This is a genomic window from Paenibacillus sp. NPDC093718, from assembly GCF_050279985.1.
Taxonomy (GTDB): Bacteria; Bacillota; Bacilli; order Paenibacillales; family Paenibacillaceae; genus Paenibacillus_AQ.
Window position 1 is genome coordinate 803,234 of sequence record NZ_JBNNUS010000001.1, and the last position, 57,671, is coordinate 860,904.

The following is a 57,671-nucleotide window of genomic DNA, read 5'->3' on the forward strand; positions in this document are numbered from 1 at the left end:
AATCTAGCCGCAAATTCCCGGCCCATATCCATAATTAATGCCGGGTCTACTTGATGCGTCAACAGAGCATCCAGTTTCAGCACTTGATCCGACAACACGACACCTTCTTTGATGATCCGCTCTTTCAACCAATCCATCCCAAAGACCTCCCACGATTCCTTTGTCGTAAAAGTAACATATTCCTCCCTGTACGGCAAGTACAAACGGTGACTCCGTCATTTAACTGTACGGTTCCCGTCATAATTCCTGACATTGATCTCCTTGCCCTGGCAATCATCATGTTCATGCCTCCGGTAAAGGACCTGGACAGGTAGGAGTCATGTCCCAGCTGAGCCAAGCATACCTTGTACTATGCAGAACGATTAACTTTCAAGGGGGATGCGGGGCTTGCGTAATTCTATTCGCGTTTTACAGATCGCCTTTACATATATCGGAACCATCGTTGGCGCTGGCTTTGCTACCGGACGGGAAATCCTTCAATTCTTTACCCAATATGGACACTGGGCTACACTTACCATTCTGCTTGCGACAGGACTATTCATTTGGCTTGGCACGAAAATCATGACGATTTCCAGGCGGATCGGGGCCAAATCCTTTGAGGACTTGAACAAGTTCCTGTTTGGAGAGAAAGCCGGCGTCTGGATCAGCCTCTTTATGTTTGTCATTTTGCTTGGAGTCAACAGCATCATGCTTGCCGGCGCGGGCTCTGTTTTTGTAGAGCATCTAAATTTGAATTATCAGACCGGATTGTTGGTCACGATGATCGGAACCTATTTCATTCTCAGAAAAGGCATCCAGTCCATCATGACGATGAACAGTCTCGTTGTGCCCATGATGCTTACCTTATCGCTTGCGATTATTTCTCAGACGATTCAAGCGCCGGGTGCCACCCGATTCTTAACCTTGACTACGGACCATAGCCTGCCTTCGGTTTGGCTTGCGCCCCTGCTCTACACCGCCTTTAACCTGGTCATGGCGATGCCGGTGCTGGTCCCGCTCGGCAGCCAGACCGAAAGCGCCCGCACCGTAACCTGGGGAGGCATCATTGGAGGTACGGGTGTAGGCTTTATGCTGATGGCGGCACATTTTGCGATGTCCGCCCATATGCCCGGCATTGCCCAATTCGAGATCCCGATGGGCAGCATCGCCAACCAGTTGGGCTGGCTGGTGCAGATCATCTATCTCATTCTGATCTTCCTTGAAATTTTCAGCACCTTCGTGGCGAATATCTACGGAATTACCCTGCAGGTTCAGCAGCGAACCTCGCTCTCGCCCAGAGTAATTACCCTTGGCATCATGGTCTTCTGTTATTTTTTCAGCCAGTTCGGCTTCAGTTCCTTGCTCTCTCTCCTCTACCCGATGTTCGGGGGATTGTGTCTGCTCTGGGTGCTCCGACTAACTCTGTTCGGAATCCCCGAAATCAGGGGGAAATAAAGGGGCTTTCCCAAGGGATGGTAAACCTGCCTTTGGGAAGCCCCTTCTTATGGCTGCATCGTAATGAATCGCGCACCCGGTATGAGTTCCATGGTTTGCTCGACTACATGCCGATGACACGTCATCATCACGACTTGCCGGTCCTGCGACAATTCCGAGAGCAGTTCGAGCGCATGTCCGAGCCGTTCGCCGTCAAAATTAACAAACAAATCATCAAGCAATAACGGCAACCCCGCCGCATGCGGCATCGATTGGATCAAACCGAGCCGCATCGCCAGATATAACTGCTCCGCCGTGCCGCGGCTTAGCCTTCTGCTCTCCACCAATTCACCAGTCGGGCGCTCTGCCAGCAGGCTCTGATCTCCCATTCGCATGACAATCCGGCTGTACATGCCGCCTGTCAGCATTGAGAAGTATCGGGAAGCCAGCTGCAGCACCTGCGGCTGTTTCTCTTCCTCGTACATGCGGCGCGTACGTTTGATAAATTCGGAGGCCATCGAGCGTACCGCATACTGCGAGACTAATTCCCGCAGGGAGGATCGCTGCTCCTCCAGCTGCTGCAGGGCGGAATCCTGGTTTCCCGCTGCTTCCAGCGACTCTCTCTCCTGAAGCAGCCGCCCCCGCCGTTCCTGGAGCTCGTCCCGCAGGTGGAGCGCAGCCGATACGGCTTCCTCCTTCTTCATGCATTGAGCATCAAGTTCCGCTGCATCCGTCAGCTCCAGCAGCTGTTCAAGCTGCCGGCGACCCGCATGATCCCATCCGCTGAACATGGTAATTTCGTGATGGCGGATCGTGCGAACAAGTTCCTCACGACGCTTCGCAGCAGCTCCCATACGAAGAAAGGTTTCTTCGTCTGCCGATTGGGATGATGCAATCAGAGCCGCTTTGCGCAGCTGCAGCCCTTCCCGCTCCTCTGCAATCGCAGCCCCCTCCTTGCGCAGCTCTTGAATACGCTCTGCAAGGATCTTCCTCTGTCTCGATTCCTCTTGATCGGACTTCCATCTGGAATAGACGTTACCGAGCTCGGCAACGGCTGGGATTTGGTTGCCGTTAGCGTCACCTTGGGGATCCGCCGCAAAGATCTTATGGCATTGGATGATATAATCCTCGGCCTCTTTTAACAGCACGTCCATTTTCAGACCAAGCGATTTCTGCTGCCGGATCAGCTCCTGCCCCTGCTCCACTTTGACGAACACGTCGAGCATGACGTCAGGTGATAGACTCTGCGGGAGTGATCGGAACATAAGCCAATCCTCCCACTGCCGCTCCAGCTCCAAATATCGCTTCTCTTCCTGATCAATGGCGCCCTGAACCGTTTGTAATTCAGCCGCTTGCAGCGCAGCTTTCTCCTCAGCCGCCGCACAATCGGATGTCAGTCGATCCAGCCGCTGCCGCCATGCTTGCCAGCCCTCCATCACGGATCGAAGCTCGCGCATTTGAGCCTCCACCATGAAGGGGTCGCGAGCCAATGCAGCGTTTTTGTCCCTTCGACTGCCCGGAACCGCGCTCGCTGCTGCCGCTGCATAAGAGTCGGAGACGAGCCTGGAATAGAGATGATCTATATGTTCCGTTCCCTGCACGTCTTGAAATTGGGTCTCATTCGAAGCTGCACCATGAACCTCCCGACCTCGTTGACCGCTCCAGAATACATAACCCATACCGAGCAGCATCACGATGCCTGAGATCACGGCAGCTTCCGTGGTTGACGTCCATAACAATACGGCCACCAACAGGCATGTCATAACAGCCATTCCCGCCAGCAGACCCGCGTGCATCCCAGGTAATCTGCCTCTACCCGATGGGCGCGTGGAAGCAGGCTCAGGCTGAGTCCGGGTCAATCTCCGTTCGCGCCAGCGCTCGATCTCCAGCTGCAGCTGATTCCACAGCACAGCGGTCTCCTGAGGCGCTGCCGACTTAATCATGGCAAATGCCTCTCGTCCCCGCTCCATCTCCTCGCGCAGCTGCCGCCTGGCTTCCCGCAGCGCCGATTCGGCTGCCGCCGCAGAACGCTGGGCCCCGCGCTGTTCAATGAACAGCGCCTCCATCCGGCGATCATACCCGGCAAAGGCCGCACTGATTCGTCGTACCTCCTCGCGCTCCGAGGCGGATAAAGACAGAGCCAGCAGCTCCTGCCGGGTCCATGCCGGGTCAATATCCCGAAGCAGCTGTTCCAGCCGGATCTCCTGAGATTTGTATTCGGCCGTAAGCTCGGCAAGCTCCCGGTTTGCGGCTTCGTGCAGGCTGCGTTTCGCCCAGAGCTCCTCAATCTGTTCGCCATACTGTTCCATGAACGCATTCACAGGGAGAGCTCTCAGCTTATCCTCCGCATCCTCGATCGCCCGCTCGACGCGAATCGACTGGGTGAGGAGTATTCGCTCTTCCTCCTGCATCTTTTCGTAACGGGGGATTCCATCTGGAGGGAAGTTGTCACTGTCCATCAGTTCCTCTAATTCCAATCTGGCCTCACGCCATTCCAGCCAAGCCGGACGAATGTCCTGCGCTTTTCGAAGCAGCAACAGATCCTCGGCGTCCCTGGTGCGATCCTGTTCCAGAAGATTCAACCGTTCCTGTATTTCCAGAATGGATGTAACGGTCTCGTTATAGCGGGAAACGTACGTCTTGCTCTCCGAAACCCGGGTTCTTAAATGCTCGATGGCTTGCAGCAGCTTGGCGGTATGCTGAACCTTTCCGCGCGGCTTATACAGCTTGTCCATCTCCTGGGATAACTTGCGCTCGGCTTCCAGTATATTGGCCCCGCCGCCGATTCCGGCATGGAACAGGTAACCGCTCATCTCGGCAGATTGCAAACTGCGGATTTCCTGCAGTTCGCTTAACGAGATGGCAAACAGCTGACGAAACATATCCTTGGACACACCGCCCAAAGCATATTGCTCCAGCTCCTGTTGTCCAAGCTCAATTACAATTCCATTATCCGCTAGTTTATGAATATGTACGCGCTCGCCCTTCCCGGTGGCTGAATTTCCTTCTCTGGACCGGTTGTAGCGCCGAACCACCCAAGGCACTCCCTCCTTATCCAGAAACCGCAGCTCCCCGCCGTGAATGCCTTCCGCCGAAGGCTCTCCGCGTTCTGCAGGCGAGCCCTTGCCAGGGAATCCGTACAGCATGGCTCGGATAAAATACAGGACGCTGCTCTTTCCCGCTTCATTCGGCCCATACAGCACGGTCACAGGCGCATCTATCTCAAGGCTCTTGTCCCGAACAGCTCCAAAGCCTTGAATGTTCATCCGCTCTAGTCTCATGTTCCGACACCTTCCCCTTGCGAACGTTCGCGCAGCAATAACCCTAAGGTCAGTTCCTCCGCTCTGCGAACCCATTCCAGCAGTTCCTCCGGACTGATCTCGTCCAGCAAGGAGCGGATTTCCGCATGCTCAAGCAGAGGCTCCAAGCTTTTGGCAACAACCCCGTCAGGATCTTGAACCCGTTCCTGTTCCCCTCGAACAAGACGAAGCAAGTCCCCTGCAAAACTGTCTTCCGCAAGCAGCCTCTCTCTATCGATCGCATCTCCGGAATGAAGCGAGAAGCTCTCGATCCAGACGCATCCCCGATAGCCGCATGACTGTCCCTTCGCGACCTCTCTTCTCCGCAGATCGGTGAGCAGCTCATCGAGCACATATCCGCCTTCAAGCTGACGATGAACCGGACCCCGTCCCGTAATCCGAACGCGGACCATGCTCAGCCCATCCGCGTACGCTGTGGCTATTTCTGTCAGAATGGATTCAAGAGAGCGTCTCCATTCATCGACATCCTGACAGGAATCAAGTGGCGCTTCAACGATGTTCCAGCGCATGGAATCGAGCTCATGGAAGCTCAGCTTCGTGTTGGAGCTCTCATCCACATCGACGATATAACATCCTTTGGGCCCCGTCTCCCGGACATGACGTCCCTGGATATTGCCCGGATACACAATATAAGGAGATTCCTGCAAGGTTCGACGGGAGTGAATATGCCCGAGCGCCCAGTAATGAAATCCGGACTGGATTAAATCCCTTTTCGTACAGGGTGCATAGGTTTCGTGTTGGGGATCCCCATCCACGTTTGCGTGCAGAAGTCCGATATGGTAGAGCCCGGATGTCGGGGCAGGATAGCGTGTCGCAATATTATCCGTGACCTTCGAGGTCGGGTACGACATGCCGGCGATGACCGCCACTTCTTGACAATCCGATCGGCGAACAGCCGTTACGCTTGCAGGTTCGGCCCCAAACACATGGACATGGGGAGGCAGCGTCATGCTAAGCTTGGTGCTGTCGAGCGGATCATGATTGCCATGGATCACATATACCGCAATCCCTTCCATTCCCAGTCGGTTAAGGGAATCCAGGAAGCGAAGCTGCGCGCGCAGCGAGATGTTGGAGCTGTCGTATATATCCCCGCTGATGACAATAAAATCAACCTGCTGGTCGATGGCGAGCTGCACGAGCCGCTCCAGCGCACGGAAGGTCGATTCCTGAACGTACGACCGCAGAGTGTCATCCAGTCCGCTTATCCCGATAAACGGACTGTCCAGATGTAAATCCGCAGCATGCATAAATCGAAAAGAAGCCATAACCGATCCCTAACTCTCTATCTTAGGTTGAAATTTCAAATACATTTTTTTCAGTTCATTTACGGATCTGGACAGGGAGTATTGATTCTTCGCCTTATCCGAAGCGGTCCGGGCAAGCTCGTAACGATAGAGTGGATCACTGATGACCTTCTCAAGCGCAACGCTGAGCGCCATCGGATCCTCCGGCGGTACAAGCAAGCCGTTTACCCCATTCTCGATCTGCTCCGCGATGCCGCCGACATCGGTGCCTACCAGCGCAAGACTGCTAAGCGCCGCTTCCGCGAACACCGAGCCGAACGCCTCCGCTCTCGAGGGCAGGACAAAGATATCAAAGAACGGCATGAACTCCTCCGGATGCAGTGTATATCCGTAAAAAATCGTCTCCTGGTAGATGCCGAGTGTTTTGGCCATCTCCTCAAGCTCCTGACGGGAAGGCCCGTCGCCGATAATATGAAGGACGTAGTCATATCCTTTGCGCTTCAGTTCGGCGCAGGCTTGGAGCAGAATGTCCAACCCTTTTGCAGGTACCAGACGGCATACCGTAATCAACTGCGGCACTGCATTTTCATGGGGCACCGGCTTAAATCTTTTATCGTCAAATCCGTTATGGATAACCCCGATCGATTCAGGTGTATTCACGTACGGAGCCATGTAAGCCTTGAAGGAGTTCGACACCGTCAACAGACGGTCGCTAATATACTCAAGCTCCTTATATAAAGAGACCAGGAATCTGTGCTCCAGCCCACCTTCTTTGATTCTTCCGTTCAGGATGAGCTCACGCTCGTAACTGGAATGCACGGTTTGGATGAGCGGAACCTCAGGGAATACGGCTTTCATCGACATGCCTGCAATCGGGTGATGACTATGGATAAGATCGTAAGGCTTTTGAAGTCGCAGGCGCGTCCACCACAGGTAATCCCGGTAGGTTTGAAGGTATTTGGCCACGATCGGACTGCTTTCGAACTCTCTCCAATCAAAAGTGTGGAATATTGGATCCTCTTGGCCTTTGTTACGGATCCGCTTGGGCAGCCAGAACATCTCCATCTCCCAACGGGATGAATGAAAACGCTCCTGCAAATAAGGAATCATGGATGAGACGCCGCCTGGCTGTTCAGGAGGGAAAAATAATGCTTGAAGAAGTTTCATGGGGATCCCCCTTTCTCTAAATCTCTTTTCAGATTCTTTTTCGATATGATATATTAGAACATATGTTTCATGCAACGAAAAACCTATCCCTACTCAGGAGTGAATCGATTTGTCCTATGAATTGAGCTACTGGTCCACTTCTCCACTACCCACCATTTTTGCTGTGTGCGGAGCTTATATCTCGCTCATGATGCTGATCATGTGTCTCTTTATGTACAGCAAGCAGCGCAAGAATGCTTACATATATATGGCGGCAGCCTTCTTCTTCATTATGACATACGAGGGTTTGAACATCCATTCGGCTTGGACTGGAAAATCTGTTTTTTCACTGGAATCGGACATCCTCCGCTTCATTCAGCTTTTTTCGTTTGTCCTGCTGAACGTCTCGGTTGTCATGCTGTACCGTAAGATCAAGACCATGCATTATTGGCTTCCCTTGTTGTCAGCCGCACTGCTTATGCTTCCGCTCATTCTTCCCTCATTTCTTCCTTACACCCTGGACCCAATATGGCAAAGCATATATTTTGATGGTTTTCAGCTCGCTGCGCTCTACCTGGCTTATACCCAAGTCACTCCGCGGATCGGACAACCGATCAAATATGCGATTGGACTTGCCGTCTACGCCATCTCGGCTGTTCTGCAATCCATCCATACCTATTCCGGCGGCCTGTCGCCTGCGTTTCAGGGACTCGCTCTCGCCCTGCCGGTGCTCTTCTACAGCATCGTGTTCTTCATCCTGTTTAGACGCATTGTGGAGCTGATGCAGTCCATCTACCGGTCTGCCATTACGGACGGATTAACAGGACTCTACAACCGCAGGCATTTTATGAAGTATCTGGACCATTACGCTGCTCAGGAATTGAAAATATCCGCTATCTTCTGTGACATCGACAATTTCAAGAAGCTGAATGATACCCAAGGCCATGCCAGAGCCGATGAAGTGCTGAAGCAGGTCGCGGCCATTATGGAGGAAGAGCTTGATGGTATCGGGATTACCGGCCGGTATGGCGGCGAGGAATTGGTGGCCCTTGTGGTTGACCGCAAAATCAAACCCGCACAGGTCGCCGAAAACATCCGGGCCAGAGTGGCAAGCGAGAGCATCGTCACCATCAGTATCGGCTACAGCGTACTGCGCAAAGGCGTTCGCGGCGATGAACTCATGAAACAGGCCGACAAAGCGATGTATCATTCCAAAACGACCGGCAAAAACAAGGTATCCGATTACCGGTCCTTAAAAACCTCATCAACTGAACCAACGGAATCCGCCGGATAACTCTGGCGCAGGCTGCCCACGATATGAAGTGGGCGGTCTTTTTTTTGCTTGACATTTCTTTACTACGCCTGCGGCAACGTGATAAACTAATGACCGATTCCTTATAGCCAGAGAAGAAATGACTCTGAACCAGGATTTTTTTGCCTTTACACTGCAGCATGTACCTTATTCTAAAGAAGGAGCAATATAACGAATGCGAAAGGAACTATTGCCTGTTGGCTTTGTCGCCAGCGTGAATGATATTCTCGGGGATGACTCGTGTGATTTTTGGGACAGCTACGATTTGCCCCGCACCCACGGGCTGCGCCTTAACCGGCTGAAAGCGGTTCATGCCGCAGACAGCGTAAAAAAACTCATCTTGCAATTCGAGCTGACGCCAGTGCCCTGGTGTGATACCGGATACTATTATGATGAAAGCCTGCGTCCAGGCAAACACCCCTATCATGCCGCTGGACTATATTATATTCAGGAGCCCTCGGCAATGTCCGCAGTCGAGCTGTTGAATCCTCAGCCCGGAGAGACCATCCTGGATCTTGCGGCTGCTCCCGGCGGCAAGACAAGCCATATTGCCTCCAAGATGACGGGCCGGGGACTCCTTGTCTCCAATGAAATCCATCCCGAACGGGCACGGATTCTGGCCGAGAACGTGGAACGTATGGGAATAATGAATACCGTCGTTACGAGTGCGGCACCGGATCAGTTATCCCGCCGTTTCGTTGCCTGCTTTGACCGGATCATGCTTGATGCGCCATGCTCCGGTGAAGGCATGTTTCGAAAGGATGCCGCAGCGATTGAGGAATGGTCGCCTGAACATGTGGATTTGTGCGTTGCCCGGCAGTGGGACATTGTTCAGGAGGCGTACCGGATGCTTAAACCGGGAGGAACCTTGGCTTACTCCACCTGTACGTTCAACACGGCTGAGAACGAAGAGATGATTGAGCGCATTCTTTCGCAGTATCCCGATATGGAGCTGCGTGAAATGAAACGCTTGTGGCCGCACTTGGAACGGGGGGAGGGGCATTTTGTTGCAATCTTGGTCAAATCGGCGGCTGCCGAAGTTTTAAATGAGGACCTCGGTTACTCTGCGGTCAGCAGCAAATCCCCGGCCAAATCCAACCGGGGCGGCAAACAAGGACCTGCGCTTTCGGCCCTGGCCGACTTTCAAGACTGGGCGAGGCAGGAACTCCCCGGCTTTGAGCTTGACTGCGGTACTCCGATATTGTTCGGTGAGGAACTGTACTGGCTTCCGGTCAGCGAGAGCTTGGCATGGAATGACAAGCAGCTGAAAGGCTTGAAGATGCCGCGGGCAGGTCTGCATCTGGCTCATCTAAAGAAGAACCGAATCGAACCGGCCCATGCTCTTGCCATGTCCTTGCATCCTGGCCAAGCTGCCCGCAGCTGGGATCTGCCTTCAGATTCAGCCGAGACGGCTGCTTATTTGCGGGGGGAGGTGCTCTCCATTCCTTCCGAATACCGGGGCTGGACGTTGGTAACCACGGATGGATTACCACTGGGGTGGGGCAAGGCCAGCGGCGGACAGCTCAAGAATCACCTGCCCAAGGGCTTGCGTAATCCCAAGTAACGCTTCTTTGCATAACGTTAAGATGAATGATACGCAGTAGAGTTAAGTAGAATTCTACATGCGCACTGAAACTTCGACCATACAATAAAATGTAAAAAAATACGTTCGAACATATAGAAAAGGGGCTATCTCACTGCATATACATGCAGAGAGCATAGCAGCCCCAGGTCCGATCAATATTCTCGTTAACGTTGTTTGGCCCAATCCACGCAAAAACCCCTCATCAGGCACTTTTTCCAAGTGTCCTGTGGCGGGTTCTCATGTATAAAAAAATCGATTTACGACAAGCAGTATTTCACCAATGCCTCATGTACGCCGTCCTCGTTATTCGAGGTTGTCACCGCATTAGCTGCAGCCTTGACCTCGACCGGAGAGTTATCCATCGCAATCCCCATTCCGGCGTAGGTCAGCATCGTAATATCGTTGAAATAATTCCCGATGGCAAGCACCTCGTCCGGCTCATAACCTCTTCTTGCAGCCAGCTGCTGAAGCGCACTTCCCTTGGATGCTTGGCTATGCATGAGATCGATGAAGTATTCTCCGCTTCGCAGCATGTTGAAGGGAAGAGTCCACTGACTCCAATCCGCATAGACACGGTCGATATCGGCGGATTCGCCAAAGATCGTAAATTTGACGACCGGGTCTGACAGCTCCTCCCATGACGGCAGGTTGCTTGGCAGCATCAAATAGTTCTCGTACATCGAACGAACCGGACCGGCAAGCTCCTCCACCTGGTCCACATACATCTCAAAGGCGGTGTTCACATCAAAATGCACCCCGTGCTCACGGCAGTATTTCATGAAAGGCTCAAGCTGAAGCGGGTCCATGCCGAACTGATGCACGATGTTATGGGTCTCCACTTCTACCGTTGCCGCACCATTATGACTGATGACATAACCGCCTAAACCCATGCTTTTCATAAAAGGAATCGAATTCAGCGGTCCTCTGCCTGTGCACAGTACAATTTCCACGCCTTGTTTTGCGGCTTCCATCACGGTGTTCCTCGTTTTCTCCGTGATTTCATGATCATCATTCAGCAGCGTTCCATCCACATCAAGTGCTACCAATTTATATGCCATTCTCCATCCATCCTTTAGTCTCTATTTCTCTATCGTAATCATGCCCTTCCGATCAAAGACAGTTCATGCTCGGTCAGCTCCCGGTACGCTCCGATCTCGAGATTTTCATCCAATCGAAGATCGCCCATGCTGATTCTTTTGAGATACACGACTTTTTTGCCAACTGCCTCAAACATCCGCTTGACCTGATGAAATTTCCCTTCATGGATCTTCAGCGAGATGCGGGACAGCTGGACTCCGTCGCCTCGTTCCTCATGGGAATGGATCACCAGCTCTCCGGGTAAGGTCACGTACCCGTCATCTAAGGTAACTCCCGCAGCAAACATTCGCACGTCCTCATCGTCCACCCTGCCCTCTACCATCGCTTCATAGGTTTTCGGGATATGCTTCCGCGGCGACAGCAGCTCATGGGCCAATTTACCGTCATTCGTAAGCAGCAGCAGTCCCTCCGTATCCTTATCCAATCGGCCCACCGGAAACGGCTCGAAGATCAGATATTCCTCATCCAGGAGATCCAGCACCGTTCGGTCACGAAGATCCTCTGTCGCCGAAATGACGCCCGGCGGTTTGTGCAGCATGAGATATATGAATTCCCGGTATTGCACGGTCTCCCCCTCAAACTCGATGATATCCGTATAAGGATCAACATGTTTACCGGGGTCCTTCATCACCGTTCCGTTGACCACGATGCTCCCTTGTTTGGCCTTTTTCTTCAATTCGGCCCGTGAGCCGAATCCAAGATTGGATAGCACCTTGTCCAATCTTAGTGTTGTTCTGCCTTTAGCACTCATATCGATGTCCACCTCCACCCTGCCGGATACTCATTCTTCAATATTCCTGTCTGCCATTTGCCCCAACCGGCTGAGTATCCGTCTATACACACTAACACATAACCTTTCGCTTCAGCACCCGATCGACGAATCAAGCGCTCTTCCGGAATCGACAAGGTTTCCCCTTTCAAATATCGGACCGCTTCTCCGTCCTCGGAGGACAGGCTGACATATCTAACAGCCTCATCCGCTTGCAGCGCTGTAGCCAAGGGATGTCCAGGTACAAACCGTTCATTCTTCAACAGTCCCATGTACCATCCGGGCCGAATCACTTTGAGCTGCTTCAGACGCTCTTCCGGCAGGGGTGATACATACACATGGCTCCCGTAGGTTACAGGATATCCGGTCAGCTTCAAATCCAGCTGCTCGCGGATAAAGCCTTGAAACCGATTGATCGAAACCAAAACTGATTGAGAATCTGTAACGCTCCGGCGGGATGCCTGTTGGCGCGTTGCACCTTTACCGTATTTCCCCGTTTTACCAGGGCGCTCCTCCCGGAAAGCCGCGTTTCCTTTACGCTCGCGGGGATGCTCCGCTCGGGGCGATATAGCAAGCGACTCGTTGACTAAAGCGTCCGGCTTGAATAACGGAGCTTGTTCCCGTTCGACTTCACGTATATCCAGCTCGCCGTCCCGCTCAAGCACGGCCATGAAATGCCCTTCGCCTCTGACCTTATGCGGCCATAATCGAGCAGTACCGGCAAGCTGCTTAAGCACATCGTCCTTCATGTTCCCTTGGCCCGCCATCCAGTCCGTTTCTCCCGGTGAAAAGACTTCCGAATGTTCCACCGGGACCACGCGAAAATCCGGATGTTCGCCCAGAAATTCGGCAATCATCCCTTCATTCTCCTCCGGCGAGAAGGTACAGGTGGAATACACCAGCCGGCCTCCCGAACGGAGCATGGCTGCCGCCGATTTCAGGATGTCCCGCTGCATATCCGCAAACTTGAGCGGAGACGATTCGTCCCAGTACTTCAGCATGGACTCGTCTTTGCGAAACATCCCTTCGCCGGAACAGGGAGCATCGATCAATATTTTCGTGAAAAATTCGGGAAAAGCCCCGGCAATCCGATCCGGGTCCTCATTCAGCACCACGGCATTCCGCACGCCGTACATCTCCAGATTCTTGGCCAGTGCTTTGGTGCGATCCGGATGCAGATCATTACTGACGAGCACCCCCTGCCCATTCAGCTTCGCCGCAATCTGCGTAGATTTGCCGCCGGGAGCCGCGCACAGGTCCAGCACCAAATCCCCCGGCGTTACGCCAAGCAGTTCGACCGGAGCCATCGCGCTTGGCTCCTGGATGTAATATAACCCCGCATGATAGTAAGGATGCCGTCCCGGACGCTCCCCGGCCTGAGTATAGTAACCGGTGGAGCACCAGGGGATGGGCTCCAGTTCAAAGGGGGACAACTTCATGAATTCCTCTCTGCTGATCTTCAGCGTATTCACCCGAATGCCGGCATTCGGAGCTTGTTCGTAAGACTTCATAAAATTGTCATAGTTTTCGCCAAGCAGCGATTTCATCTTCGCCAGAAACGGCGAAGGCAGTCGTAATGCCATACAAGGTACCTACCTGTTCTGTATCGTATCGTTTGAAGTATATTTTCACTGTGCTGAAGCAGACATTCGCATGTTCCGCTCCGACTTTTAATATTGTATAATAAACTACATTAAAAAGGACAAGTCCTTATTTATTATTAATCATTAGGGGGTGGATCCATGAACCGCAAAAAAAAGAATAAATACACCGCATTATACGCCTTCGGCGGAGTCTTCGTCTTATTGATTGCTGCACTCGTTTTCTTGAACGGTCAAGGTGAAGCAAGCGAATTGTACGGCGGTAAGAAGGTCTCCAGCCTGAACCCGGCTACGCAGGAGCTCCTTAATGATCCGAACTACCAGCAAATCATTTTGCCGGATCAGCTGAAGAGCAAGGTCGACAACAAAGAGAATTTCTTTGTGTACTTCTTTGCATCCGACTGTCCGCACTGTCGTGCGACGACCCCGGAACTGATGCCTTTGGCGGATGATGCCGGAATTACGATGCACCAGTACAACCTTCGCGAATACCAGGAAGGCTGGAGAGAGTACAACATTGAGTTCACCCCGACGCTGGTCTATTTTGAGAACGGCGCAGAGAAAGAACGCATGGTCGGCGGATTGAAACCGGAAGGTTCTAGTGAAGGCTACTCCATCGATGACTTCAAGCAATTCCTGGATAAATATAAGGGGAGCGTGACGAAATGAACCGCACTCGCGCCATCCTCTTTACCTTTGTCATTTCGGGCATGCTGCTGACCGCATGCGGCGGTAAAGAATCCGCTGCCGGGCATCAGCACGGCGCCGATTCCGAACGATACGAGACAACGGCGAGCCTGACGGTGATGCCGGAGTTTCTGTCCAATTATACCGACAATACGCAAGCAACCTATGCTACGGTCGGAGAACTTGAGGACATTATCAAGGAAATCAAGTGTTATTGCGGCTGCATGGACGAGGAGACCGGCTATCATGATTCCCTCCATCGCTGCTTCATCGCCGAGAATAAAGACGGCGAAGTCAAATGGACGGACCATGGCGCCCAGTGCGGCATCTGCCTGACCGAGCTGCAGGATGCCAAACGGCTTCATGACGAAGGAAAATCCGTCGAGGAAATCAAGGAGTTCATCGATAACAAATATAAAGGTACCGAATCCTAATTCTGTTTGGTCATATAAAAAAGAGCTGCCCAAAAGTAGATTGCTCTACATACGGGCAGCTCTTTTTTCACTTGTTCCCAGAATTACTTGGAATGTGCCCGCTCCGGCTTTCGCCGCTGCGGAATGTTCGGCTGGATGCGCTCCGATGCCAACTGAACTGCCTGCCTAAGCTCAGTATCCCCAATTTCGATCGTCAAATCCCTATAGGGAAACGGACGAACGTCATACGAAGATAACTGCTCGGCGTATTCCCGAACTTCGCTCACCAGCTTCCCCATCGAGATCCCCAGCTCATCGCCAGGATAACGCTCGAGGCGCGATACAGCGCTTATGAACATTTTATATGCTCCTCTAACGTTATTGTTCCGGAAATGGAAAAGCCCGACGGCTACTTGCAGAAGCCCCTTATACCTTGGATCACGATCCTGCGCGAGCCACAGTTCCTCTAGCACCTCATGGCATTCGAAATAGTCTTGATCCCGGTTAAAGTAAACGAGGTAAGCGACATACAGCGGTTCATAACTCATGCTCGTTTACTTTCTTCTTGGCTTCGGCCAGCATCTCCTTCACCTCGTCCAGAAGCACCTTCATCCCATCCATGTCATGATCCTGAAATATCGCGTTAAACCGGCTCTGAAAAGCAATCGCCTCATTGACCAGATGAAAGAAATACAGCTTGTGAATTGCGTTCAGCACCTGTGTCGTAATATTGGAATCGTCCTCGAACTGCCGCTGGGCCTCCAATATATCCTCCCGGATGCTCGACATTTCCGTATCCAGCGTATTCGCCGCTTCTCCGGCTTTCTTCAGCCGCGCCCGAATGTCATCCGGCAGACTTTCCCGGTACTTGTAGCTAAGCGAGTGCTCAATCGTAGCCCAGAAATTCATGGCCAGCGTGCGGATCTGAATTTCGGCAAGCACTTTCTTTTGCCCCAGAGCGGTTTGCACCGGATATTCAATAATCATATGAAAGCTCCGATAGCCGCTCTCTTTGAAATTGGTAATGTAATCTTTCTCATATAATACGGTCAGGTCTTTCCGTGCCCGGATGTATTCGGCTACCCGCCGGATATCCTCCACGAACTGACACATAATCCGAATGCCTGCGATATCCTCAATCCCGGTTTCCAACTCGTCCATCGGCACATCGAGGCGTTTCGCCTTGTCCAGTATGCTCGAGATCCGTTTGACGCGACCCGTTACGAATTCGATCGGTGCGTATTCCTCCCTTTTTTTCAGTTCGGAACGCATCGTCTTGAATTTAACCTTCAATTCCTCAACGGTCTGCTCATACGGAAGCAAAAATGTTCCCCAGTCTCTAACGTCCATCGCCTTGCCTCCTGTCTTTACCCCTTTACCGATGATTAGCGCCGACGGCTTCGGAAATATGGCTGAAGCCATCCCGTGCAAGCAGCTCCCGGAGACCGGAATGAAGCTTGCGGTTCACCTCAGGCCCTTCATAGATAAGTGCTGTATAAATTTCCACCAGGCTTGCGCCTGCGCGTATTTTGTCATAAGCATCACTTGCCGTAAAAATCCCGCCAGACCCGATAATCGGAAGCGCACCGCCGGTCTGCTTGTATATCCGGGAGACAATCTCCGTCGAACGGTTACGCAGCGGTTTACCGCTAAGGCCGCCGGTTTCTTTGGCGTTACTGTGCGTCAATCCATCCCGCGAAAGCGTCGTATTCGTGGCGATTATGCCGGAAACGCCGCTGGCGCTGATCGTATCCACCATGAATTCCAGTTCCTCATCGCTCACATCCGGCGCAATCTTCACCAGAACGGCCTTCTCGCCTCCATGAATCTTGGCTTGGCGGGACATTTCGTTCTTCACGGCTTCCAGCAAGGATGACAATTCGCTCCCATGCTGAAGGCTGCGCAAGTCCGGCGTGTTCGGGGAACTGATGTTGACAACAAAAAAGTCGCCATACGGAAATAAAGCTTGAATGCAAGCTTCGTAATCACCGTTGGCTTTCTCGTTCGGAGTCGCCTTGTTCTTCCCGATGTTAACGGCAACCGGGATACGGCGTTCCTTGAGTGCGGACAGCCTTTTTGCCATCGCCTCGGCCCCTTCGTTGTTGAAGCCCATCCGATTGATGAGTGCCTCGTCAGGAGGAAGCCGGAACAATCGCGGCTGTTCATTGCCCGGCTGCCCCTTCGGGGTCACCGTGCCTACTTCCATAAATCCGAAGCCGATGGAGGAGAATCCTTTGACAGCCTGAGCGTTTTTATCCAATCCGGCGGCAAGTCCGACCGGTGTCGGGAAATGAAGCCCGAACAGGTCTACTGCCAAATCCGATGTTTCGCTAACACCGTACATCCCTCGCATGACAGCGTCTGCGCCAACCACGCCGGAGGCACGTCCAAGGCCGCCAACCACAAGGTGGTGAGCTTTCTCGGGATCGAGTTTAAAAAATATAGGTTTGCCTATGTTGCGGTACAGCACATCCACTCTTCCTCTCATCCAGTTATTTCTCTATCCTTCAGTTTATCCGTTTCTGCCTCAAAAAGAAAGTTCTTCAGCATAAACCGGGCGATCCTCCTGGCGAGAAAGCGATATGGCAATTTCGGGACAAACACCTTACAATAAAGGAAGATTGTACAAATCATTTTCACGATCATTAGAGAAAGAGGGGAAGCACATGTCAGCCAAACGTAAACCTCCGACCTTGCAGCAGAAAAAAGAAGAGGTTAATAAGAAGGCCATACTTTGGATCAGCTCCGGCATCGCTCTTCTTATTATCCTGATTATTGTTCTGATTGTGATTGCCCAGCCTTAATCCAGCCAGTGATACACCTTGCCCGGGTTGGTCTGCCCCTGGGCAAGCTTGAGCTTCAAACGATCTTTCGGCGTCCACAGGCCCTCGGGCAGAACCCCTTCCCGAATTTTCACAACGGTTCCCATCGGAACCAGATCAAACAGCTCCTCGACATCCTCCTTAAGCATACGGATACAGCCCTCGGATTCATTCGCTTCGATACTGTCTACGTCTAGCGTACCGTGTATGGCGTACAACGTATCGGACAGCTGCATTCCCCGCGTTCCATAGGGACCCTTCGTGGTCCCGTTCGGATTCACAACCTTGTCATGAATATGAAAATCACCGAGCGGCGTCTTCGCTCCTCCGAGCCCGACCGCATAATTGCGCAGCATGACGGTGCCGCTGACAACGGCAAGCCGATGATGCTTCCGGTCGATGATGACCTGAAGCGGCTGCTCAAAAAAAGGATCCCCGTTCGGCGATGTCCCCCAATATCCCCTCTCTTCCGGATCGTTCCCCGACGGCTGCTGCCCCGGCTGGTCCTCATGACCGCCTGCTCCTTGGGACTTATGCTTCATTAAAGCTCCGAACATCTCCTCCATCGCTTTCGATCGGCCGGACAGCCAATTGTTCGGATACGGCTGCGTCAATTCATTCAAGCTTTTAGGCAGGCGTCCATGCCGAGCCTTATACTGGTTGACCGCTTCCTGCAGCACGGCGGTTTCGACTTGCAGATCCGCCCATTGCCCCGCGCTTCGCTTAAGCTTCGAACTATCCGCAGGCTCGCATTCACACTCCAATGCCGCTCCTTCATATGGCTGGATCGCAATGGCACCCTTCGCATCCCGATGCAATCCGTATAAACGCTCCATGTCCTTGCTCCATAACTGCCACTTGCCCGAAGGCTTCATCCCCAGTGCAACCGACCAATTCGGCAATTCCTGAGGATGCCGGAGCAATGAGGACAGTGTGCCGGCGGAATCCTTCCCCTGGCCGGAAGCAACGGCGATGTACAGCGGTTCTTTACGCGAATCCCTCTTCTCGTAGTTAGCGACTGAGGCGGATACCGGTTCATTTGGCGGGAACACATTGGATGCAACATTCCCGGGAACGGAGCCCGGCGCCTGGGCCGGAGGAAGAAATACGAGCAGCAATAACACCAGCGCAGCAAGCAAACGCCGGGTTCTTTTTCGCCTGCGGTCCTTGTCCTTCTCCATCTCCAATAAGCGCTGTTCGTAATTTTTCCATATATCGGACGGAACCTGGCTAAGCTCGAAGGCTTCATAGACCCCCTCCGCCTTGTTATAACAGTAATTTGCCTTGCCCTGTTCGCCGGCCTGCTCATATTCCTTGCCGAGCAGATACCAGGCCATTTTATTATCAGGATGCGTCTCCACATACCTTTTGAGGTACAGCGAATTATTCATTCGGGAGCCTCCTTTTATGACATTTTTACCTCTATTATCCTGTATATCGGTATATACGCTTCAATTATGTATGAATCGTGGATACGAAAAAACGCCCCCTGCCTTTGTCGGGCAGAGGGCGTCGGTATAAGTTCAAGATGGAATATCAGGGCTCGAGCGGTATTGGTTATTCTGCGTTAAATGGCTCGTCTGCAATCCGAATTGAATCTGTCGGGCAGCCGTCGCAGGCATCCAGCATATCGTCATGCATATCTTCCGGAATTTCGGTTACCCCGCGGTTGTTGTCTCCGTCAAAAATGACTTCTGCCAGGCCTTCGTCGTCGTAATCGTAAATGTCGGGTGCCGTTGCGCCGCATGCTCCGCAAGCGATGCAGGTATCTTTATCTACCCAAGTAAACTTCGCCATAGTCTCTCTTCCTCCTGTATATCTATAAACATCTCTATAAACATAGTATAAGCTGACGGTCTCCCGCCACCATCTACATATATTAATACAATTTTTTTAGGAATACAAATGAATTTCATCACATTTTCCGACAAAATTCAGGTATGCTCAAAGGATATGGAGTATCTCATCCAACAAATAAAACGATTAATCCCGGTCTGGATCCTGCGAGGTCGGCTGATCGGCATTTTTATTATCGTTCCCCAGATCCCTTACAAAATCCATCTGTAAAGATGTTCCTCTCCGCTTATGATTTCGGATTAAAGACGACGGATCATCACCCAGCATGCCGGCGGTCAGCACCGCACTCTCCCCGAATTTATTGCGCAGCTCGTCCATCACCCGGGTCAGTGATTCTTTCTTCGGCTGTTTCTCGTAATCGAACAAATCCAGCTGAATGGCGGACTCCTCCTTCGTGACAAGCTGCTGGAGCGTAACGCCAAGCAGACGGAGCGGCTTGTCCTGCTTCCAGTGCCGGTGATACAGCTCGCACGCTTCCCGGTAAATATCCTCGGTATTTTCCGTCGGAATGGCAAGATGCCTCGACCTGGTGATGGTCTTCATATCCGGTGTACGCAGCGTGATCTGTATGCCGCTGGTCATTAGACCCTGTCTGCGGAGCCGGCGCGCTACCTGATCGCTCAAATTCAGCAGCACCCTTCTCGCCTCCTCCGCCGATGTAACATCCTGCGGAAGCGTGGTCGTGTGTCCAATCGATTTGCTCTGTTCCCGCTCCGCAACGACAGGAGCATGGTCGATGCCGCTGGCTGCCCGTTTCATCCATGACCCCATCACGCCAAAAGTGGAGGTCAGCAGGCCTTCATCGGCGGCTGCCAGCTGTCCGATCGTCTGGATGTTCAACTTGCGCAGCTTATCGGCTGTCTTGCTCCCGATGCCGAACAGCTCAGCACAAGGTCTGTTCCAGAGCACCAGCGGGACATCCCGTATCCGCAGCACGGACAGCCCGTTGGGCTTCTTCATGTCAGATGCCATCTTGGCCAGCAACTTATTGGGAGCAATGCCGACGGAGCAAGGCAGCGACAACTCCTCGCGAATACGCTCCTGAATCTCCCGGGCGATATCCAGGGGGGTGCCGAACTGCTTCGATCCCGTGATATCCAGGTAACATTCGTCAATCGATGTCGCTTCCAGCAACGGCGTATAAGCATAAGCTATATTCATAAATGCATTGGAATACTTGCGGTACAGATGGAAATCCGGCTGAATGATCATCAGGTCGGGGTAAATCCGCAGCGCCTGTCTCACATTCATTCCTGTGCGTATCCCGAGGGATCGTGCCGCATAGGAGCAAGTAACAATGACGCCTTTTCGCAGCTCGATGCTGCCTGCGACAGCCGTAGGCTTCCCCCGGTAAAGCTCCGGCTCCTCCGCTTCGTGTACCGAACAGTAAAAAGCATTCATATCCACATGTAGTATAACGCGGCCGCTGGCCGGATAATAATTGTCGATATGTCCCACGCAGAATTCCTTCTTTCTTATGATACGGTTCTTCCTAATATAATGCTCCGGTCACCTGGGTTGAGGATTCTTTCATTTTCTATGTGTTCCATTATAACTTGATTAGAACCTCGTGTGCCTCTAACATCTTGTTCGTAGGATCATGAACGCATAACTGCCAGCCTAACGCCTCCAGCATACCGCTCCCCTTAATACGGGTCAAGAATAAGCCCCGCGGGGTAAAGTTTGTTTTTTTACTCTGTTACTTTCCCGCAAAGAAATGTTATAATACAAAATTATAAACAATGCGGTCCAATCCCGGACACCCAAAGGAGGACATCATGTCTAAGTCCATTTCCATCTTTGATACGACACTTCGCGACGGAACCCAAGGCGAAGGAATCAGCTTGTCGGCGGACGACAAGGTCAAAATCGCCAAGAAACTCGATGCTCTTGGTGTTCATTATATTGAAGGCGGTATCCCGGGAAGCAACAGCAAGGACATCGAATTTTTCAAAAGAGTCCAGGATCTCGGCTTAACCTCAAAAGTAACCGCTTTTGGCAGCACTCGCCGCAAAGGCTCCATCGCCGAGCAGGATGCCAATTTGCTTCGAATTCTGGAATCCGGCGTTTCTGCGGCCACTTTGGTCGGGAAGTCATGGGATTTCCACGTTCATACCGCGCTTCAGACGACACTGGAAGAGAATCTGGCCATGATCTATGATTCCATCGCCTTCCTGAAGCAAAAGGGCCTGGAAGTGATTTTTGATGCCGAGCACTTTTTTGATGGATATAAGAACAATCCCGAATACGCTGTTGCCGTATTGTCCAAGGCTCGGGAGGCAGGTGCTGATTGGCTTGTCATGTGCGATACGAACGGCGGCAGTCTTCCGCACGAGATCTCGAACATCGTGACATCTTTAACGGGTGCATTACCTGGCGCTCCGCTCGGCATTCACACCCATAACGATTGCGAGCTTGCCGTTGCCAACACGCTAAGTGCCGTACAGGCTGGTGTCCAGCATGTGCAGGGAACGATGAACGGTTACGGGGAACGCTGCGGGAATGCCAACCTGTGCTCCATCATTCCGAATCTGCAGCTGAAGCTGGGATACGAGTGCATCGGAGACGATAACCTCCGCACGCTAACGAATACCGCACGATATATCAGTGAAATCGCCAACGTCAATATGCCGGTCAACCAGCCGTATGTCGGTAACGCTGCCTTTGCCCATAAGGGAGGCATCCATGTTTCGGCGATCCTGCGCGATTCCAGAACGTACGAGCATATCGAACCGGAGAAAGTCGGAAACAAGCAGCGCGTGCTGGTATCCGAGCTTGCAGGACAGAGCAACATCGTATCGAAGGCGCAAGACATGGGTCTTAACTTTGATCCGGCTAGTGAACAATCCAAGCATATTATCGGAAAGATCAAGGATCTTGAGCATGAAGGATATCAATTCGAGGGGGCAGACGCTTCCCTGGAGCTGCTGCTTCGAGAAGCGAACGGAGAGTTTAAGGAACTGTTTACCTTCGAATCCTTCAAAATGCTCGTAGAGAAATCAGCCGGCCAGCCGGTTGTTTCCGAAGCCTTTGTCAAAGTCAACGTTGCCGGTGAGAGCATCTACACCGCAGCGGAAGGCAACGGCCCGGTCAATGCGCTTGACAACGCGCTGCGTAAAGCGCTGGTCCAATACTTCCCCACACTCAAGGAAATGCATCTTGCTGACTATAAGGTACGGGTGCTGGATGACAAGGATGCGACGGCAGCCAAAGTACGGGTGCTCATCGAGTCCAAGAACTTTGAGAACTCCTGGAACACCGTCGGGGTTTCCAGCAACGTCATTGAGGCGAGCTGGGAAGCCCTGGTCGACAGTATGCGTTATGCGCTGCTCGGTCAAATCTCACCGGAACAGGTGCATGAGTCCGCAGCAAGGCAAGGGTTGGTTAATCACTAAGGCTACCGTCCAATATAAAAAGCGCGTATCCGCCATGTATGCACATGGCGGCCGCGCTTTTTTGGTGTTTCAGCCGCTCTTCGCTTCACAATTAATTCAACAACTTAGCTACCTTTTTGCGAAGATCCTTGGGATCCGGAGCGCCAAGAATGATTTCCTGGATCACGCCGTTTCGATCAATCAGCACATTCGTCGGGAAGACCTGACCTTTATACAGCTCCTCGAACACTTCTCCTTTGGGATCGAGAAGGATTGGATACCGGAGTTCAAAATCCTTAACGAATTGACGCGCTTTCTTCTCATTATCATACTTGGACACGTTCACGCCGTAGATTTCCAGCTCATCTGCATATTCCTCCGCCAGCTCATCGAGCTCCGGGGCTTCCTGCTTGCATGGCTCACACCATGATGCCCAGAAATTGACGACCATCGCTTTATCGCGCGCTCCGCCGCCGGCATATGTCTTGTCGTCCATCCCCTTCAAGGTGAAGGTAGGGGCAAGCAGTCCGGCTTTGGCGCCTGTCTCCGTCGGGAGCGGTTTCTCCTGCGTGAAGACAGCCTGGATGTTGTCCCCGGCTTGGTTATAGATTACAGCGCCTGCCGCTACAACAAGCAGGACGAGGATAATGATGTTTCGTTTCATAGGTATAGGTTCCTTTGCTAAACTTAGTTATAGTCCCTATTGTACCCTGAAACCCTGATCTTTCAAACACGTGATCAACTCTAAAATATAGCCCGGGAGGGAAAAAGATGAACCCGTCTGACATGGCCCTGGAGCAGCTTCTGCTGCACGCGGCCGTACAACAGCATATATCGGACTATACGTATGATTGTCTGCCACAGGAAGCTTGTGGCGTCCTTATCGGGCACTCCAGCGCAGCAAGGCGATCGGTAACCGTTACGCAATTTATCCCCATAAAAAATACAGCGGAGTTTCCGCTGCATTCATTTCATCTGGACCCTGTTGAGTGGACCCGCTTGGTGTTAACTGAAAAAGGAATTGTCGGATTGTTTCACAGTCACCCTCATACATTCCCTGAGCCGTCCAGCGAGGATCTGCTGCAGCTTCAAGCCTTCGGCGGATTGCTCCAGGTGTATGCCATCGGATCTCCTGCACCTCCAAACGCTCCCGATTCGAAACCATTACAGCTTCATACTTACAAAATTATTCGAGGAAAAGAGACCTCAGAATTACTCAGCAACCTGCCGACAAATTCCTGGGTGCGGCTGGGATCGGAATTCCACTCCCTCGCCCCGATTCCTTGCAAGATCATAATAGAATAATAAGCTATCGCGGCAACATCTTATTCGCGGTTATGCCTCGCTTAGATAGACATATAAATCTCCAAGCGTGGTTGCATGGCCGCGCGCCTGAATTTCTTTCATATAATCCGCCCACAGCCGGGCAGTCATTCGCGCGTCGGACAGAGCATGATGCCGGCCCTCCACCGGAATGCCGCTGCTCCGCAGCAGCTCATCCAGACTATAGTCCTTCTGCTCAGGATATAATCTCTGTGCGAGCATCATTGTATCAAGGAGCCGATGGGTTAATCGAACCTTCGACGTCTTCCACAAGGCTGCGTTCAGGAATCCGCGGTCATGCGCAGCGGCATGGGCAACAAGCACCCTGCCTCCTATAAAAGCCATAAAATCATGCAGCCCCTCCATTAAGGGCGGGGCTGCATCAACCATATGCTGCGTAATTCCTGTCAGCTCAGCAATGAATGGGGGAACAGGAGCACCGCTGTTAACAATCATATGAAAGGTTTCGTTCTCGATCAATTGCCCGCCGATGACCTTGATTGCACCGAATGACAAAATTTCATCACCGTGCTGGTGATTGAACCCCGTCGACTCCAGATCAAACACGACAACCTCCAGCTCGTCCAGCGGGGTACCCAGAACCTCCGGCCTCCGGTTATCCTTCATCTGGGATCGGATGAAGGCTAGCTGCTGCGCCGTCTGCGCCCCGCGCATTGAGGCGATGGCGGAATTAAAGTTACCCGAACGTAGGGATCTCCAGAAGCCCCCGTTCGATTGTCCCGGTTCAGTCATGGGTTCCTCCTCTCCGCAAAACGGTGCTCTCGCTGCAATGACCGGTGTATCCGTCTGACCACACCAAGCGTATCGCGAAGCTCGTACTGCATGGTTTTGTTCTTGAGCTGCTCCTGCGGGATATACCCGCTGCTCGTGATCAGCCCGTTCTCCAGCCGATAGGGCGTGTTATTTCTCAGCCGAAGCGCCGTCAAGAAAGCACGCTGCACGCTTTCCAGCAGCAAGTTGCCGCCCTCAAGCAGCATCACCTTCTCCATACGCTTTTGCGTCGAGGTTTCGATAATGCCTCTTTGCAGCGCCATCGTGCGAATGCTGTTCACAAGCGGAATATAAACGCCATACTTTACGTCAAATTCACCGGCATGCTCACCAAACCGCTCCGTTACGATTCGCCCCATGACATTCAGCGTTGCCTTGTGCTTGACCGTATTTCGCAGCACGGCATTGCCAATGTTCGGGTTCAGCTCGACAGAGCTCCGGAAATGGTCGGCCCATGCCTCCGATAGCTCGCCATCTCCCGCTATATGACGGAGATCCGAAGCGATGATAAAATTGCGAATCGGCTCCCACTGCTGGTCTCCACACCACTCGCTAATCTGATTTTTCCAATCGCTAAGCTTTTTACTCCATAAAGGTTCGGAACACATCACCTTTCCCGAACATTTGGGATAGCCTGCATACTCCAGCAGGTTCGCCAGTCGAAGGCCATATTCCCGAAAGAAGGGAAGTTGTTCCTCCTCCAGCTCATCGCCAATGATCAAACCGTTGTCCTGATCGCTCCACAGCGTAGCTTCCTGCCTTCCGCTGCTGCCAAAAGCAACAAACGCATAACGCGCAGGAGGCCGGCCCAAGCCAGCCTCCCACATGTCCTGCTCACAGATTGCCGCGGCACGCTGTCCAATCAGATCATGCATCGTATTGACGGATGCGATCCACTCTCTCAGCTCCATGTCATGACGCATCTTGATCAGATGGTTCTGACAAACGATCCGTTCATCTCGTAATTGCTGGGCTGTTGCTGCTGTCTGAATTTCCGAGAATTCCGGAAACAGATTTACGGATTTCAGAGGTTTCATGCCGCGGCCTCCTTTCCATTTAGAGTTTCATATTTATAACGCCGTATCGCTTCCAGGTACCCCTTTGCCTCCGGAACGAAACTCTGGTAATTTCCCTTCCGATTCCGCCAGAAGTTTCATCTGCTCCGGATATCCGTAAGTTCCATGTTCGCTCATATCTAGACCCACTAATTCTTCTTCCTCCGTTACACGGATACCCATCGTAATTTTCATGAGGTACAGAATAATGAATGAGATCACGAGAACGAATGCAAACGTACCGATAAGACCCAATAGCTGAACGCCAAGCTGACCGAAGCCCCCGCCGTAGAACAAACCTTCTTTGCCTACGCCTGTAATTTCAACAAGTCTCGGTGCTGCGAACAAACCTGTGGATACCGCACCCCACATACCGGCAATACCATGTACGGAGAATGCATATACAGGATCATCAATGCCCTTGCGGTCAAACCACTGAGCCGTAAAGAAGGTAATCGTACCGGCTACTGCACCGATAACAACAGCCGCCCAAGGTTCCACGAATGCACAGGCCCCCGTGATAGCCACAAATGCAGCAAGAATACCGTTCAGCATGCTGGGAATATCTGCTTTGCCAAGAACCGCCCAAGAGATCAGCAATGCCGCTAGCGCACCTGCCGCGGCCGCGATATTCGTATTTAAAGCCACAAAACCGAAGAAGCCGTCCGTGAGTGCGGAGATGGTGCTGCCTGGATTAAATCCGAACCAACCGATCCAGATGATGAATACGCCGAGTACCGATAAAACCTGGTTATGACCCGGAATGCTGTTAGGCTTCCCGTCCTTATTATATTTGCCAAGTCGTGGCTTCAGAAGAACGGTAGCCACCAGCGCCGCTGTAGCACCTGTCAAGTGAACGACCGTCGATCCGGCAAAGTCCTGCATACCCAGAGCTCCGAGCCAGCCGCCGCCCCATACCCAGTGAGCAACAATCGGATAAATCACGATGGTGAACAGCAATCCAAACACGATATAAACGCTGAGCTTTGCCCGTTCTGCCATACCACCGCAAGCGATGGCCAAGGATACGGCCGCAAAGGATAAATGGAACAGAAACATAATGGTTGTCGGCACATCGTAAGCGGACAAGGAATCAAAAGAGCCAGCCGCATTGTCGCCGCTTAAGAAAAAACCTTCAAATCCGAAAAAACTGTTCCCGTTTCCGAATGCCAGGCCAAACCCTAGTGCCCAGAAGGCGACAATCGAAATACCGAAGGTCAGGAATGTTTTGCCTGCAACGTGGCCTGCATTCTTCATACGGACAGATCCGGCTTCCAGCAGTGCGAACCCTGCTTGCATGAAGAATACGAGCAATGCTGCCAAGAATACGAACACGGAGTTCAAACCAGCCGTTAATTCAACGTTCGTGGCTCCCCCATCAGCGGCGAATGCGCTCGCCGGGAATGCAAGCAATGCGATTACTCCCGCCATTAAACCTAGCCATCTTTTTCCCATGTTTTACACTCCCCTTAATGTAAACTAATATAACATTACCTTGAATTCATATTGTCATTATAGGGGGGTTAACCAAAATCCGCAACGGTTATTTTTATAAAAAACTAAGTTTGTGTAATATAATCTAACATTAAGTGCATCCAGTGCAAATCCTCAAACATCATGTATCGATTAAAAAAGACTAGGCTACAAGATTTTTTGTCACAACTATGACGTTTGACTGTATGGTTCATGATCATGTATCATATTTCTATTAAAATGAAAATATAAATGCATTCATTAATTTCCAATTCAATGAAAGCTTGTGAGGTGATGAATGATGGGGATCACGAGCGGAAATCTTTTCCGGATCGGTGAGCTGGCCAAAGTTGCCGGAATCAGCGAAAGAACCATTGACTATTATACGAAGCTGGGTTTGATCTCCCCTGAAAAACGGACGTTAAAAAACTACCGGTTGTACAGTTCTGAAACCTTAAGCACTCTCGAACGTATTAATCAGTTAAAGCAAGAGAAATATACTCTCGATGAGATTAAGGAAAGACTGGATCGCTGGAAGTCGGTTCCCGATGATTCCGAAATGACGGAGAAGCTAACCAAGCTCGAAATACAGATGAAACAGCTGGAACGGGATGTGAAGGAACTCAACCCGCTTCTGAGTGAATTAAAGCCAAGTCAAGCCCGGGAGGTACTCGCTAACATCCTTCCTAAAGGGGCTGCTTGCATCGAGTCGCTACAAATCTTGCTGAACCAGTTCACTTCGATGTAATGGTGAAGAACCAAATAACAACTTTGTATGGGGGTATGATACATGTATTCTGACTGGATGTTTATTCTCATTATTATCGCTTTTATATTCTCACTATGGGCCCAGTTCCGGGTCAAAGGCACGTTTAACAAATGGGCCAAGGTCGAGAACAGCACCGGCATGACGGGATACGATGCTGCCCGGCATATGCTGGATGCCAACGGACTCCACGATGTACCGATTGAACCGGTGCCAGGCACACTCTCCGACCACTATGATCCGACCAAACGCGTTGTGCGTTTGTCGGAGCCCGTTTATTACGAACGCACGATCTCAGCTGTCTCCGTTGCTTGTCACGAGGTTGGCCATGCGATCCAGCATGCCGAGCACTATCCGATGCTTGTAGCCCGTCACAAGATGTTCCCGGTCGTGAACTTTGCATCGGGTATCGCTCCGTTTCTCTTGATTGCCGGATTCCTGTTCCAAGCCATGAACCTGGTCGGTCTCGGTATCATCTTCTTCTCTTGCGCCGTTGCCTTCCAGCTCGTCACTTTGCCGGTCGAGTTTAACGCAAGTAACCGTGCCCGTCAGCTGATGGTTCAAGAAGGCTATATCGCCAATAACGAAGAACGTGGAGTTGCTAAAGTATTGAACGCCGCGGCCTTGACTTATGTCGCTGCAGCTTTGATCTCCCTGCTCGAGTTGATCCGTTATATCATGATCTTTACGAGCAACCGGGAATAACCCAATAAAAACACAACAACAAAAGGGCTTTCCTCTCTACCTAGATCGGTGGAGATGGATAGCCCTCTTTTTTATATATGTTATTTTTGATTAATGAAGCCAGGTTAGGGAGTTCATGCGTCAGTCCGCTTTCCCTTCCTTTTTCGGCGACGGATCAATACCAAAATATTGAAGCAGAAACGCACGGAATGCCTGAGCGACCGGTGGCAGCTTCTCGTCCGCGCGGTGAATCAGACCGATGGAACGCGTTACCTTCGGCTCCGAGATCCGGACGCGTGCCGGCTGCAAGGGATTCGTCTGGAATAGCGCCATTTCAGGAAGCAGGCTGACCCCCATACCGGCCGCAACCAGTCCGCGGATCGTATCCGTTTCCTCGCCTTCAAAAGCAATCTTCGGCGTGAACCCTGCTTCAAGACAGGCATGCCACACAATTGGACGCAAGGAATAGCCTTTGCTGAACAGCACAAAGCGCTCCTCTTTCAACTGCTCCAGCTTGATGGACTGCTCCCCCGCAAGCGGGTGATTCGGCGGCAGAATCGCAAACAGCTCCTCTGTCAAAACGATATCCCCATCCACTTGATCATGACGATCCGGAAACGGCGACACAAATGCCAAATCCACTTCAGCCCCGACCACGTCCCGGATCAGTGTCGGGAACATCCCCTGCTTGAACCGGAACTTCACGTTCGGATATTTCTTCCGGAATTCAGCCACAATGGACGGAATCAAATGGATGCCCAGGCTGTGCGGGAATCCGATGCGGATCTCCCCCTGTTCCGGGTCCAGAAATTCATGTATCTCGACGACCGCACGGTCCAAGTCCTTCATAATGCTCTCCACCCGTTTGCAAAAAAGCTGACCTACCGGGGTTAACTGCAGATTCCGGCCTTTTTGCATGAACAAATTAACACCAAGCTCTTCTTCCAACTGATGTATTTGACGGCTGACGGCTGACTGAGCCACATGAAGCTCTTCTGCCGCTTGGGTAACGTGTTCCTTTTGCGCAACCTTTACAAAGTATTGCAACTGTCGTAATTCCACGCCTTTTATCGCTCCATTCTTATTCCCTAGAAGACTTGAAGACTTTATCAAATCATCCAATTCTATTATAACAGACCCTCTAAGGTCCGATTATGTTCGACGTTTAAATAATCGAATCATGAGACCGTAGAGGAAAAATCCGCCTACCAATCCGCCGACATGTGCTACAAGGCTGACCCCTGGGGTAAACGAGAACAGTATCCCCAAAATAAGCAGGGTGAACAGCGTCTTGCGGGACGACTCATCAATGACATGCCGCTGGAACAGGGCGATGTACAGATAAGCGCCATAAGCTCCGTAAATGGCTCCTGAGGCGCCTACAAGGAAGGTATAGTCCTCCATGCGCTCATAATAAGCCAATCCGATTACATTACCGAGAACACCGCTGAGAAGATACAGAATGGCAAACTTCCAGCTCCCCATGATTCTTTCCAGCGGGGGAACAAATACCAGCAGTGCGAAGCTGTTGAACAATACATGATCAAATCCGTTATGCAGAAACATCGCCGTAAAGTATCTCCATGCCTGATCAACGAATTGCGGCAAATCCGATAAGGCTCCATATTTCAGCAGCGTAACCGGATTTCTGGAACCTCCGTCAAAGGATGTGATCACAAACATCACCAGGTTAATGACAAGCAGCAGCGATGTAACGGGGTAATAACGCAAATAACTTTTCCAATTTTCATAACGTACGAATATCATAGCATCCTCCTCATCCTAAACCAGGCCAGGGATGCTCCTAGTGGACATACCCTTTTTAAAAAGATTATAATGTACCATGAACCTGATCACCAAACTTTGATATCCAAGGAGGAGATTTCTCATGGCTCAAGAACGTTCAGGAGTTGCCACTTTCAAAGGCAATCCTATTACACTCATCGGACCACAGCTCAAGGCTGGTGATGCCGCGCCGGATTTTACTGTGAGCAAAAACCTGCTCGAAGACGTATCTCTTAAGGATTATGCCGGTAAAATCAAGCTGATCAGCGTCGTTCCTTCCCTCGACACCGGGGTATGCGATGCACAGACGCGCCGTTTCAATGAAGAAGCTGCTGGTCTGGGCGATGATGTGGTGATCCTTACAATCAGTGCCGACCTTCCGTTCGCCCAAGCCCGTTGGTGCGGAGCTGCAGGCGTTGACCGGGTCATTACGCTCTCCGACTATAAATCGCGTTCTTTCGGTGAAGCGTATGGCGTGCTCATCAAGGAATTCCAACTCGACATGCGTTCGATCTTCGTCGTGGATACTAACGATACCATCACCTATGTAGAATACCTTGGTGAGATGACGGATCACCCGAATTACGAAGCCGCGATCGATGCAGTAAAATCTTTGCGGTAACACGCCAAAAGCTACATACACTGCACACTTTTAAAAAGCGGGAGAGCAGCTCTCCCGCTTTTTCTTATTCTACTAAGCATCCACTTTATACTTGCTCATTTTTTTATCCAGAACAGCGTACAGGTTCAAGATAACCCGGTAGTTCGCTCCCAGATCCCCTAGGGAACCGCGGGACGCCGAATACATATCAACTGCGCTGCGAACCGGACTGATGCCGAGCACGGATACGGTAATGTCCAGTGTACGTCCAAACGAGGTTCTTTTCTCGAGCGTGATTTCTCCCACGGATTTAACCTCATGCAGAACTTTGTAACCCGGAATTTTTTTCAGTGTCGAGGAAACCTCTTCAAAACACTTTTCTTTTGAAAGATTGTAATAACGCGTCTTCAGCTTGGGATCTTTAGCACGGTCGCTTGTGCCGTCATAGCTGCGCACGATACCAATTAGAACTCGTTTTAATGACAAAGACCGTTCCTCCTTTATAAATGACCGTTCCTTTCCATACTCTAGTTTAACATTGTTTATGCTTTCAGCAAACCTTTATATATAGCAAAAAGGCACCTCTTTCACTTCGAATTCGAAATGAAAGAGGCGCCCATTCATTGACTTAACGAAACCCGCCTATGCCGTCCGGTAAACATTGTCTTCGAACCTGCATTAGCAGGTGGGTGACCGCAGAACCGCTTATGAATTCCCCTTGTCATATAGACAGGGCATTTCAGCCACGATTACGTATAGATCTCCCTAGACATCATCATTGGTTCAAAACAACGGAAAACCGAAACGAACATCGCAGGATGTAGTCTTATTATAGGGGGTTTTGCCGGAAAAGTAAACCTCGCGTTATTAAGGTTTCGATCCATTCTCTCCCTTTTTGGCAGATTCCATGCTTTCCAGAAGAGCTTGTTCGGTTTCGGACTCCTCTTCCTCCGCTTTCTTCATCTTCTCCTGCTGTTCCTGCATTTTGGTGAAGGTGGCATAGAAATTAAAGAATGCGAACAATGCCATCAGGCAGAAAAGGAAGAACACGAACAGCACCGGCATCTGCGTGCCGATATACGCCAAGACAGCGCTTCCGATCAAAGTCGAAAATACGCGGAACGGACGAATCAATGTCAGCAGCACCGCATTTTTCAACAGCTGCGTCGTTTTCATCTCATAATGAACGGTCATGGAGAAGAAATTAAACAGGGAGACAAACAGCACAATAAGCAGCACGAGCATCACAATGCCGACAAGCTGGAAACCATCTAGCTGCGTCATATAAACCGTGTAATCCACGTACATAATCACGAACAGCAGCGTATAAAAAATGCCGCCGATCATGCTCTGCTTGTAATTTTCCTTATAACCCTTGAAAAACGTTTTAAATACGGACACGTCCGGATTGCCCATTACCCATTTGCGTACAACGGTAAATAAAGCCGCCGTAGCCGGAAACAAAACAAACGGTGATAATATCCCCAGAACCCAGTTCGACAGCAGCTGCTCATTATGCGCATCCGGTGTCTGAACGGCCATAAGGAATTTGGTTAGAACGATAAACAGGAAAGGCGATGTACAAATAACCCACAAGATGTTCGAAAAAGCAATACGGGTAATCCACTCGGTGAGCTTGTATAAGCCACCCATGGCTCCTTTCATTTCCAAATCCGTTTCCTCCTCACTCAAATCATGCATGTATCTATTAATATACCTTATTTTGTACATGCATTGCCAGAGCCTAATTTATACGATCCTGGGCGTTTATCCAATCCAGTGCCCCTGTTTCTCCATACGATATCACGTAATCCGTTCAACAAGCTTGATTTTCCAAATTTAAAGAGGAGGGATTATATATGTCTTGTGAAGGCGGCGGTTACGGCTACGGAAATAATGTTGGTATTGTGCTGGTTCTGTTCATTCTCCTTGTCATTATTCTCAGCACATTCTACATCTAATGTCTCTTTGAATCATTGAGTGAAACAGATCAGCTGGTATTGCTCTAAAACTGCGAGTTTAAAGGGGATGCACCCTGGGTGCATCTTCTTTAAACATGAATAAAAGACGAAGCGCGGCTCCACCTGGCGTGGGCAGCTGCTTCGTCTTTTATATTTGGTTTCTTCAGTCAGAAGAAATTACGCGTATATATTATTCGTCTCCGCTCCGGTTAGGACGACGCTCGCCGCCGCTGTAGGAGCGAGGTTTACGGTCACCGCTATTGTTGCGGTCACGGTTGTAGCCACCGCCCTCGCGGTTGCCATAACTGCTGCCGCCGCCATCACGGTTGTATCCGCCTTTGGAGTAGCCGCCACGGTTACCACCGCTGCCGCTGCCGCTGCCGCTGCCGCTGCCGCCACGGTTATATCCACCGCCGCTGCTGCGGCCGCCATAGCCACCGCTTGGCTTGCGACCACTGCGGATGTCCGGCTTCCGGCGTTTTGCACGGATTGGATCTTCAGGCGTCAGATGAATATCGGATCCTTCCTTCTTGTCTCCAGTCAGGATTTTCATTGCAGCTGCCAGCAATTGTACGGAATCGTATTGTTCCAGCAATTGAATGGCAAGACCTTTATACTCGGTCAATTCACCTTGCTCAATAATTTCAAGCACACGTTCAGCGATAATGCGCTGTTTACCTTCAATAGCTTCTGCGATCGTAGGCAAAGGTTTACGTGGAATACGGTGACGAGTCACACGCTCGATAAAGTACAGATGATCCATCTCACGAGGAGTTACGAAGGACCAAGCTGTACCTTCTTTACCCGCACGGCCTGTACGTCCGATACGGTGTACATAACTTTCCGGATCTTGCGGCAAGTCAAAGTTCACAACATGGGTAACGCCCGATACGTCGAGACCACGTGCAGCCACATCTGTCGCTACGAGAACATCAATGCTGCCGTCACGGAATTTACGCATAACGGTATCACGTTGATGCTGAGAAAGGTCACCATGGAGACCGTCTGCAGAGTAGCCGCGTTTTTGCAGGGCTTCTGCCAGTTCGTCTACCCGGCGCTTCGTGCGTCCGAATACAATCGCAAGCTCAGGCGATTCCATATCCAGAAGGCGGCTCAGCGCTTCAAACTTTTGACGCTCAGGAACTTCAATGTACGCTTGATCAATCAGAGGTGCACTAACGTGCTTTGGAATAACGGATACATGCTCAGGGTCTTTCAGGAACTGAGAAGCCAGTTTCTGAATGTTAGCCGGCATAGTTGCGGAGAACAGCAAGGTTTGACGTTCTTCAGGAACAAGCTTAAGGATCGACTGGATGTCTTCCATGAAGCCCATGTCCAGCATTTCATCCGCTTCATCCAATACAACAGTTTGGACATCATCAAGTCGGATGGTTTTTCTGTTGATGTGGTCAAGTAGTCGACCTGGTGTGCCGATAATGATTTGAGGCTTCTTTTTCAAAGCGCGGATCTGACGCCCGATATCCTGTCCACCATAAATTGCCAAGGAACGAATTCCTTTAAAGCGGGACAGTTTACCGATTTCTTCAGCAACCTGAATGGCTAGTTCACGGGTCGGTGTCATAATGAGAGCGACGATACGCTCCTCTTCCTTGGCGATTTTGTGGATAAGAGGAAGGCCGAATGCTGCTGTCTTACCAGTACCTGTCTGTGCTTGTCCAATCATGTCCTTGCCGGTTAGGGCAATCGGAATGGATTGGGATTGGATCGGTGTGGCTTCCTCAAAGCCAAGTTCGGTAATTGCTTGCAGCACGCGCGGCTCCAAGCCAAAATCTGCGAAATTTTTCAATAGGTTCATACTCCTTCTATCTGTGGACTTCCACTTTCTTCTCTGTATTCTTAAGTAGTGGTGACGTTTATAGGCTTTCCCGGCCAGCAGGATTTTCTGCACGAGGTGAACCGGTATATTTCTCTTATCACCAGCATGTTGACTGGTTAATGTATAATCATCCTGATAAGCTTGCAAAGTTATCAATGTAACGGACTACTCAAGAATATCCAATACATTATATCACAAAACATTTCTGGAATACCAGCAAGCTTAAAGAAGTCATAATAACCGGGAGGTGATTCCTATGTTGAAGCGTCTATGGACCTATTTCTCGATCGTGTTCGGCGGCATCATTATCGCCGGCGGATTCAATTTGTTTCTGATTCCCCATCACCTCCTCAGCGGAGGTGTTTCCGGTGTGGCCCTAATTATCGGCTACTTCACGCCGCTTAATATCAGTGTTATGTATTTTGTGCTCAATATCCCGATTCTTATCACCGGTTGGTTCAAGCTCGGCAAAAGGTTCGTTGGTCTCAGCGTTCTCTCAGTTATTGTGACTACCCTGTTCCTTGAGCTCATTCCGGTCACCCCGGTTGCAACCGACATGCTGTTGTCCTCGGTGTTCGGCGGCGTGCTTGTCGGATTCGGCACCGGCCTCTCCTTTCGGGTTGGCGGTTCCACCGGGGGCTTTGATATTATCGGCTCTCTCGTTACGAAATATCGGGACTTCCCCGTAGGAAGTGTACTCGTGACGCTGAACGCCATCGTCATTATGGCGGTTGCATATTTGGAAAACGACTGGAACCTCGCCCTTGCCTCCATGGCCTCCATCTATATTGCCGGAAAAATGGTCGATATGCTCCACGTCAGTCATATCAAGGTTACCGTCTTTATTGTCACGAACCAGACGGAAGCCCTGCTCGAGAAGCTGCTTAAGCGCCCCCGCGGCATAACCAAGATCAAAACCGAGGGGGCCTTCAGTCATAAAGAAAAGGATATGCTTATGACCGTCACGACACGATACGAGCTGGCTGAGCTAAAACAAATTATTACAGAGACAGATCCCCTGGCCTTTGTTAATATCGTTGAAACCACGGCTGTCATGGGTCAATTCCGCAAGAACTAAATATTTACCACCTGTCAGGGTAAGGTAAATTTGTGGTATAATATTTGTGCGCGGTTCCTACAATATTCATGAGATCTGTTTCCCGGGCATCGCTTTGGCCCAATTTTAATTGTTTTTCCGTTTTACAAAAGAACGTCCTGCCTAACCAATTTGGAAGGAAAGGGTGATTTTTATGGAAATGGAAACGGTAAAATTGTCACAAATCGTCATGAAGTGGTTCCCGGAAATGTTATCGTTCTTTAGACAGAACGAACTGAATTCCATGATCGTTCTTAGGGACGGGCTGAGTATTCTGGAGCAGGAGGACGCTCTTGAAATCATTCAGTTCAGCATTTGCGAGCATCAGAACCAAACGCCGCTTCATTAATTTTTATGCAACACTTGAATATCGCACGGCAAGTGCCGTTATTCTCCGGTAAAATTCACCGGTGAGTAACGGCATTTTTTTATGGATAAATGTAAATTCTATAAGCACGTCATTTCCCACCAGCAGATAAAGCTGCTGTAAACGCTATCCGCCTTCTTACGGGTATTAAATTCCGATGCTAGTCACTCCCCATGTTCACACATTGTTCACGACCACCGTCCACAAATGTCGATATTTAGCGTTTAAAACGCCCTTGACCCGTTTAATGAACTAAGTACGCTCACCCGCCGTTTCCAATTTATTGTCGATTGTAACAATCCTGTTCTTTTTATAGGCATCCGTTCCTTTATAATCATGATGTGAATGTACACAAGGGAGAGAGTAATTATGAATATCATCTTGGCTTTATTCATCTTGGCGTCCGCGGGCTTCGGCGGTTCCAGTCCGCAAGATAACGATCTTACCGCCAAACTTCAGGCATCGTTAAATACCGCCGTGATTCAGGGCATGCACCAAAAGAACAATCAAGGTCAGGGCCAATCCGGCATCAAGCCAAACACGAAGGAAATCGATCCGCAGGTTGACGCTCCCAAAGTCAAAGGCATTTATGTAACGGCTTATAGCGCAGGCGGCTCCAGAATGAATCAGCTCGTGGATCTTATGGACAAGACCGAACTCAATGCCATGGTCATTGACATCAAGGACGATGAAGGATACATAACGTACAAAACCGATAATCCGAAGCTGAAGGAACTCGGTAAATCCCAGCCTTTTATCAAAGATATCAAACAGCTGATGAAGCGGCTGGAGAAACACGATATTTATCCGATCGCCCGAGTTGTCGTGTTCAAGGATACCATTCTCGCCAAGAAAAACCCGGAGCTTTCCTTCCGTAAAGGAGACGGCAGCGTGTGGACCAATGGCGGGGGCGACAGCTTCGTTAACCCGTACAGCAAAGAAGTATGGGATTACAACATCGAGATCGCCAAGGAAGCCGCAAAACTCGGGTTCAAAGAAATCCAGTTTGATTATGTCCGTTTTCCGGAGGGATTCGAAAAACGTGCCGATTCCCTGAAGTATACCAAAACGGATCAATCGCGCGTGGACGTGGTATCCGATTTTGTGCAATATGCCCGGGAAGAACTAGCGCCGCTTGGTATACGCGTATCCGTTGACATCTTCGGATATGCCGCTTCGGTACCCGCGGCAGAAGGGATCGGCCAAGACTTCGTCAAAATTTCCAAAAACGTCGATATCATCAGTCCGATGGTATACCCAAGCCATTACACGGCAGGCTGGTTCGGCTCCCCCGTTCCGGACAAGGCTCCTTACCAGACCATCAAGGGATCCATGGAAGATACCCACAAGAAGCTCGAAGAGCTCGGAGAGCAGAAGCCGATCATCCGGCCATGGATTCAGGACTTTACCGCGAGCTGGCTCGGAAGCGGTAATTATGCCAAGTACGGCAAAAAGGAAATCGAAGCACAGATTCGCGCCCTCAAAGATACAAACGTCGATGAATATTTACTCTGGAATGCTTCCAACCGGTATACGGAAGGCGTCACTCATAAATAATTCAATTATCCATTCGGGTCGGCCATCAACAGGGCCGGCCCTTTCTGCGTTCAATGGATCGGAGAACTTACTTGACAGCAGATGCTATGATGATGGGTAGGGCTGGTTTACTCCTCAATCTGAAGAAATTGACGCACTCCGATTCAACGGTTGGTTGAGTTTTGGGTATCCGCTCAATAAGCCAGTTATTGTCCCCACCATAGCAGAACCCTACAATATGGGGGCACCGTCCGAAAAACTACAATAAGAAAGGCACATCGCACATGCAACCGACCACGACATCACGGGGAAAGCTGAAGCAATTCGCAATCATTCTTATCCCCATCTTAATTACGCAGCTAGCCTTGTCGGCCATTACTTTTTTCGACACCAACATGTCCGGAAAATTCAGCTCGGCCGACCTGGCAGGCGTAGCGATCGCGACAAGCATCTGGATCCCGGTCCAAACCGGCCTTAGCGGAATTCTGATGGGGATCACCCCCATCGTTTCGCAGCTCGTTGGCGGGCGACAGGAAAATAAAGTCGCTTACCAAGTGAACCAGGCGCTCTGGCTGTCCATCTTACTTGCCATCGTCGTCCTTGCGATCGGGTATGCCGTTGTTCCGAGCATTCTCGGAGCCATGAGCCTGGAGCCGGAAGTTCGGCGGATTGCCTCCCAGTTTCTGGCCGCAATCTCGATCGGCATCATTCCGCTGTTCGCTTACACCGTACTCCGCAGTTTTATTGATGCGCTCGGGCAAACTAAAATCTCCATGTTGATCACGCTGATTACCCTCCCGGTGAACATAGGCTTGAACGCGCTGTTCATTTATGGATTCTGGGGCTTTCCAAGAATGGGGGGGGTGGGCGCCGGCATCGCTTCCGCGATTACATACTGGACCGTGCTCATCATCGCCATCGTGATCATCCATAACAATCACCCGTTCTCTTCATTCGGCATCTTCAGGCAGCTTCAGGGTGTTTCATTGAGCGCATGGAAAAGCCTATTAAAAATCGGCGTGCCGATCGGGTTCTCTATCTTTCTGGAGACCGCCGTCTTCGCTGCGGTGACGCTGCTTATGAGCAGCTTTGATACGGCAACGATAGCCGCTCACCAAGCGGCCCTGAATTTCGCTACGACACTGTATATGCTGCCATTAAGCATATGCATGAGTCTGACCATCCTGGTAGGCTTCGAGGCCGGCTCGGGACGGATGAAGGATGCCTGGAAGTACGCTAAACTCGGCATCAGCACAGCCGTTATCCTGTCGCTGATCACGGCTGTCATCCTGTTTATGGCCGGCCGGCAGGTTGCCGGATTATATTCCAACGAGCCTGCCGTCGTGGCGCTGATCCAGCAGTTTCTGCTGTTCGCGATCTTCTTTCAGATCTCGGACGCGATTGCCACACCGACCCAAGGAGCGCTGCGGGGCTATAAAGACGTTAATGTCGCCTTCATGCTCGCTTTTCTGTCGTTTTGGGTGATTGGTCTGCCTGTAGGTTATGTGCTCGCCAACTACACCGATTGGCAAGCCTTCGGCTACTGGATCGGGTTAATCACGGGCCTTGCCGTCGGCGCTGCCCTGATGCTTATGCGTCTGGTCAAAGTTCAACGCAAGTTCGCACGCCAGGTACATGCTCCATCCCGATCCGCATCCTAACGTCAGTCGACGTACCTCTCTGAGAGGACCACCGTATTCTGCGGGAGTTTTTCTTGCAAAATATGGCTGGCAAGCCTCCGAGGATTGTACTTTCTTACCGCTACAAAAAGACCGTCTCCATGCAGAATGCGTTCTGCAATGGGAGACGGTCTTTTTGCTTCTCGTCAGAAATTAGGACGTGTCCTAATTTTATTGGGACAACCGCAATGCCAAGTCGTAAAGCTCACGGTTAAATTCTTTCTTCGTGTTAACGACCTTGTCAATATCCGTGAGGACCAGCTCGCCCTTGATGATGCCGCATCCTTTATCGGATTGGCCGTCAATCAGACTGCGAACCGCAAAATCGCCAAGACGGCTTGCCAGGTTGCGGTCAAACGGAGTCGGAGCTCCACCGCGCTGGATATGTCCGAGCACCGTTACCCGTGCATCGATCGAGGCATGGCACTCTTTAAGATCGCATACGATGTCCTCGCCGCGTCCGACGCCTTCCGCTACGATGATGATACTGTGACGCTTGCCTTTTGCGAAATTCTCGCGCAAACGGGTTGCCACTTCATCAAGGTTGTACTCCACTTCCGGCACCAGAATGGTCTCTGCGCCTGAAGCAAGGCCCGCATGGAGCGCAATGTCGCCGCAGTGGCGTCCCATAACCTCTACAACGGACGAGCGCGCATGGGAAGACATCGTGTCGCGCAATTTGTTAACGGCGTCTACAACGACACTCACGGCTGTATCAAAGCCGATTGTATAGTCCGTATAGGAAATATCGTTATCAATCGTGCCCGGAAGGCCCATTGTTTTGATTCCGAGTTTGCTGAGCTTGTTCGCCCCGTGGTAAGAGCCGTCCCCTCCGATAACGACCAAACCGTCGATGCCGTGCTGATTCAGAATGTCGGCACCCTTCTGCTGTCCTTCCGCCGTCTTGAACTCTTCACAGCGGGCGGAGCGAAGGATCGTGCCTCCGCGCTGGATAATATCCCCTACGCTGCGAAGATCCATTTTGACGATGTCGTTCTCCAGAAGTCCTTGGTAACCACGCTGAATTCCATATACTTCAAGACCATAATACAGACCGCTGCGCACAACGGCGCGAAGCGCCGCGTTCATCCCTTGGGAATCGCCACCACTTGTAAGAACTGCAATTTTTTTAACCTCTGCCATGTTTCTTTTCCTCCTTCAATGTCACTCATGCTTATGCTTGCGAATCCATCGGCTGTTGACGTAGAAAAAGATCCGGGTCATCGGACTCCTCTTCATCAAGCGCTTGGATACAGAGCGAACCAGTTGCTGCTCGCTGACTTTTGGATCGGATAAATATAACGCCAGTAACCCCTCAATGATCATACGATGAAAAGGGGTCGAGGGAATTGTTCTGACATCCTTCCGGGCCCACTCAACAATGGAAGCTATACGGTTCAGCATCGTATCGGCATCTTCGTAATAATTACAAAAGTTCAGATCGCCGCCCAGCCTGTCTTCGTCTTGATCAATAAGATAATCCAGCATAATGTGGAGACTGCATACATTCGGAAAATAAGACGCATGAATGGATGATGCATCCTCGTCATCCAGAAACGGATCGGTTGCAGCCAAGAATAGCATGAACACGCCCAAGGTTGATCCCGTTGCTGCCGCAAACTCGTTCCACCGCAGATGCGGTGTCCGGTGAGCATGCTGGGACCACCATTCAAGCAATGCCGCTTCCCTCTTATCCGGATGGATGTGCTTGTATACCTGCAAATCGGTATACAGCCCAGCCAAATCCCTTATGTAGGGCTTTGCCGCTTCATATCCTGATAATTGACCGATACAATCCCGGCATTTCTGCACAAGACGGAGGAGGTAACCTCCATCCTCCCTTTCGGTCCGGAGGGCGTAATAATCGGCCGGCTCAGTCTCAGGCGAAACGGCATCCAGCATCGACTGATGGAGCTGTCTGAAATCCGCTGGGTCCAGCGAAGTACTACGGTCACATAAATTATCGAGATAATCGCTAATTGTCTGGTAAGCTACAATCAATGGAATGAGAATATGCTTCTCCGGCAGATTGGCTGCGGCATACACCGCGCCGCCCTGGCAGTGAAATCTTTTGGTATCTATACTGGCCAGTGCCTGCTTTCGTAGCTCCTCATCCGGAATTTGCTCAGCCTCCCGGCGCCACTTCTCCAATTCGATCCGCACTTCCGGGAGTATGAATTTGTACACCCGGGTCATCAGCCCGACCGGACTGCGCGGAACCTTACGGCTTAGCTCTTGATTATTCAATGAACTCTGCCTCCACATGGTTGTCTTTTTATACCTATCCAAATCAAACCTATTATAATATGATCGTTCATTTTGCACAAATAACACAAATCATTGACGGCTATGGCAGTAAACCCGTCTTATAATCCATCTATCTCCATTCTGCGATATGTTATATACTAGTCGGAGCTGAATAACAGACACTGAACCTCACGACTACCGTTATCTGTGCCAGGTTCGTGAAAAGAACGGAGATCCCCAGCATGAAACTTCCCGCTACGCCCAGACCGGATCAGAACTGGCTGCGCGCCTTTATGTTCACGATATTTGGCACGACAGCCCTTGTCATTTCCTATTTTCCGCTGTATTTCAAAGAAATCGGCTTCAGCAGCGCCCAGATCGGTTATCTGTATGCCATCGGCCCGCTTATATCCATGTTCTCCAATATGATTTGGAGTTACACCAGCGACAAATACCGGACCATCAAACGCATCATGAACATTCTCATTATCGGGCAGCTTGTCACGATGCTTGTTTTGTGGCAGGTTGCAAGCTTCGGCGTAGTATTGATCACGATCAGTTTATTTTATTTTTTCTACTATCCGGTCTATCCCCTGGCGGATACGATGGCCATCCAAACGGCACAAAGGTACGGACGCAGCTTTACCGTTATTCGCGTATTCGGCTCACTCGGCTACGCGTTCTTCGCGCTTGCCATTGGATATGCCATCAGTGCCGCGGGTGCGTCGGCCACATTGGCTATCGGCATCGGCATCGGCGTGTTCACGCTGCTCTGCTCGTTTCTTCTTCGCGACGGAGTTGCTGCCAAGTCGGAGCCTGTCGAGCTGGCAGCCCTTCTCAAAATATTGCGTTCCAAAGAAATATTGTGGTTCTTCGGCTGCACCTTTTGTCTTGCCGTCGCCCACCGTATGAATGAAGCCTTTCTTACACTTACCTTATCCGAGCTGGGAGCGGGCGAAGGACTCATCGGCTGGTCCTTGATGGTCTCGGCTGCCAGCGAGATCCCGATTTTCTTTCTGCTGAGCAAGTATGGCGACAAGATGAAGGAGCTGCCGCTGCTGACTTTTGCAAGCCTGATGTTCGCGCTCCGTTTCCTGCTCATGGCCCTTGCAGCTGACCCGTTGTCCGTGCTTGCGGTTCAATCGCTTCACAGCATTACCTTCGGCGTGTTCTATGTAACCGCCGTGCGCTATATTACAAGGATCATTCCTTGGCAGTACCGCGCGACCGGCATGTCTCTATTCATTATCTTCTGGTCAAGCGTTTCAGGACTTCTCAGCGGAGCCTTCGGCGGTCTGCTGTTCGAAGCGGCGGGAAGACCGGCCTTCTACCAGCTCGCAGCCCTCCTGGCCTTTATCGCCGGTCTCGGGTTTCTTTACCGGCACCTTTTTGCCAAGCCGGAGGATATGAATGTCGGCGGAATCAGCACTTAGACTACCGTGTGGATTTGCCTTTTGGCTCATAAAATCAACAAGGCAAGTACGGACATGTATTCATCCGTACTTGCCTTTGCTTCCTGATGACGATGGCTTGACCCATCGGAATACAAAAAAGCACAGTTCTCTATGCCGAGAACTGTGCTTCATGCCTTGGTAATTCTATAAGATCTCCGTATTGGGAGCTAACTTACAGTTTTGTTACGTTGGCTGCTTGAGGACCACGGTTACCTTCAGTGATGTCGAACTCAACCGCTTGACCTTCTTCCAAACTCTTGAAGCCTTCTTCTTGAATTGCGGAGAAGTGTACGAATACATCCTCGCCACCTTCAACGGAAATGAAGCCGTAACCTTTTTCTGCGTTAAACCATTTAACTGTACCTTTCAAATGAACAACCTCCTAAAAATACCGCCATCTATGGCGAATATCCATATTATATCCCATGTTTTCTGACAATGCAATCCGTCAATTCGCCCTAAGGGGCTTTTTTCGAGCCACTGTTTAACAGAAGATTATTTGCTTTTACGCCCGCCTGTGCGTTATCATTTACCCAAAAGCCTAAGTAGCAAACGGAGAATGCATATGATCAAAAAACATGAAATATACAAAAAAGACAAGTGGAACATGATGACGGTTGAAGTTCAGGGCCGGTACATCGTTCTCCGCGAAATTTCTGACCAGTGGGGTGAAGAGACCCATACCTTTATGAGTCGTCCAGCCTTGATGCACTGGGCTCAAAACCGTTTTCCCAAAGCAGATTTTGAAGGCCGGGAAGATGAGTGGAGAGAAATGATGGCTGCTTTTAAGCAGGTGTAACGAATGGATTATACGAATATTGTCATCTTCATTATTCTCGCGTTCAGTCTCGGTGCCATCATGATCATGTACCGGGATAAGATACCGCCGGGACTGAGGAAGGGGATGGCCCTGATTGCCGTCGCCTTCATCTTGTTTGCCTTTTACCTTATTGTATACAGTTTCTTGAATCTGGGTTCCTCGTAAATTTATAGGATGAAAGTGGCGGGTACGCGGCATACTATCGCTCGGATGCTTCAATTCGAGGAGGTATGATGCCATGAGAGGCGCCAAGGTGCTCTGCATTACGATTGCAATCAGCCTGATCGCTCTATCGACTGCCCGCAACGAAGTCTTATCTGAAGGAACCCGGACTCCAACTAATACCTATCATTCAAGGAGGATTTCCATGGAACAATTGTTGAAACGCGCTGATGTCCCTAAAGAGCATCAATGGAAGCTTGAGGATTTATTCGCTGATCAGAAGGCATGGGATGCGAGCTTTGCGGAGCTGAAGAATTTGCTGAAACGCACGGACGATTACCAAGGCAAGTTAAACAACGCAGCTTCCATCAAGGAATGCTTCGAGCTCGAAGACGAAATCTCATATCATGCCGAACGTTTATACGTATATGCCCATATGCACCATGATGAGGATACAGCAAACCCTACATATCAAGCATTGACTGCCAAAGCCAAAAAACTGAACGTGGAAGCCGGTGAAGCCCTCTCCTTCATCACGCCTGAAATTCTGTCCCTGTCCGAAGCGGAACTGGATAAACTGATCGATGACCCTTCCCTCAAGGAATTCAAATTCACGCTGACCGAAATGAAACGGGAGAAAGCGCACGTTCTGTCCAAGACCGAAGAAGCGCTGCTGGCTCAAGTCGGCAACCTCTCCTCTGCGCCGCAGACCATTTTCGGCATGCTCAACAATGCGGACATGAAATTCCCGAAAATCAAAAATGAGGACGGCAAGGACGTCGAGCTCACGCACGGCAACTATATTCAATTTCTGGAAAGCCCGAACCGCGAAGTTCGCGAGCGTGCTTTCAAAGCTGTATACGAAACCTACGGCAAGCAGAAAAACACGATTGCAGCTACGCTGAGTGCCAATGTAAACAAAAATATTTTCTATTCCCGTGTGCGCAAGTACCCTTCCGTTCTGGAAATGGCGCTCTATGGCGATAACATTCCGAAGGAAGTCTACACCAACCTGATCGACACGATTCACGAGAGCCTGCCTCTCCTCCACCGCTACATGGAGCTCCGCAAGAAGCTGCTGGGCGTGGATGAGCTTCACATGTACGATTTGTTCGCACCGCTCGTAGAAGAGTACAAGTGGGATATCACTTACGAAGAAGCGAAACAAATGACCAAGGAAGGCCTGACGCCGCTTGGCGAAGATTATCTGAGCAGCCTGCAAGCGGGATACGACAACGGCTGGATCGATGTATACGAGAACGAGAACAAACGGACTGGCGCATACAGCTGGGGCGCTTACGGCACCCACCCATATGTGCTGCTGAACCATAAAGATAACCTGAACAGCATGTTTACCCTTGCACATGAGATGGGTCATGCGCTTCACTCTTACTATTCGGACAACGCTCTGAAATACCGTGACGCCCAGTACACCATCTTCCTGGCTGAAGTGGCATCTACCACGAACGAAGCGCTGCTGATGGATTACCTGCTGAAAAACGCCAAGGATCCGAAGCAGAAAATGTACCTGCTCACCTACTATGCCGATCAATTCCGGACCACGGTATTCCGTCAAACGATGTTTGCCGAGTTCGAGAAGATTGTGCATGAACGCGCGGAGAGCGGCGAATCCCTGACTCCTCAGGATCTATCCGACATCTATTATGAGCTGAACGTGAAATATCACGGCAAAGGCATGCAGGTAGACAAGGAGATCGGAATGGAATGGGCCCGGATTCCTCATTTCTACAACAGCTTCTATGTATACAAATATGCGACCGGCTTCTCGGCTGCGACCAGCTTCTCCAAGCAAATCCTGGAGGAAGGCCAGCCTGCCGTTGACCGTTACCTCGGCTTCCTGAAGAGCGGCGGCAGCGATTACTCCATTAACATTCTCAAGAAAGCCGGCGTGGATATGTCCTCACCGGAGCCGATTCGTGAGGCGATGAGCGTGTTTGAAGACATCATCAGCCAAATGGAGCAATTGACGAAATAAACGGCCTCTATTGCAGGATAAGCGAATCTCAATTGACCAGTGGAATAAAATCCCTTGCCCTTTACAGGCAAGGGATTTTATACTGTTTGGAGGAAGGAGGTGTTCCCCATGAAAATTCAATGGTCGCTAATCGCAGCCTTATTGTTTGCCCTGATAACGGCTGTGTTCGCCGTCATCAATGTCAATCCGGTCGCAGTGAATCTATTATTCGGCACAGTCAATGTACCGCTGATTCTGCTGATTATCGGGTGCTCGCTGATCGGGGGACTCATTGTCGGCACGTTTGGCATTTACCGTCAATATCAAATGCAGAAGGAGATCCGTTCGTTAGCCGAGGAACTTATACATATCCGTGAAGTAACGGGATACACCCCTGAAGTACAAGCTGCGGAAGAGGAAAGCAAGAAAAAACAGAAGGACGCCCCCGCTGAATAAGGGAAGGCTGTTCGATTGAACCAAGGAGGCTGAACAATTAGTGGCAATACAACCGAATGAAACTTATGTGCTGGACCTGCTAAAAGAACTGCTCGATACACCGAGCCCAACCGGATATACCCATGACATCATGAAGCGGATCGAACAGGAAGCCGCAACGCTTGATGTTTCGCTCGAATGGAATGAAAAAGGCGGCGCCATTCTGTCCGTTCCCGGACAAGACGGCAGCCGTACGGTCGGTCTGAGCGCCCATGTGGACACGCTTGGCGCGATGGTTCGTGCCGTGAAATCAGAGGGCACGCTCCGTCTTACCTCCGTTGGCGGATACATGATGAACAGCATTGAGAATGAATACTGCATCATCCATACCCGCAGCGGCAAGAAATATACGGGCACTATCCTGTCCACGCATCCTTCCGTCCACGTATACAGCGATGCACGCGATTTCAAGCGCCAGGAAGCCCATATGGAGGTCCGAATCGACGAACTGGTGGAGTCGGCCGATGATGTGAAGAAACTCGGCATCGGGGTTGGAGATTTTGTTTCCTTTGATGCCCGTGCGGTCATTACGCCAAGCGGTTACATCAAATCGCGCCATCTGGATGACAAAGCCAGCGTCGCTGCCCTCTTCGGCTTGCTCGAAAGCATGAAACGGGATAACTGGAAACCTAAACACAATGTAAAGCTTCTCATCTCGAACTATGAAGAAGTGGGACATGGTGCAGCTTACATTCCTGCCGACATCAATGAGATGATTGCGGTCGATATGGGCTGCATCGGCGATGACCTGAGCTGCAAGGAAACCGATGTATCCATCTGCGCGAAGGATTCATCCGGTCCCTATGACTATGACATGACCAGCCGTTTGATCCAGCTGGCCGAAAGCGAAGGCATTGCCTATGCGGTGGATGTCTACCCTCATTACGGCTCTGACGCTTCTGCAGCACTTTCCGCGGGCAGCAACATCAAGGCCGCGCTGATCGGTCCCGGTGTCCATGCATCCCATGCGATGGAAAGAACGCACAAACAAGCCGTTCTTAACACCGTAAAGCTGCTGGCAGCCTACGTTAGATGAATCATTCATAAACAGCGTCTGTCGATGTATTTTCACAGAAGACCGTCAGCGTTCAGAGGATGTTGTTCTTACGATGATCTAAATGTTCAGCTTCGCTGAAACCTTATACTAACAAAGGGGCGTCCCGCCAAGGCATTATGCCTGGGGACGCCCCTTTATGATTATGGATCGCGTGAATCCTTACGATTTCTTGCTCTGTTCAATCTTCTCCGCCAGCTCGTTCAAATAGGTCCAGCGCTCCATCAGATGCTCCAGCTCACGCTCCGTTTCCTCCTGAGCCTTCATCAGCTCCTGAAGCCTGGCTGCGTCGCTGCCTGCGGTCTCCATCTCGGATTGAATCGAAGCCAGCTTGCTCTCGGTATCCTCGATGAGCCCGTCAATCTGCTCAAACTCCCGCTGTTCTTTGTAACTGAATTTCAAGCGCTCACGCGGCGCTTCTTTGGCAGGACTGTTGTCCGAACCTCCATTGCCCCCCGAAGCAGATTTGGAAATGGATGCTTCCGCCTTGCTCCCGGCAGTTTCACCGCCGTGACGCTGCATCCATTCCGCATATTCGCTGTAAGAGCCGACATGAACACGAATCTGACCGTCGCCCTCAAAGGCCATAATCTTGTCCACCGTTCGATCTAGGAAAAAGCGATCATGGGATACCACGATACAGACGCCCGGGAACTCATCCAAATACTGCTCCAGGACGGACAATGTCTGAATGTCCAAATCATTGGTCGGTTCATCGAGCAGCAGCACATTCGGTGCGCTCATCAGCACCCGCAGCAGATACAAGCGGCGCTTCTCGCCTCCGGACAGCTTCGCAATCGGCGTCCACTGCAGCGCGGGCGGGAACAGGAAGCGTTCCAGCATCTGGGCCGCGGTAATCGCCGAGCCGTCCGCCGTGCGGACAACCTCTGCCTCATCCTTGATATACTCAATCACGCGCTGACTGCCGTCCATCTCCTGATGCTCCTGCGTGAAATAACCGAGCTTGACCGTCGGTCCGAGCACGACTTCCCCGCCATCCGGCTGAATCCGCCCGGCAATCAGATTGAGGAGCGTGGATTTGCCGCTGCCGTTAGGGCCTACGATACCAATCCGATCCTCGGGAACCGCGATGTAGGAAAGGTCCTGAATTAACGTTTTGTCGTCGATCTTCTTCCGGAGACCTTCGATCTCCAGGATTTTACGTCCCAAGCGGGTGGAAGCGACCGAGACGTCCAGCTCACCGGAGCTGTGTACCATCTCCTGATCCTTGAGTTTCTCGAAGCGCTCAATTCTCGCCTTCTGCTTGGTCGTACGGGCCTTGGCACCTCTGCGAATCCAGGCAAGCTCGCTCCGCAGTAAATTCTGGCGCTTTTGCTCGGAAGCGGCCTCACGCTCCTCCCGTTCTGCCTTCAGCTCCAGAAAACGGCTGTAGTTCGCCTCATATCGGAACAGCCGTCCGTGATCCAGTTCCAGCATAACATTGGCTACCCGGTCCAGAAAATACCGGTCATGCGTAATCATGAGCAGCGCACCGCGCCGCTTCTGCAAATACTGCTCCAGCCAGGCAACTGATTCATTGTCAATGTGGTTGGTCGGCTCGTCCAAAATGAGCAAGTCGGAAGGCTGAATCAAAGCAGCGGCTAATGCCACCCGCTTACGCTGGCCGCCCGACAGCGTCCCCATCTTCGCTTCATAATTCCGAATCCCCAGCTTGGACAGGATGGTTTTCGCATCGCTTTCAAGCTGCCACGCCTGCAGCGTATCCAGCGTCTGATTGAGTTTCAGCAGTTTCTGCTGGAGCTCCTCATGACTTGGATGCAGCTCCAGCAGCTCCATCGTTTCGGTGTATTCCCGCACTGCCTTCATCTCCGGAAGATCGCCCTCAAACACTTGCTGCAGGACGGTTTTGTCCGGATCAAACTCCGGATTCTGCGCCAGGTAACGCACCCGGATGCGATTGCCCATCGATATTTTACCGGAGTCGGGCGGCTCGAGCCCCGCGATGACGCGCAGAAATGTGGATTTCCCCGTGCCATTCACGCCGATAATGCCGATTTTATCCTGATCCTCCATTCCGAAGGATGCATCTTGAAACAGAATTTTGTCTCCATAGCTTTTTGTTACCTGTTCGACGGTCAAAATATTCATTGTTATGATCCCTACTTACATCTATAGATTTCGTTGATCGTTTTGTTTCATCGGTAAGATGGATACATTATAACGCAATCAGCACGGCAATCCCATAAGCTACCGCTCCGCCGAGAAGTGAACTGACCAGATTGACTGCATCGTTGGACATCCACGCAGCGCCGCGCGTACGCACGGTATCTTCACCACAATGATGCGACAATTCCACCGATTTGCCGCACACACGGCAGCGATACATCACTTGTAATGTCGCTCCGAGGTACGAATCGGCGAAAGCTCCAACCAATCCGCCGGCGAGGGCTGCCAGGACATACGGCAATAGCTCTGCATCCATGCCGCTCCATCCGGCAAGCAGCCATCCGCCTGCCCCAATCAGTATGCTCCCTGCCGTTGCAGCCGTGGAGCCGACCCAGGACACGCCGCCGGATTCCCCGGCGGTCAGTACCTTGCCGTTCAGCACGGAACGCGGGGGCTTCCGGCTAAGGCTGCCTAACTCCGTGGCCCAGGTATCCGCCGTTACCGTAGACATAACGCCTATAAACAGGAATACCCACAGATCGGACGGAATCCATACGTTTAACAGACACAGCACCATGCCGATGCCGCCATTGGCGAATACCTGGCCCGCATCCCGACGCCCTGTCTTGGCATAGGATTTCTCCAGGTCTGCCTTCCGCTGCTTCCCGTACCGGGATAGCAGTGTGGATGTAATGAAAAAAAGAAGCAGGGTTCCGAACCAAAACACGTTCCCTGCTCCGTAATATATGGTACCCATCAGAATAGCGGCTGCGGCTCCGGATTCCGATAGTGATCGTTTCCTGTACGCGGCTCCTGCCACGATTAGGGCACCTGCCGCTCCGATCAGCCAATCCATCTGTGACCCCTCCCATGTGTTTAAGCATATATCCGTTTACCCGATTTCGCAGCGGCCCAGACGGACATCTCCCCAGAACAATTCGAACACGTCGCCGGATTCCGTCGGTCCTACGCCAGCCGGCGTACCCGTGAAGATTAAATCACCTTGGCCAAGGCCATAATGCTCGCCGATGTAATCGATGATGCGCTGAAGGGAAAAAATCATATCCTTCACATTCCCGCGCTGTACTTCTTCGCCGTTCTTCCTTACGGTAAAATCGATATCCGCCAGCTTCGCGGTCCCGGGAAACGCAATGGATGGCGTAAGCGGCGCGGAAGATTTAAACGCTTTTGCCGCGGTCCAAGGATGTCCCTTCTCTTTAATGACCGACTGTACGTCACGCAGCGTGAAGTCGATGCCAAGGGCCATCGTTTTTACAAGCTCGTCAACAGTCTTGCCTGGCGCATAATCCTCCGCAATCTGTATAACTAGCTCGCCTTCAAAATGAAGACTGCCGCGGTCCATCGGCAGCTTCAGCACGCTGCCATCCAATGGAACGACGGCATGCGAGGGTTTAAGGAAAATCATCGGCTCTTCCGGCACGGCATTGCCGAGCTCCGCCGCATGCAATTGATAATTACGACCAACACAATAAACGTTATTCGCTAGGGCACACATAACATTAAAACCTCCATTTTCTTCGCCAGAATGGAACTTTGGGTGCAATTTTATGGATAAAAATCTGCCCCCATGTATCGGGGCGGTTCGTACAGATCATGATGGCGGGATTCATGCGGGCGAGCGATCTCATGCTCTTCGCATCATCCACCGTCCAGGCCATGGGCGTAATGCCGTTCTTCACCAGATCCGACGCAAAGGCCGCATCCAGGTGGGAATAGCCGATCGATAAAAAGGAACATTTCATTTGCTTCAAGCGCGCCAGCAAATTGCGGGGATGCGCATCAATAATAAGTCCGGTTTTTACGTCAGGTTCCAATTCCTTGGCCTTCATCAAGGCTTTCGGCTCAAAAGAAGTAAGCACCACGTCCGAGAGCATCCGGTGGGCATGAATCCGCTCCAGAACGGCTTTCTCCAGGCCGGGATACATGTCGCCGCTCGTTTTAAGTTCGATGTTAAGTTTCAATCGTCCTTTGACAAGCTGCAGGACTTCATCCAGCGAAGGAACCTGCTCTCCCCTGAATTGGCGTCCTTTCCATTCTCCGGCGTCCATCCTCCGGATTTGCTGCCAGGTCAGATCCTTCACCTTGCCTTTCCCGGTCGTGGTCCGATCCACGCTATAGTCATGTATCACGACAGGGACCCCGTCCTGAGTCAATTGCACATCAATTTCCATCCAATGCACGAAGGGCTCATCCATCGCCATCTGAATGGCTGCGCGCGTATTTTCAGGTGCTTTACCGGAAAACCCCCGGTGAGCCACACATAAATTGTTCATGGTGGGACCTCCTTGATGTAAGGATTTAAAGAATTATTCCACAGCCTTTCCTGAGATGACTTTACCATCGAGCGCTATTTTGACGCCGCCGACGGATCGCTTCTCCACCTCTTTCAGCAAGGCTTCCGCTTCTTTGCCTTCAAGCGGGATGACCTGTCCGATCTCCGTACGGTAAGGCGTCAGCTTCAAGTCACAGTCTCCTTGCTTAGTGCATGATGCCTGGAATACGGCTGTTTTCCACGTATCTTCATTCGACGATTTGGTAAATATGAAATTACCGGTACTGTAAGCAATCCACTTGCCTTTGTACTGCTCCAATCCCTGCAGCACATGGGGATGCCCGCCGATAATCAGGTCGGCTCCACCGTCAATAAACGCACGTGACAGATTAATCTGGTGAACATTTGGCGTTTTATGAAGCTCCTCTCCCCAATGGGCAACCACGACCACCAGATCGGCCTTGGAACGCGCCGCGTTGATCGCTTCAACCGCCTTGGGCAGCACATGGTCATAAGCCCCGGCCACCCCCGGCCTGTTCTCCAGCGCGTACCAGGTCGTTTCCGGCAGCACACGGCTGAATCCAAGCAAGGCAACCGTCATGCCCTGAAGCTCGAAATACTGGGCCGCGAAGGCCTCTTTCTCATTCCGTCCTGCGCCCACATAACGGATATCATGATCCTTTAAATACTTCAAGGTATCCAGAAGCCCTTCTTCTCCCTGATCTAGGATATGATTGTTAGCCAGATTAACGGCCTCTACCCCAGCATCTCGGAGAGCCGGCAATACGTCCGGTGAGGACTTGAATACGAATTTCTTATTGGCAGCGCCAACGCCTCCGGTTGTAACCGGCGTTTCCAGGTTAAGTACGGTCAGATCATCCTCATGGAATGCAGTACCCAGATGCTTGTATGGATAATCGTACCCGTGATTCTTCAGCGCATCCTCCACTCTGCCCGAGAACAAGGTATCCCCGGCAAAATGCATGACCGCCCGCTTGGCGAGAGCAGAATCGGCAGGATCATCTGCTGCGCTGCCTTCTGGCTCGGTCAAATCGGAATCTGGGGGCTCACCAGTCTCCGTCGTCTTCGGAGGCATCGAATCCGTCCCCTCGCCGTCAGCTGGTTGTCCGGAACCCGGGTTACCCGCCTGCTCCCCTTCCATGCCAAACTCCGGCATACCGGGCGGATAAGCCGTTTGCTGAACAGGATCTTCCTTAAATTTAAAATGATAGACAAGCAAAGCAGCGATCATAAAAATCAGACATAAGTTAAGTACGATCCAAACCTGTCCGGTGCGCTGCTTACGGGCCTTTTTCTCGGCCTTGCTTTTCTCTGATCGTGACAGATGCATAGGTCACTCCTTTATTCACTTATAAGCTCGCGTAATAAGTCGCTCCCCCCATTATACCAGCTTCCCTATAAAGAATAGAACCCCCCGTCACCGGGGAGTTCCATCTCTAAGCATTCTATTCGAATTTCCGGTAATAACGGATTTACAGACCGATCAAGGTGATCACGGAATCGCTGAGCGCTTCCATGTATAGCGGATCGCTGTTCAAGGAGTCGATGCGCTCAAGCCGCATATCCATTTCCTTGGCAATGCTTTTGGCTTCAATATCCAGATCGTACAGAACCTCAAGATGATCCGAGACAAAACCGACCGGCGCAACCAGCACATCCTCGACCTGCTCTTCTTTATTCAGCGTTTGCAGCGTATCCAGAATGTCCGGACCCAGCCAAGGCTCCGCCGTCCGGCCAGCACTTTGCCATGTGAACTGCCACTGCTTGACGCCTGCCTGTTCGGCTACGGCTTTGGATGTCTCTAACAGCTGATCCTGATAAGGATCTCCGACGGACAAGATGCGTTCCGGGAGGCTGTGAGCACTAAACAGCACTCTCACGCTGTCACGGTCAGCCCCTGCTTCCTCGAACTGGTTCAGCTTGGCGGACACCCGGTCCGCAAAGGCCTCAATCAGTTTCGGATGCATGTGATAGCTCTCCACAAACGAGATCTCGAGTCCCAGCTCATCCGCTTTGGCTTGAGCTCGCTTCACGTAGGATCCGATGCTCATTGTGGAGTAATGAGGAGCCAGCACAATGCCGACTGCTTCCTTAATGCCGTCCCGCACCATCTGCTCAACGCCATCTTCGATGTATGGAGCAGCGTGCTTCAGTCCCTGATAGCATACAAACTCAAGATCGATCGCGCGAGGATCGGCATTTAATGTATCCTGCAGCGTGCGCACCTGTCGGTCCGTATTCTCCCGGAGTGGAAACACGCCTCCCACAATCGCCTCATAGCGGTCCGTAAGCTCCTTAAGCTGCTCCTCCGACGGCTTATTCCCGCGACGGATATGGGTATAATAACTTTCGATTCCTTCCATGCTCTCCGGAGTGCCGTAGGACATAACCAACACGCCAATCTTGTTCTTCATACCATCTCACCTCTGACTAATAAAATATTCAACATTTAAGAGCGTTGTGCACCTGCCTGCAGTGCCTGAGCGGAGTATTCGTGAATATACGATGTCAACTCACGCAGTTTCTCTAGCGAAGCCTCCGGGAATAAACCGTGCCCTAGATTAAACACAAAGCCGGGCTCCTGAATCCCCTGATCGATAATCTCCTTCGCATACTGCTGGATGACCGGCATCGGTCCGGTCAGAACGGTCGGGTCCAGATTGCCCTGAACAGCATACTTATGCTCTAGACGGCGGCGTCCTTCTGCAATGGACACTCTCCAATCAAGACCGATGACATCCGTTCTCAGATCCGTAAGCGTAGGCAGCAGTTCGCCTGAGCTCACACCTGGGAAATAAATTTTCGGAACATTCAGGTCCTGAAGCTCTGCAAAAATACGCTTAATGGTTGGAAGGACATACGTTTGGAAATCCTGTGGAGACAATGCCCCCACCCAACTGTCAAACAATTGAAACGCTTTCCCGCCGTTAGCGACGTGGGCGCGCAAATAAGCGATCACCATATCCCCGAGCTTGTCCATCAGCGAGAACCATACCTTCGGCTCACTGTACATGAGCTCTTTCGTGCGAAGATAATTTTTGGATGGTCTGCCTTCGATAAGATAGCTGGCAATCGTAAACGGAGCGCCCGCAAACGTGATTAGCGGCACTTCCAGCTCCTTATCCAGGATACGGATGGTCTCCAGGACATGTCCAAGATCTCCCTCGACATCAATCGGGCGCAGTTTCTCTACATCTGCCGCAGATCGGATCGGATTATCAATCACGGGACCGATATTTTTCACAATATCGAAGTCTACCCCGATCGAGGCAACGGGATTCATAATATCGGAATATAAAATAGCCGCGTCCACACCAAGCTTCCGTACGGGCATCAAGGTTACTTCTGCCGCCAGCTCTGGTTGACTGCATATTTCCAGTAAGGAGTACTTTTCTTTAATTTTTCGATACTCCGGGTCGTAGCGTCCCGCTTGACGCATGTACCATACAGGAACGTGGTCCACTTCCTGCTTACGGCAAGCGCGAATGAATTGATCGTTATAGGTCATGATTAGGCCCCCATCAATGTGTATAAAGTTTCCTAAATTTCATTATGCCCTTTTTAAAAGTAAGTAACAACCGTCTTACATGGACATCCTATGAAAATCGCATGACAATCTTATGACATTGTTAACATTTGGCACTTTTTAAATATGTTATACTGAAAGAACGGCATTTTTAGGGTAGTTCCACAATTCGCCCGGCTATTTCGGGCTCGACAGCTTAGAAAGGAAGTGAAGGGCACATTGACCAATTGGAAAATCAATCTCATTGTGCTTTGGTTCGGACAGTTTTTGGTCAACTCCGGGATGACCATGATCACCCCGTTCCTGACGTTATATCTGGCGCAAGACCTGAATGTCGTGGGAGACCGGGAAATAGGACTATGGGCAGGATTAATATTCGCCGCCAACTTCCTGACATCATTCATTTTTCAACCCATCTGGGGAAAGGTCGCAGACAAATACGGACGCAAAATCATGCTGCTGCGCTCCGGCTTCGGCATGGCTCTGGTCATTGCGTGCATGGGCTTTGCTACTCATCCATGGCATCTGCTGGTTCTGCGTCTGCTGAACGGTACCATATCGGGATTTAACCCTGCGGCCATATCGCTCGTATCGGGCACAACGCCCAAGAATCGAATGGGATTTGCGATGGGCATCATGCAGTCCGGACAAGTTGCAGGCACAATTCTCGGTCCGTTGATCGGCGGACTCATGGCAAGCTGGGTCGGATTCCGGCCAATCTTCTATATCACGGGCGGATTGATTTTTACCGCTTCGATGCTTGCCTTGTTCCTCGTAAAGGAAAATTTCAACCGCGAGCAGGCTGCCAAGGCGCCCCAGCCTTCGGTTATTGCCGGGCTCAAGGAGCTGAGCCACATTCCGCAGCTGCCGGCGTTATTCGCCGTCACGTTCCTGCTGCAATTCGCCATGATCAGTCCCATGGCGCTGCTTCCGCTGTACGTTCAGAAGCTTCATGGAACCGCGGTGGATATTGCGATATGGGCCGGGTTCGTTGTGGCGGTAACGGGGCTGTCGAACATGATCGCCTCCCCGATTCTCGGCAAGCTCAGCGACAAGGTCGGCGCGCACCGCATCTTGACCTACGCCTTGATCGGTACGGGACTCACGCTGATCCCGCAAGCTTTTGTTCAATCGGTATGGCAGTTGATTATCGTAAGGTTCATGATGGGCGTCTTCATGGGCGGTCTGCTGCCAAGCGTCAACGCACTGATTCGTTCTTATACGCCGGACGGCATGGAAAGCCGTTCCTTCGGCTTCAATACAAGCTCGCTCGCGCTTGGCAACATGCTGGGGGCGGTGATCGGCGGATTCTTATCCGGCTTCATCGGCATCGAAGGATTGTTTATTACTTCCGGCTGTCTGTTGATCATCAATATGATGTGGGTAAGAAGAAAGCTGTTTTCGCAAAAGCCTTCGCCCAAATATCGTTGATCCCCGGAGTCTGTCATCTACAGCTAGTTTGTCTCCCAATCCAAACAACAAGGGGCTGTCCCGTGGTCTGCATCGACCCGAGGACAGCCCCTTGTTATTATCGGCTTATGGTTTCATCATTTAACGCGTGCCAGGATAAGCCCGTCATAAGCAGGCAGCAGCGTGCTGACCAGCCTCTTGTCCGTCGCAATGACTTCATTAAACCGGCGTACCGCTTGAACCGAAGGACCGTTCTTGTCCGAGTTCAGCGTTCTGCCGCGCAAGAAACAGTTATCCCCGGCAATAAGGGCACCCGGATTCGCTAGCTCCAAAGCATACTCCAAGTATAGGGGATAGTTCTCCTTATCGGCATCAATAAAGAAAAAATCGAATGTTCGTCCTTCCTGCTTCAACGCTGCCAAACTGTCCGCAGCCGGACCGATCCGGTACTCCACCCGATCCTTGAATCCGGCCTTCTCCAGATGCCTGCC

Annotated in this window: 56 protein-coding genes and 1 other RNA gene (2 of these 57 running past the window's edge); 23 read left to right on the top strand and 34 right to left on the bottom strand. The window is 51.2% G+C overall.

The genetic code is table 11. The annotated features are described in order from the left end of the window. Nucleotides 1–137, bottom strand: partial view of a xanthine phosphoribosyltransferase gene (locus ACQKPA_RS04070; protein WP_071221737.1) — the 5' end (the start) only. Its footprint begins 433 nt before the window's first position; only the first 137 of its 570 coding nucleotides appear in the window; its start codon is at nt 135–137; its stop codon lies off the left edge, out of view. A 250-nt stretch (nt 138–387) separates the two neighbouring features. Here ACQKPA_RS04070 and ACQKPA_RS04075 point away from each other — a divergent pair, with 250 nt between their 5' ends. Then, on the top strand, nt 388–1,434 hold the full coding sequence (locus ACQKPA_RS04075) for a YkvI family membrane protein (protein ID WP_427489609.1): 1,047 nt from the start codon (nt 388–390) through the stop codon (nt 1,432–1,434). A gap of 47 nt (nt 1,435–1,481) precedes the next feature. On the opposite strand, the gene ACQKPA_RS04080 is transcribed toward ACQKPA_RS04075, so the two are convergent. From ACQKPA_RS04080 to ACQKPA_RS04090, 3 genes are read right to left on the bottom strand one after another with little or no spacing between them, the layout of a single operon-like run. Then, a complete protein-coding gene (locus ACQKPA_RS04080; protein ID WP_427489611.1) occupies nt 1,482–4,694 on the bottom strand; it encodes an AAA family ATPase in 3,213 nt (1,070 codons plus the stop codon). Next, nucleotides 4,691–5,998 carry a metallophosphoesterase family protein gene (locus tag ACQKPA_RS04085; RefSeq protein ID WP_427489613.1) on the bottom strand — a complete coding sequence of 436 codons (1,308 nt, stop codon included), beginning with the start codon at nt 5,996–5,998 and terminating at the stop codon, nt 4,691–4,693. The genes ACQKPA_RS04080 and ACQKPA_RS04085 overlap by 4 nt, the downstream gene beginning before the upstream one ends. A 9-nt stretch (nt 5,999–6,007) precedes the next feature. Continuing rightward, nucleotides 6,008–7,144: a glycosyltransferase family 4 protein gene (locus ACQKPA_RS04090; RefSeq protein ID WP_427489615.1), complete on the bottom strand. Its 1,137-nt coding sequence runs from the start codon at nt 7,142–7,144 to the stop codon at nt 6,008–6,010. A gap of 109 nt (nt 7,145–7,253) precedes the next feature. Between ACQKPA_RS04090 and ACQKPA_RS04095 the strand changes: the two genes are divergently transcribed. Then, on the top strand, nt 7,254–8,417 hold the full coding sequence (locus tag ACQKPA_RS04095) for a GGDEF domain-containing protein (protein ID WP_427489617.1): 1,164 nt from the start codon (nt 7,254–7,256) through the stop codon (nt 8,415–8,417). 193 nt (nt 8,418–8,610) lie between these two features. Continuing rightward, nucleotides 8,611–9,999 (top strand): RsmF rRNA methyltransferase first C-terminal domain-containing protein, encoded by a 1,389-nt coding sequence (locus ACQKPA_RS04100; RefSeq protein WP_427489618.1) that lies wholly within the window; start codon nt 8,611–8,613, stop codon nt 9,997–9,999. Nucleotides 10,000–10,277: 278 nt separating this feature from the next. On the opposite strand, the gene ACQKPA_RS04105 is transcribed toward ACQKPA_RS04100, so the two are convergent. Genes ACQKPA_RS04105 through ACQKPA_RS04115 form a run of 3 tightly spaced genes read right to left on the bottom strand, consistent with a single transcriptional unit; the run spans nt 10,278 to nt 13,470 of the window. After that, nucleotides 10,278–11,078, bottom strand: coding sequence for a Cof-type HAD-IIB family hydrolase (locus tag ACQKPA_RS04105; RefSeq protein WP_427489619.1), 801 nt, complete (start codon nt 11,076–11,078; stop codon nt 10,278–10,280). Between the two features lie 38 nt (nt 11,079–11,116). Then, nucleotides 11,117–11,869: a pseudouridine synthase gene (locus ACQKPA_RS04110; RefSeq protein WP_427489620.1), complete on the bottom strand. Its 753-nt coding sequence runs from the start codon at nt 11,867–11,869 to the stop codon at nt 11,117–11,119. Then, nucleotides 11,866–13,470 (bottom strand): RsmB/NOP family class I SAM-dependent RNA methyltransferase, encoded by a 1,605-nt coding sequence (locus tag ACQKPA_RS04115; protein WP_427489621.1) that lies wholly within the window; start codon nt 13,468–13,470, stop codon nt 11,866–11,868. The genes ACQKPA_RS04110 and ACQKPA_RS04115 overlap by 4 nt, the downstream gene beginning before the upstream one ends. A gap of 159 nt (nt 13,471–13,629) precedes the next feature. Between ACQKPA_RS04115 and ACQKPA_RS04120 the strand changes: the two genes are divergently transcribed. Next, entirely contained in the window at nt 13,630–14,157 is a 528-nt protein-coding gene (locus ACQKPA_RS04120) for a thioredoxin family protein (RefSeq protein WP_071223091.1), read from the top strand. Beyond that, complete coding sequence (locus ACQKPA_RS04125; RefSeq protein WP_071223092.1) at nt 14,154–14,609, top strand: PCYCGC motif-containing (lipo)protein; 456 nt, start codon at nt 14,154–14,156, stop codon at nt 14,607–14,609. Before ACQKPA_RS04120 ends, ACQKPA_RS04125 begins: the two co-directional genes overlap by 4 nt. 83 nt (nt 14,610–14,692) lie before the next feature. Here ACQKPA_RS04125 and ACQKPA_RS04130 read toward each other — a convergent pair whose 3' ends face one another. The 3 genes from ACQKPA_RS04130 to ACQKPA_RS04140 are packed head-to-tail and all read right to left on the bottom strand — an operon-like array spanning nt 14,693 to nt 17,058. Further along, the gene (locus ACQKPA_RS04130; protein WP_427489622.1) at nt 14,693–15,136 is read right to left on the bottom strand and encodes a DUF309 domain-containing protein; all 444 of its coding nucleotides are present in this window, start codon (nt 15,134–15,136) and stop codon (nt 14,693–14,695) included. Then, nucleotides 15,126–15,938, bottom strand: coding sequence for a GTP pyrophosphokinase (locus ACQKPA_RS04135; RefSeq protein ID WP_427489623.1), 813 nt, complete (start codon nt 15,936–15,938; stop codon nt 15,126–15,128). Before ACQKPA_RS04135 ends, ACQKPA_RS04130 begins: the two co-directional genes overlap by 11 nt. A 25-nt stretch (nt 15,939–15,963) precedes the next feature. Next, entirely contained in the window at nt 15,964–17,058 is a 1,095-nt protein-coding gene (locus tag ACQKPA_RS04140; RefSeq protein ID WP_427490266.1) for a quinone-dependent dihydroorotate dehydrogenase, read from the bottom strand. A gap of 196 nt (nt 17,059–17,254) precedes the next feature. Here ACQKPA_RS04140 and ACQKPA_RS04145 point away from each other — a divergent pair, with 196 nt between their 5' ends. Further along, the gene (locus ACQKPA_RS04145; RefSeq protein WP_015736685.1) at nt 17,255–17,392 is read left to right on the top strand and encodes a hypothetical protein; all 138 of its coding nucleotides are present in this window, start codon (nt 17,255–17,257) and stop codon (nt 17,390–17,392) included. On the opposite strand, the gene ACQKPA_RS04150 is transcribed toward ACQKPA_RS04145, so the two are convergent. From ACQKPA_RS04150 to ACQKPA_RS04160, 3 genes are all read right to left on the bottom strand, one after another. Further along, nucleotides 17,389–18,801, bottom strand: a complete 1,413-nt coding sequence (locus ACQKPA_RS04150) for a L,D-transpeptidase (RefSeq protein WP_427489624.1) — start codon at nt 18,799–18,801, stop codon at nt 17,389–17,391. The genes ACQKPA_RS04145 and ACQKPA_RS04150 overlap by 4 nt on opposite strands. A 166-nt stretch (nt 18,802–18,967) precedes the next feature. After that, on the bottom strand, nt 18,968–19,207 hold the full coding sequence (locus tag ACQKPA_RS04155) for a ferredoxin (protein ID WP_009594795.1): 240 nt from the start codon (nt 19,205–19,207) through the stop codon (nt 18,968–18,970). Between the two features lie 186 nt (nt 19,208–19,393). Then, entirely contained in the window at nt 19,394–20,725 is a 1,332-nt protein-coding gene (locus ACQKPA_RS04160) for a DNA polymerase IV (RefSeq protein ID WP_427489625.1), read from the bottom strand. 320 nt (nt 20,726–21,045) lie between these two features. Between ACQKPA_RS04160 and cimA the strand changes: the two genes are divergently transcribed. Beyond that, on the top strand, nt 21,046–22,662 hold the full coding sequence (gene cimA, locus ACQKPA_RS04165; RefSeq protein ID WP_427489626.1) for a citramalate synthase: 1,617 nt from the start codon (nt 21,046–21,048) through the stop codon (nt 22,660–22,662). A gap of 91 nt (nt 22,663–22,753) precedes the next feature. Here cimA and ACQKPA_RS04170 read toward each other — a convergent pair whose 3' ends face one another. After that, the gene (locus ACQKPA_RS04170; RefSeq protein ID WP_427489627.1) at nt 22,754–23,305 is read right to left on the bottom strand and encodes a TlpA family protein disulfide reductase; all 552 of its coding nucleotides are present in this window, start codon (nt 23,303–23,305) and stop codon (nt 22,754–22,756) included. 107 nt (nt 23,306–23,412) lie between these two features. Between ACQKPA_RS04170 and ACQKPA_RS04175 the strand changes: the two genes are divergently transcribed. Continuing rightward, on the top strand, nt 23,413–23,946 hold the full coding sequence (locus ACQKPA_RS04175; protein WP_427489628.1) for a M67 family metallopeptidase: 534 nt from the start codon (nt 23,413–23,415) through the stop codon (nt 23,944–23,946). Between the two features lie 30 nt (nt 23,947–23,976). Here ACQKPA_RS04175 and ACQKPA_RS04180 read toward each other — a convergent pair whose 3' ends face one another. From ACQKPA_RS04180 to ACQKPA_RS04190, 3 genes are read right to left on the bottom strand one after another with little or no spacing between them, the layout of a single operon-like run. Beyond that, a complete protein-coding gene (locus ACQKPA_RS04180; RefSeq protein WP_427489629.1) occupies nt 23,977–24,717 on the bottom strand; it encodes a 3'-5' exonuclease in 741 nt (246 codons plus the stop codon). Next, nucleotides 24,714–25,793 (bottom strand): DUF294 nucleotidyltransferase-like domain-containing protein, encoded by a 1,080-nt coding sequence (locus tag ACQKPA_RS04185; protein WP_427489631.1) that lies wholly within the window; start codon nt 25,791–25,793, stop codon nt 24,714–24,716. Before ACQKPA_RS04185 ends, ACQKPA_RS04180 begins: the two co-directional genes overlap by 4 nt. A gap of 33 nt (nt 25,794–25,826) precedes the next feature. Beyond that, complete coding sequence (locus tag ACQKPA_RS04190; RefSeq protein ID WP_071223102.1) at nt 25,827–27,266, bottom strand: ammonium transporter; 1,440 nt, start codon at nt 27,264–27,266, stop codon at nt 25,827–25,829. Nucleotides 27,267–27,582: 316 nt separating this feature from the next. On the opposite strand from ACQKPA_RS04190, the gene ACQKPA_RS04195 reads away from it, so the two are divergent. Continuing rightward, nucleotides 27,583–28,032 (top strand): MerR family transcriptional regulator, encoded by a 450-nt coding sequence (locus tag ACQKPA_RS04195; protein ID WP_071223103.1) that lies wholly within the window; start codon nt 27,583–27,585, stop codon nt 28,030–28,032. A gap of 42 nt (nt 28,033–28,074) precedes the next feature. Beyond that, nucleotides 28,075–28,755 (top strand): zinc metallopeptidase, encoded by a 681-nt coding sequence (locus ACQKPA_RS04200; protein WP_427489633.1) that lies wholly within the window; start codon nt 28,075–28,077, stop codon nt 28,753–28,755. A gap of 120 nt (nt 28,756–28,875) precedes the next feature. Here the strand turns inward: ACQKPA_RS04200 and ACQKPA_RS04205 are convergent, their stop codons facing one another. Next, nucleotides 28,876–29,796, bottom strand: coding sequence for a LysR family transcriptional regulator (locus tag ACQKPA_RS04205; protein ID WP_071223104.1), 921 nt, complete (start codon nt 29,794–29,796; stop codon nt 28,876–28,878). Between the two features lie 90 nt (nt 29,797–29,886). Then, complete coding sequence (locus ACQKPA_RS04210; RefSeq protein ID WP_427489636.1) at nt 29,887–30,501, bottom strand: rhomboid family intramembrane serine protease; 615 nt, start codon at nt 30,499–30,501, stop codon at nt 29,887–29,889. 121 nt (nt 30,502–30,622) lie between these two features. On the opposite strand from ACQKPA_RS04210, the gene tpx reads away from it, so the two are divergent. After that, nucleotides 30,623–31,141: a thiol peroxidase gene (gene tpx / locus ACQKPA_RS04215; RefSeq protein ID WP_427489638.1), complete on the top strand. Its 519-nt coding sequence runs from the start codon at nt 30,623–30,625 to the stop codon at nt 31,139–31,141. Between the two features lie 72 nt (nt 31,142–31,213). Here the strand turns inward: tpx and ACQKPA_RS04220 are convergent, their stop codons facing one another. The 3 genes from ACQKPA_RS04220 to ACQKPA_RS04230 all read right to left on the bottom strand — a co-directional run bounded on the left by ACQKPA_RS04220 (nt 31,214) and on the right by ACQKPA_RS04230 (nt 32,791). After that, nucleotides 31,214–31,606: a DUF1499 domain-containing protein gene (locus ACQKPA_RS04220; RefSeq protein ID WP_427489640.1), complete on the bottom strand. Its 393-nt coding sequence runs from the start codon at nt 31,604–31,606 to the stop codon at nt 31,214–31,216. Nucleotides 31,607–31,751: 145 nt separating this feature from the next. Beyond that, nucleotides 31,752–31,943, bottom strand: a non-coding RNA gene (gene ssrS, locus ACQKPA_RS04225) — 6S RNA. A 44-nt stretch (nt 31,944–31,987) separates the two neighbouring features. Beyond that, a complete protein-coding gene (locus ACQKPA_RS04230) occupies nt 31,988–32,791 on the bottom strand; it encodes a YesL family protein (protein WP_113060342.1) in 804 nt (267 codons plus the stop codon). Between the two features lie 188 nt (nt 32,792–32,979). Here ACQKPA_RS04230 and ACQKPA_RS04235 point away from each other — a divergent pair, with 188 nt between their 5' ends. Next, the gene (locus ACQKPA_RS04235; protein WP_015736696.1) at nt 32,980–33,081 is read left to right on the top strand and encodes a hypothetical protein; all 102 of its coding nucleotides are present in this window, start codon (nt 32,980–32,982) and stop codon (nt 33,079–33,081) included. A gap of 190 nt (nt 33,082–33,271) precedes the next feature. Here the strand turns inward: ACQKPA_RS04235 and ACQKPA_RS04240 are convergent, their stop codons facing one another. Beyond that, nucleotides 33,272–34,888, bottom strand: a complete 1,617-nt coding sequence (locus tag ACQKPA_RS04240; RefSeq protein ID WP_427489642.1) for a DEAD/DEAH box helicase — start codon at nt 34,886–34,888, stop codon at nt 33,272–33,274. 286 nt (nt 34,889–35,174) lie between these two features. On the opposite strand from ACQKPA_RS04240, the gene ACQKPA_RS04245 reads away from it, so the two are divergent. The 4 genes from ACQKPA_RS04245 (at nt 35,175) to ACQKPA_RS04260 (ending at nt 39,578) form a co-directional block, all read left to right on the top strand. Then, complete coding sequence (locus ACQKPA_RS04245; RefSeq protein ID WP_071223109.1) at nt 35,175–35,996, top strand: YitT family protein; 822 nt, start codon at nt 35,175–35,177, stop codon at nt 35,994–35,996. Between the two features lie 172 nt (nt 35,997–36,168). Then, nucleotides 36,169–36,363, top strand: coding sequence for a hypothetical protein (locus ACQKPA_RS04250; RefSeq protein ID WP_071223110.1), 195 nt, complete (start codon nt 36,169–36,171; stop codon nt 36,361–36,363). Nucleotides 36,364–36,750: 387 nt separating this feature from the next. Next, nucleotides 36,751–37,938 (top strand): putative glycoside hydrolase, encoded by a 1,188-nt coding sequence (locus tag ACQKPA_RS04255; protein WP_427489646.1) that lies wholly within the window; start codon nt 36,751–36,753, stop codon nt 37,936–37,938. Nucleotides 37,939–38,201: 263 nt separating this feature from the next. Then, nucleotides 38,202–39,578 (top strand): MATE family efflux transporter, encoded by a 1,377-nt coding sequence (locus tag ACQKPA_RS04260; RefSeq protein ID WP_427489648.1) that lies wholly within the window; start codon nt 38,202–38,204, stop codon nt 39,576–39,578. A 189-nt stretch (nt 39,579–39,767) separates the two neighbouring features. On the opposite strand, the gene pfkA is transcribed toward ACQKPA_RS04260, so the two are convergent. Further along, nucleotides 39,768–40,739 carry a 6-phosphofructokinase gene (pfkA, locus tag ACQKPA_RS04265; protein WP_113060346.1) on the bottom strand — a complete coding sequence of 324 codons (972 nt, stop codon included), beginning with the start codon at nt 40,737–40,739 and terminating at the stop codon, nt 39,768–39,770. Between the two features lie 21 nt (nt 40,740–40,760). Next, nucleotides 40,761–41,843, bottom strand: a complete 1,083-nt coding sequence (locus ACQKPA_RS04270; RefSeq protein ID WP_427489651.1) for a tetraprenyl-beta-curcumene synthase family protein — start codon at nt 41,841–41,843, stop codon at nt 40,761–40,763. Nucleotides 41,844–42,085: 242 nt separating this feature from the next. Between ACQKPA_RS04270 and ACQKPA_RS04275 the strand changes: the two genes are divergently transcribed. Beyond that, nucleotides 42,086–43,276, top strand: a complete 1,191-nt coding sequence (locus ACQKPA_RS04275; RefSeq protein WP_427489653.1) for an MFS transporter — start codon at nt 42,086–42,088, stop codon at nt 43,274–43,276. A gap of 193 nt (nt 43,277–43,469) precedes the next feature. Here the strand turns inward: ACQKPA_RS04275 and ACQKPA_RS04280 are convergent, their stop codons facing one another. After that, nucleotides 43,470–43,667 (bottom strand): cold shock domain-containing protein, encoded by a 198-nt coding sequence (locus ACQKPA_RS04280; protein ID WP_006211711.1) that lies wholly within the window; start codon nt 43,665–43,667, stop codon nt 43,470–43,472. Between the two features lie 195 nt (nt 43,668–43,862). On the opposite strand from ACQKPA_RS04280, the gene ACQKPA_RS04285 reads away from it, so the two are divergent. The 5 genes from ACQKPA_RS04285 to ACQKPA_RS04305 all read left to right on the top strand — a co-directional run bounded on the left by ACQKPA_RS04285 (nt 43,863) and on the right by ACQKPA_RS04305 (nt 47,785). Continuing rightward, entirely contained in the window at nt 43,863–44,096 is a 234-nt protein-coding gene (locus ACQKPA_RS04285) for a hypothetical protein (protein WP_076325724.1), read from the top strand. Nucleotides 44,097–44,099: 3 nt separating this feature from the next. Next, nucleotides 44,100–44,282, top strand: a complete 183-nt coding sequence (locus ACQKPA_RS04290) for a hypothetical protein (protein ID WP_071223115.1) — start codon at nt 44,100–44,102, stop codon at nt 44,280–44,282. A 202-nt stretch (nt 44,283–44,484) separates the two neighbouring features. After that, on the top strand, nt 44,485–46,275 hold the full coding sequence (gene pepF / locus ACQKPA_RS04295) for an oligoendopeptidase F (protein ID WP_427490268.1): 1,791 nt from the start codon (nt 44,485–44,487) through the stop codon (nt 46,273–46,275). 108 nt (nt 46,276–46,383) lie between these two features. Beyond that, the gene (locus ACQKPA_RS04300) at nt 46,384–46,710 is read left to right on the top strand and encodes a LapA family protein (RefSeq protein ID WP_427489655.1); all 327 of its coding nucleotides are present in this window, start codon (nt 46,384–46,386) and stop codon (nt 46,708–46,710) included. A gap of 40 nt (nt 46,711–46,750) precedes the next feature. After that, entirely contained in the window at nt 46,751–47,785 is a 1,035-nt protein-coding gene (locus tag ACQKPA_RS04305) for a M42 family metallopeptidase (protein WP_427489657.1), read from the top strand. Between the two features lie 180 nt (nt 47,786–47,965). Here ACQKPA_RS04305 and taeA read toward each other — a convergent pair whose 3' ends face one another. The 7 genes from taeA to hemE all read right to left on the bottom strand — a co-directional run bounded on the left by taeA (nt 47,966) and on the right by hemE (nt 55,752). After that, nucleotides 47,966–49,912: an ABC-F type ribosomal protection protein TaeA gene (gene taeA / locus ACQKPA_RS04310; protein WP_427489659.1), complete on the bottom strand. Its 1,947-nt coding sequence runs from the start codon at nt 49,910–49,912 to the stop codon at nt 47,966–47,968. A gap of 67 nt (nt 49,913–49,979) precedes the next feature. Then, entirely contained in the window at nt 49,980–50,786 is an 807-nt protein-coding gene (locus tag ACQKPA_RS04315) for a DUF92 domain-containing protein (RefSeq protein ID WP_427489661.1), read from the bottom strand. 36 nt (nt 50,787–50,822) lie between these two features. Beyond that, nucleotides 50,823–51,446: a fumarylacetoacetate hydrolase family protein gene (locus tag ACQKPA_RS04320; protein WP_427489663.1), complete on the bottom strand. Its 624-nt coding sequence runs from the start codon at nt 51,444–51,446 to the stop codon at nt 50,823–50,825. Nucleotides 51,447–51,450: 4 nt separating this feature from the next. Further along, nucleotides 51,451–52,224 carry a glycerophosphodiester phosphodiesterase gene (locus tag ACQKPA_RS04325; protein ID WP_427489665.1) on the bottom strand — a complete coding sequence of 258 codons (774 nt, stop codon included), beginning with the start codon at nt 52,222–52,224 and terminating at the stop codon, nt 51,451–51,453. Nucleotides 52,225–52,257: 33 nt separating this feature from the next. Then, nucleotides 52,258–53,574 (bottom strand): CapA family protein, encoded by a 1,317-nt coding sequence (locus ACQKPA_RS04330; protein ID WP_427489667.1) that lies wholly within the window; start codon nt 53,572–53,574, stop codon nt 52,258–52,260. 142 nt (nt 53,575–53,716) lie between these two features. Beyond that, complete coding sequence (gene hemH / locus ACQKPA_RS04335; RefSeq protein ID WP_427489669.1) at nt 53,717–54,658, bottom strand: ferrochelatase; 942 nt, start codon at nt 54,656–54,658, stop codon at nt 53,717–53,719. 35 nt (nt 54,659–54,693) lie between these two features. After that, nucleotides 54,694–55,752 (bottom strand): uroporphyrinogen decarboxylase, encoded by a 1,059-nt coding sequence (gene hemE / locus ACQKPA_RS04340; protein ID WP_427489671.1) that lies wholly within the window; start codon nt 55,750–55,752, stop codon nt 54,694–54,696. A 237-nt stretch (nt 55,753–55,989) separates the two neighbouring features. Here hemE and ACQKPA_RS04345 point away from each other — a divergent pair, with 237 nt between their 5' ends. Then, nucleotides 55,990–57,201, top strand: coding sequence for an MFS transporter (locus ACQKPA_RS04345; RefSeq protein WP_427489673.1), 1,212 nt, complete (start codon nt 55,990–55,992; stop codon nt 57,199–57,201). Between the two features lie 116 nt (nt 57,202–57,317). On the opposite strand, the gene ACQKPA_RS04350 is transcribed toward ACQKPA_RS04345, so the two are convergent. Further along, nucleotides 57,318–57,671, bottom strand: the 3' portion of a protein-coding gene (locus ACQKPA_RS04350) for an O-methyltransferase (RefSeq protein WP_427489675.1). It continues 279 nt past the right edge of the window; 354 of the gene's 633 nt are visible here — the last part of the coding sequence; its start codon lies beyond the right edge, outside the window — the gene reads right to left on this strand; it ends in the stop codon at nt 57,318–57,320.

Coding starts and splice junctions, on each gene's coding strand:
- ACQKPA_RS04315 (WP_427489661.1), bottom strand. CDS start 50,786: ATGGATTGGCTGATCGGAGCGGCAGGTGCCCTAATCGTGGCAGGAGCC.
- ACQKPA_RS04175 (WP_427489628.1), top strand. CDS start 23,413: ATGAACCCGTCTGACATGGCCCTGGAGCAGCTTCTGCTGCACGCGGCC.
- ACQKPA_RS04105 (WP_427489619.1), bottom strand. CDS start 11,078: ATGGCATATAAATTGGTAGCACTTGATGTGGATGGAACGCTGCTGAAT.
- ACQKPA_RS04145 (WP_015736685.1), top strand. CDS start 17,255: ATGTCAGCCAAACGTAAACCTCCGACCTTGCAGCAGAAAAAAGAAGAG.
- ACQKPA_RS04080 (WP_427489611.1), bottom strand. CDS start 4,694: ATGAGACTAGAGCGGATGAACATTCAAGGCTTTGGAGCTGTTCGGGAC.
- ACQKPA_RS04285 (WP_076325724.1), top strand. CDS start 43,863: ATGATCAAAAAACATGAAATATACAAAAAAGACAAGTGGAACATGATG.
- ACQKPA_RS04125 (WP_071223092.1), top strand. CDS start 14,154: ATGAACCGCACTCGCGCCATCCTCTTTACCTTTGTCATTTCGGGCATG.
- ACQKPA_RS04290 (WP_071223115.1), top strand. CDS start 44,100: ATGGATTATACGAATATTGTCATCTTCATTATTCTCGCGTTCAGTCTC.
- ACQKPA_RS04260 (WP_427489648.1), top strand. CDS start 38,202: ATGCAACCGACCACGACATCACGGGGAAAGCTGAAGCAATTCGCAATC.
- ACQKPA_RS04210 (WP_427489636.1), bottom strand. CDS start 30,501: ATGATATTCGTACGTTATGAAAATTGGAAAAGTTATTTGCGTTATTAC.
- hemE (WP_427489671.1), bottom strand. CDS start 55,752: ATGACCTATAACGATCAATTCATTCGCGCTTGCCGTAAGCAGGAAGTG.
- cimA (WP_427489626.1), top strand. CDS start 21,046: ATGTCTAAGTCCATTTCCATCTTTGATACGACACTTCGCGACGGAACC.
- ACQKPA_RS04090 (WP_427489615.1), bottom strand. CDS start 7,144: ATGAAACTTCTTCAAGCATTATTTTTCCCTCCTGAACAGCCAGGCGGC.
- ACQKPA_RS04100 (WP_427489618.1), top strand. CDS start 8,611: ATGCGAAAGGAACTATTGCCTGTTGGCTTTGTCGCCAGCGTGAATGAT.
- taeA (WP_427489659.1), bottom strand. CDS start 49,912: ATGAATATTTTGACCGTCGAACAGGTAACAAAAAGCTATGGAGACAAA.
- ACQKPA_RS04155 (WP_009594795.1), bottom strand. CDS start 19,207: ATGGCGAAGTTTACTTGGGTAGATAAAGATACCTGCATCGCTTGCGGA.
- ACQKPA_RS04120 (WP_071223091.1), top strand. CDS start 13,630: ATGAACCGCAAAAAAAAGAATAAATACACCGCATTATACGCCTTCGGC.
- ACQKPA_RS04085 (WP_427489613.1), bottom strand. CDS start 5,998: ATGGCTTCTTTTCGATTTATGCATGCTGCGGATTTACATCTGGACAGT.
- ACQKPA_RS04245 (WP_071223109.1), top strand. CDS start 35,175: ATGTTGAAGCGTCTATGGACCTATTTCTCGATCGTGTTCGGCGGCATC.
- ACQKPA_RS04275 (WP_427489653.1), top strand. CDS start 42,086: ATGAAACTTCCCGCTACGCCCAGACCGGATCAGAACTGGCTGCGCGCC.
- pfkA (WP_113060346.1), bottom strand. CDS start 40,739: ATGGCAGAGGTTAAAAAAATTGCAGTTCTTACAAGTGGTGGCGATTCC.
- ACQKPA_RS04300 (WP_427489655.1), top strand. CDS start 46,384: ATGAAAATTCAATGGTCGCTAATCGCAGCCTTATTGTTTGCCCTGATA.
- ACQKPA_RS04110 (WP_427489620.1), bottom strand. CDS start 11,869: ATGAGTGCTAAAGGCAGAACAACACTAAGATTGGACAAGGTGCTATCC.
- ACQKPA_RS04170 (WP_427489627.1), bottom strand. CDS start 23,305: ATGAAACGAAACATCATTATCCTCGTCCTGCTTGTTGTAGCGGCAGGC.
- ACQKPA_RS04190 (WP_071223102.1), bottom strand. CDS start 27,266: ATGGGAAAAAGATGGCTAGGTTTAATGGCGGGAGTAATCGCATTGCTT.
- ACQKPA_RS04325 (WP_427489665.1), bottom strand. CDS start 52,224: ATGAACAATTTATGTGTGGCTCACCGGGGGTTTTCCGGTAAAGCACCT.
- ACQKPA_RS04200 (WP_427489633.1), top strand. CDS start 28,075: ATGTATTCTGACTGGATGTTTATTCTCATTATTATCGCTTTTATATTC.
- ACQKPA_RS04180 (WP_427489629.1), bottom strand. CDS start 24,717: ATGACTGAACCGGGACAATCGAACGGGGGCTTCTGGAGATCCCTACGT.
- ACQKPA_RS04115 (WP_427489621.1), bottom strand. CDS start 13,470: ATGGCATTACGACTGCCTTCGCCGTTTCTGGCGAAGATGAAATCGCTG.
- ACQKPA_RS04255 (WP_427489646.1), top strand. CDS start 36,751: ATGAATATCATCTTGGCTTTATTCATCTTGGCGTCCGCGGGCTTCGGC.
- ACQKPA_RS04320 (WP_427489663.1), bottom strand. CDS start 51,446: ATGTGTGCCCTAGCGAATAACGTTTATTGTGTTGGTCGTAATTATCAA.
- tpx (WP_427489638.1), top strand. CDS start 30,623: ATGGCTCAAGAACGTTCAGGAGTTGCCACTTTCAAAGGCAATCCTATT.
- ACQKPA_RS04330 (WP_427489667.1), bottom strand. CDS start 53,574: ATGCATCTGTCACGATCAGAGAAAAGCAAGGCCGAGAAAAAGGCCCGT.
- ACQKPA_RS04130 (WP_427489622.1), bottom strand. CDS start 15,136: ATGAGTTATGAACCGCTGTATGTCGCTTACCTCGTTTACTTTAACCGG.
- ACQKPA_RS04185 (WP_427489631.1), bottom strand. CDS start 25,793: ATGAAACCTCTGAAATCCGTAAATCTGTTTCCGGAATTCTCGGAAATT.
- ACQKPA_RS04195 (WP_071223103.1), top strand. CDS start 27,583: ATGATGGGGATCACGAGCGGAAATCTTTTCCGGATCGGTGAGCTGGCC.
- ACQKPA_RS04235 (WP_015736696.1), top strand. CDS start 32,980: ATGTCTTGTGAAGGCGGCGGTTACGGCTACGGAAATAATGTTGGTATT.
- pepF (WP_427490268.1), top strand. CDS start 44,485: ATGGAACAATTGTTGAAACGCGCTGATGTCCCTAAAGAGCATCAATGG.
- ACQKPA_RS04150 (WP_427489624.1), bottom strand. CDS start 18,801: ATGAATAATTCGCTGTACCTCAAAAGGTATGTGGAGACGCATCCTGAT.
- ACQKPA_RS04250 (WP_071223110.1), top strand. CDS start 36,169: ATGGAAATGGAAACGGTAAAATTGTCACAAATCGTCATGAAGTGGTTC.
- hemH (WP_427489669.1), bottom strand. CDS start 54,658: ATGAAGAACAAGATTGGCGTGTTGGTTATGTCCTACGGCACTCCGGAG.
- ACQKPA_RS04135 (WP_427489623.1), bottom strand. CDS start 15,938: ATGGACGTTAGAGACTGGGGAACATTTTTGCTTCCGTATGAGCAGACC.